This is a genomic window from Bacillus sp. EB106-06-01-XG163 (assembly GCF_058791615.1).
The window spans coordinates 346,030-403,700 of sequence record NZ_JBYTDS010000001.1 but is presented as its reverse complement, the minus strand read 5'-3'; the positions used below and the strand labels follow the sequence as shown (position 1 = coordinate 403,700).

Below are 57,671 nucleotides of genomic sequence, written 5' to 3'. Positions count from 1 at the left end.
AAGCTGATCGATAAGGTGAAAAAAGCGTACGATGAATATGAATTTGCGGTTGTTTATCACAGCATTCACAATTTCTGTACGATCGAGCTCAGCTCCTTCTATCTTGATTTTGCAAAAGATGTTGTGTACATCGAGCATGCGGATCATCCGGACCGCCGCAGCATGCAGACCGTCTTTTATGAAACGCTGCTGGCGTTAGTGAAGCTGACGGCGCCGATTCTCCCGCACACGGCGGATGAAATGTGGTCTCACTTATCATTTGTTGAAGAAGCGAGCGTGCAGCTGACAGATATGCCGGAAACCATTGCTGTTCCGGACAGTCAAGCGATAGAAGAAAAATTCGACCGCTTCATGGAGCTTCGAAACGACGTACTGAAAGCTTTGGAAACAGCCCGTAACGAAAAAATTATCGGAAGATCATTGGAAGCGAGCCTGACTTTGTATCCGAACAAAGAAAACCGCGACCTCTTGTCATCCATTAAAGAAAACATCGCGCAGCTGTTTATCGTCTCAGAACTGACAGTAAAAGACGAAAGTGAAGCGCCGGAAAACGCGCAAAGCTTCACAACAGGAAAAATGACCGTAGAAAAAGCGGAAGGCCAGATGTGTGAGCGTTCCCGCGTAATTTCTAAAGATGTCGGAGCCAATCCGAAATATCCGACATTATCACTGCGCAATGCGGAAATCGTTGAAAAATATTATCAAAAATAATGAATGAGAAAGCGCCCGGTGACAGCCGGGCGCTTTTTTTACATGCCACTAATGTCATCGATTAGAACGACAGGAAAAATCTTATGGGCTTCAAATGGCGCCCTGGGGGCAACAATAAAGCTATAACATCAAGAGCAGGAGTTGTGATGAATGAATGATCAACTGACCGCAATCCACACGGAGCTTCTCATGATGAAAGAAGAACTTCAATCAAGATTATTCGAATATTCTTGCTTTCAAATGTCAGCATCTGTTGAACCTTCAATGAACGACCAAGAAGCAACTCTGATCTATCATGTAAAAGAAGAACTTCAGGACGTTCTTCTTGCCCTGTCTAAGTTTGAAAACAATACGTACGGTTATTGTGAAAAAACAGGCGACCCCATTCCGATTGAAAAACTTGCGGTGTTGCCGACGGCCAGAACCGCTGATGATTTTTATTATCCCGCTCAATTTGAAAAGAAAACCCTTCCATATTGGGAACCCGGAGATTATGCATATGATCAGGCGCTGTATGAATGACAGCGTCTGTTTGCATGCGCTTATGATCTGCCTTTACTCTGGCATCTTTTACTGATAAAATTCATAAAGGATAAAAGTAACTGTATACTGGAGGAACGTGTGTGCTTTATTATCTTATCGCTCTTTTTATTATTATTGCCGACCAATTGACCAAATGGCTTGTCGTCAGCCATATGGAATTGGGACAAAGCATACCTGTCATCGATCAGGTGCTTTATATCACATCTCATCGCAACACGGGAGCGGCGTGGGGGATTTTAGCCGGCCAAATGTGGTTTTTCTACGTCATTACCATCGCCGTGATTATCGGAATCGTTTATTACATACAGCGTTATGCAAAAGGGCAGATGTTACTCGGAATTTCTCTCGGTTTAATGCTGGGCGGTGCGGCCGGAAACTTTATTGACCGGGCGGCGCGCCAGGAAGTGGTGGATTTTATTCATGTCATCATCGTGGATTATCACTATCCGATTTTTAATATCGCGGACTCCTCACTGTGCGTCGGTGTAATACTTTTATTTATTCATATGCTGTTTGACAGCGGGAAAAAGAAGGAGCAATAACATGAATCAATTTGAGATAACCGTTCAGCCTGAACAAAAGAGCGAACGGATTGATAAATTTTTGGCTTCAACGGGAGAAAACTGGTCACGCACTCAAGTGCAGCAATGGGTAAAAGAGGGATTGGTATCCGTTAACGGCAAATCCGTAAAAGCGAACTACAAAATGCAGCCCGGCGATCAGGTAAACGTCACCATTCCTGAACCGGAAGAATTGGACGTGCTTGCAGAGCCGATGGATTTGGACATTTACTATGAGGATCAGGACGTCTTGGTTGTGAACAAACCGCGGGGCATGGTTGTACACCCGGCGCCCGGCCATGTGACAGGGACGCTTGTAAACGGACTGATGGCTCACTGCAACGACCTTTCCGGCATTAACGGCGTCATGCGCCCGGGAATCGTCCACCGGATTGATAAAGATACTTCCGGTCTGTTAATGGTCGCTAAAAACGATATGGCGCATGAATCACTCGTTAATCAGCTCGTCAATAAAACCGTGACGAGAAAGTACAAAGCGGTTGTCCACGGGTTGATTTCACATGATGACGGAACGATTGACGCTCCGATCGGTAGAGATAAAAAAGACCGTCAAAGCATGACCGTAACAAGAGAAAGCAGCAAAAACGCCGTCACGCATTTCCACGTGCTTGAGCGGTTTCAAGACTTCACGCTCGTAGAGTGCCGTCTTGAGACCGGAAGAACGCATCAGATCCGTGTTCATATGAAATATATCGGGTTTCCTTTGGCAGGCGATCCGAAGTACGGACCGAGAAAAACCATTGATTTCAATGGTCAGGCGCTTCATGCCGGAATATTAGGTTTTGATCATCCGCGGACGGGAGAATACATGGAGTTTGAAGCGCCCCTTCCTGAAGATATGAAAAAACTCATTGAACATTTAAGAAATAGCCATTGACAGCGACTTTCTTTTCTGAAATAATAAAAACAAGCTGAATAGATTCTTTAACACAGTCCAGAGAGGCTGAGAAGGATAACGGATAGGACAGAAGAGATACACGTGTGTCTTCGTCCTGGAAAGGAACCCCTCTATGCTCTGGCAGGAGGGGTTTTTTCTTCTTATATACGAATGGAGAGGTGTCACGAGTGAATCAAAAAGCTGTTATTCTCGACGAACAGGCGATCAGGCGGGCGCTGACAAGGATAGCTCATGAAATGATCGAACGGAATAAAGGAATGAATGACTGCATTCTTGTAGGGATTAAAACAAGAGGCATTTATTTAGCGAAGCGGCTGGCCGAGCGGATCGAACAGATTGAAGGGAATCCGGTCACCGTCGGGGAAATCGATATCACCCTTTACCGTGACGACCTCACGAAAAAAACGAGCAATGAAGAGCCGCTTGTAAAAGGCGCGGACATTCCGGCCGATATTACAGACCAAAAGGTCATTGTGGTTGATGATGTGCTTTATACCGGCCGGACGGTGAGAGCGGCGATGGATGCCCTCGTTGATGTCGGACGGCCGTCATCGATACAGCTTGCCGTGCTTGTCGACAGAGGGCACCGGGAGCTGCCGATCAGAGCGGACTATATCGGGAAAAACATTCCGACCTCAAAAGCTGAAAAAGTGATGGTTCAGCTGAGCGAAGTTGATCAGACTGATATGGTCGCCATTTACGAAAATGAATAATCACCCTTTTTAAATGCATTCCAGAGAGTTTGCAAAGAGGATTTTAAAACACAAAGCCGGGCGGATCGACGCGGCCGGGTTTTGTATGCCTCTTTGCGCAAAAAGCAAAGAGGTTTTTTTATACCATTTGAAAGTCAACCGGGAGGAAAACGCCATGAGTAAGAAAAAAGTAAACCTGGGAGTCAGGGACGTCCCCAATCCATTGTCTTGGCTGTCATTCAGCCTGCAGCATTTATTCGCCATGTTCGGTTCAACCATACTCGTGCCGAAACTGGTCGGAATGAGCCCGGCAGTGGCGCTTGTCACGAGCGGAATCGGGACACTCGCCTATCTCTTGGTGACAAAAGGCCAGATTCCCGCTTATCTCGGCTCATCATTCGCCTTTATATCACCGATTATCTTGGTGAAGGCGACGGGAGGGCCGGGGGCTGCCATGGTCGGCGCTTTCCTGGCGGGAATTGTGTACGGCCTGATCGCACTGCTCATCAGGCAGCTTGGAACGGGGTGGCTGATGAAGCTGCTGCCCCCGGTGGTCGTCGGGCCGGTCATCATCGTCATCGGCCTCGGACTGGCAAGCACAGCCGTCAATATGGCAATGTATGCCGATCCGAATGCAAAGGAACTCGTCTACAGCTTGAAACATTTCAGTGTAGCCGGCGTCACTTTGGCCATCACCATTATCTGCGCCATCTTTTTACGGGGATTTTTAAGCCTGATTCCGGTATTGATCGGCATTATAGGCGGCTATCTGTTTGCGCTGACACAGGGCATCGTCAATTTCCAGCCGGTCATTGATGCAAAATGGTTCGCCGTTCCTGAATTTATCATCCCTTTCAAAGACTATACGCCGTCAGTGACGTTGGGCATTGCGGCTGCGATGGTGCCGGTCGCTTTCGTGACGATGTCAGAACATATCGGCCACCAAATGGTGCTGAGTAAAGTCGTCGGACAGGATTTCATTAAAAAGCCGGGACTGCACCGCTCCATAATGGGGGACAGTGTTGCGACGATCATCGCTTCGTTAATCGGCGGCCCGCCGACGACGACATACGGCGAGAACATCGGAGTCCTGGCAATTACGAGAGTTTTCAGCGTCTTTGTCATCGGCGGCGCGGGTGTGATTGCGCTGTGCTTCGGGTTTATCGGAAAAGTATCAGCGCTGATCAGCTCTGTTCCGTCCGCGGTTATGGGAGGCGTTTCCTTCCTGCTCTTCGGAATTATCGCCTCCAGCGGTTTAAGAATGCTGATTGACAACAACATTGATTATGAAAACAAGAGAAATTTAATTATCACATCCGTCATCCTCGTGATCGGCGTCGGAGGGGCTTTTATTCAAGTATCAAAAGGCGGGTTCCAAATATCCGGCATGGCGCTTGCGGCAATCGTCGGAGTCATCCTGAACCTCATCCTGCCGCATGCAAATGAAGAAGACGCGATTGCATCAGAAAAACAAAATCATATGTAAAACCTTTTAAAGAAAGTCCAGAGAGGCTTGGAAGGGTTATAACGGGAAGAAGCTGTACGCTGCTTCTCTCTTTAACCGCACCCCGAGTCTATAGACCGGGGTGTTTTTTTACGGCCTTCAAGCGGAAACGGAGGAGAAAAACATGAATCATTTAACGGCGATGTCTGAACTGAGCACTGCTGAAATTACAGAACTGCTGCGTGAGGCAAAAGCGATAAAAGAGGGTACAGTCCGCCCCGATCTCGCGGGAAAATTCGTTGCGAATCTGTTTTTTGAACCGAGCACGAGAACGCGGTTCAGCTTTGAAGTGGCGGAAAAGAAACTCGGGATGAACGTGCTCAGCTTAGACGATACGAGCACAAGCGTTCAAAAAGGCGAGTCCTTATACGACACGGTCAAAACTCTGGAATCAATCGGAGCGGACGCCTGCGTCATCAGGCACAGCACGGATGAATATTACAAAGATCTGACCGGCAGAGTCAATATTCCGATCTTAAACGCCGGCGACGGCTGCGGCCAGCACCCGACTCAGTCATTACTCGATTTAATGACGATTCAAGAGGAATTTGAGACCTTTCAGGGCCTGACAGTTTCCATTCATGGCGATATCAAACACAGCAGGGTGGCAAGGTCAAATGCCGAGGTGCTGACAAGACTCGGCGCACGCGTGCTGTTTTCTGGTCCGCCGCAATGGCAGGATGAGAAAAACGCCTTCGGCACCTGTGTACAGACGGATGAAGCCATACAAGCTTCAGATGTCGTCATGCTGCTCCGCATCCAAAATGAAAGGCATCAGACAGAAGCTGACCAAAAAGGCTACCTGGGAGCATACGGGCTGACCGCAAAGCGGGCGGAGAGCATGAAGCGGCATGCCATCATCATGCATCCCGCACCGGTGAACAGAGGAGTCGAAATTGACACAACATTAGTGGAATGCGAAAAATCAAGAATCTTTAAACAAATGGAAAATGGCGTGTATATCAGAATGGCAGTCTTAAAAAGAGCACTGCAAACCAATGTAAAAAGGGGAGAAGCGGCTTATGTCTTATCTCATTAAAAACGGCTGGATGTTAAATGAACAGGGAGAAAAAGTGGCACAAGATATCCGGGTAACGGGTGAATTCATTTCGGAAACCGGGCTTCTGACAGCGAAAGACGGAGAAACGGTGATCGACGCTGACGGACTGTTCGTTTCACCGGGACTCGTAGACCTTCATGTTCACTTCAGAGAACCGGGCGGCGAGAAAAAAGAAACCATTGAGACGGGCTCTAAAGCCGCGGCGCGAGGCGGCTTTACCACAGTCGCAGCCATGCCGAATACAAGACCGGTGCCGGATACGAAAGAGCAGATGGAATGGCTGCAAAACCGGATCAAAGAAACCTCATCTGTCAGGGTTCTTCCTTACGCATCCATTACGATCAGGCAAACCGGCGAAGAAATGACAGATTTTAAGGCGCTTCATGAAGCCGGAGCATTCGCCTTCACCGATGACGGCGTCGGCGTTCAGACGGCCGGAATGATGTATGAAGCCATGAAACGGGCGGCTTCAATGAATAAAGCGATTGTCGCTCATTGTGAGGATAACTCACTTATTTACGGAGGGAGCGTGCATGAAGGTTCTTTTTCAAAAGCGAACGGCCTGAACGGCATACCTTCCATTTGTGAAGCGGTACATATCGCCCGTGACGTCCTGCTGGCGGAAGCGGCGGGCTGCCATTACCACGTGTGTCATATCAGCACGAAAGAATCGGTCAGAGCCGTAAGAGACGCAAAAAAAGCGGGAATCCGCGTGACGGCGGAAGTGTCGCCGCACCACCTGCTGCTTTGTGACGAAGATATCCCGGGACTTGATACCAATTTTAAAATGAATCCGCCGCTTCGCAGCAAAGAGGACAGAGAGGCGCTGATTGAAGGGCTTTTAGACGGTACGATTGATTTCATCGCCACTGACCATGCGCCGCATACAGAAGAAGAGAAAAACACGGATATGAAGCTTGCGCCTTTCGGGATCGTCGGTTTAGAAACAGCCTTTCCGCTTCTGTACACACATTTTGTGAAAAACGGGGCGTGGACGCTGAAGCAGCTGGTTGATTTCATGACGGTAAAACCTTGCGAGGCATTTGATCTTCCGTACGGAACGCTTGCACCGGGGGCGCCGGCTGACATCACCCTGATTGATCTGGAAAAAGAAGCAGCCATTGACAAAGATACATTTTTATCTAAAGGAAAAAATACGCCATTCAACAAGATGAAGTGCTTCGGTTGGCCTGTTGCAACGATGGCTGCCGGTAAGCTTGCATACGAAGAAGGGAGACTCGTCAAATGAAAAGAAGACTAGTGCTGGAAAATGGAGCGGTATTTGAGGGTGAAGCATTCGGGAGCCTGGAGCATACCGCGGGTGAAGTCGTATTCAACACGGGAATGACCGGTTATCAGGAAATTTTATCAGACCCTTCTTACTGCGGGCAGATCGTGACGCTGACGTATCCTCTGATCGGCAACTACGGAATTAACAGAGATGACTTTGAATCCATCACTCCTTTTGTAAAAGGGCTGATCGTAAAAGAACTGTGCGAGCTGCCTTCCAACTGGCGTTCGGCTTACACGCTTGACGAGTATTTGAAAATGAAAAATATCCCCGGCTTACAAGGGATTGACACGAGAAAGCTCACAAGAATGATCCGCACGGCCGGCGCATTAAAAGGAACGTTTGCTTCAAGTGAGGAGAATGTCGGAGAGGTTCTTGCAAGGCTGAAAGAAACGGAACTGCCGAGAAATCAAGTCGCTCAAGTATCTGCGAAAACGGCATATCCGAGTCCGGGCCGCGGCAAACGCATCGTACTCGTCGATTTCGGTATGAAGCACGGCATTTTAAGAGAGTTAAACAAAAGAAAATGCGATGTCATCGTTGTGCCGTACAATGTAACGGCGGAAGAAGTGCTTCAGCTCAAGCCGGACGGCATCATGCTTTCTAACGGACCCGGAGATCCGAAAGATGTGCCGGAAGCCATTGAAATGATAAAAGGCATACTCGGGAAGGTGCCGTTATTCGGAATCTGCCTCGGCCACCAATTATTTGCACTGGCATCCGGAGCGGAAACGGAAAAAATGAAATTCGGACACAGGGGTTCCAATCATCCGGTTAAAGAGCTTGCGACAGGGAAAGTCGCTTTAACCGCCCAAAACCACGGATATACAGTTTCTTCAATAGATGAAACAGAGCTTGAAGTGACGCACATTGCGATCAATGATCAAACGATCGAAGGACTCAAGCATAAAACATTGCCGGCATTTACGGTTCAGTACCACCCTGAAGCTTCACCGGGACCGGAAGACGCCAATCATTTATTTGACAGATTCATTGACTTGATCGAAACAACTGAGAAAGAAGGGGAAGCGGTATGCCAAAACGCGTAGATATTAAAAAGATTTTAGTGATCGGATCAGGCCCGATTATTATCGGACAGGCGGCGGAATTTGATTATGCGGGCACACAGGCGTGTCTCGCTTTAAAGGAAGAAGGCTATGAAGTCATTCTCGTCAACTCGAATCCGGCAACGATTATGACGGATACGGAAATGGCTGATCGGGTATACATAGAACCGCTGACGCCGGAGTTTCTCACGCGTATTATCAGAAAAGAACGGCCGGACGCCATCCTGCCGACTCTGGGAGGACAGACCGGACTGAATCTTGCCGTCGAGCTGTCTGAACTCGGGGTTCTTGAGGAATGCGGGGTGGAAGTGCTCGGCACAAAGCTGTCCGCCATCCAGCAGGCGGAAGACCGCGACTTATTCCGTACGCTGATGAATGAGCTGAATGAACCGGTGCCGGAAAGTGAGATCATCCGCACTTTACAGGAAGCCGAGGAATTTGTCGGCCGGATCGGGTTTCCGGTTATCGTGCGCCCCGCTTACACATTAGGCGGAACGGGCGGCGGCATCTGCTCGAATGAAGCAGAACTGAAAGAGATCGTCGAAAACGGATTAAAACTCAGCCCCGTCCATCAGTGCCTTCTGGAAAAAAGCATTGCCGGTTACAAAGAGATCGAATATGAAGTCATGAGAGACAGCGGAGATCACGCGATCGTCGTCTGCAACATGGAAAATATCGATCCGGTCGGCATCCATACGGGTGACAGCATCGTCGTTGCCCCGAGCCAGACTTTGAGCGACCGGGAATATCAGCTTTTGCGCAATGTTTCATTAAAGCTGATCCGCGCGCTCGGCATTGAAGGCGGCTGTAATGTTCAGCTCGCGCTCGATCCCGACAGCTTCCAATATTACATTATCGAAGTGAATCCGAGGGTGAGCCGCTCATCTGCCCTCGCCTCAAAAGCGACGGGTTACCCGATCGCAAAGCTTGCGGCGAAAATCGCAGTCGGGCTTTCTCTTGATGAAATGATGAATCCCGTAACGGGAAAAACATATGCGGCTTTTGAGCCCGCGCTTGACTATGTCGTTTCTAAAATCCCGCGCTGGCCGTTCGACAAATTTGAGTCGGCAAACCGCAGGCTCGGGACGCAAATGAAAGCCACCGGAGAGGTCATGGCCATTGGACGCACCCTTGAAGAATCGCTGTTAAAGGCGGTCCGCTCATTGGAAGCCGATGTCTATCACCTGGAACTGAAGGATGCGGAAGAGATTTCTGACGGGCTTTTGGAAAAACGGATCAGAAAGGCCGGGGATGAACGCTTGTTTTATCTTGCTGAAGCGTTCAGAAGAGGCTATACAGTGGAGCAGCTTCATGAATTTTCCGCAATTGACGTATTCTTTTTGCACAAGCTCTGTAAGCTGGTCGCTTTTGAAACAGAGCTGAAAGCGGAAAAAGGCAGCCTCGCCGTCCTTCAGACAGCGAAGGAACTCGGTTTCTCCGACAAATATATCAGCCGGGAATGGAATATGCCGGAACAAGAGCTGTATCAAATGCGAAAAGAAGCAGACATCAAGCCTGTATATAAAATGGTGGATACATGTGCGGCGGAATTCGAATCAGAAACCCCGTACTTTTACAGCACATATGAGGAAGAGAACGAGTCTGAGGTTACATCAAGAAAAAGCGTCGTCGTCCTCGGTTCCGGCCCGATCCGTATCGGACAGGGCGTCGAATTTGACTATGCGACCGTTCATTCTGTCTGGGCGATCAAGCAGGCAGGCTATGAAGCGATTATTATCAACAACAACCCTGAGACGGTGTCCACTGATTTCAGCATATCAGACAAACTGTATTTTGAACCGCTGACGGTAGAAGATGTCATGCACATCATCGATTTGGAACAGCCGGAAGGCGTTGTCGTCCAATTCGGCGGTCAGACGGCGATCAATCTTGCGGAAGAATTGAGCGCCCGCGGCGTCAAAATCCTCGGCACATCACTTGAAGATTTAGACCGTGCGGAAGACCGGGATAAGTTTGAGCAGGCGCTTGAGGCGCTGAATGTGCCGCAGCCGCTCGGAAAAACCGCCGTGTCGGTGAACGAAGCGGTCAAAATTGCCGCATCCATCGGCTATCCGGTACTTGTCCGCCCTTCGTATGTGCTTGGCGGCCGGGCGATGGAAATCGTCTATCACGAAGAAGAGCTGCTTCACTATATGAAAAATGCGGTCAAAATCAACCCGCAGCATCCGGTGTTAATCGACCGTTATCTGACGGGGAAAGAAATCGAAGTCGATGCCGTATCTGACGGCGAAACAGTCGTTATTCCGGGAATTATGGAGCATATCGAGCGGGCCGGCGTCCATTCAGGGGATTCAATCGCCGTCTATCCGCCTCAGTCTTTAAGCGAAGACATTAAGAAAAAAATCGAACAATACACTGTAGCCTTGGCAAAAGGCCTTAACATCATCGGGTTGCTGAACATCCAGTTCGTACTGTCGCAAGGTGAAGTGTATGTGCTTGAGGTAAATCCGCGGTCAAGCAGAACCGTGCCGTTCTTAAGCAAAATCACAAAGATTCCGATGGCGAATCTGGCGACAAAGGTCATTCTCGGCCAAAAGCTTGCTGATTTCGGCTATCAAGAGGGGCTGCAGCCTGAACAGCAGGGGGTGTTCGTGAAAGCGCCTGTCTTCTCATTCGCGAAGCTGAGAAGAGTAGATATTACGTTAGGCCCTGAAATGAAGTCGACGGGAGAGGTCATGGGCAAAGATTCAACCCTGGAAAAAGCGCTCTATAAAGCGCTGATTGCTTCTGGCATTCAAATCCCGAACTACGGCTCAGTGCTGTTGACTGTTGCCGATAAAGATAAAGAAGAAGGACTGCTGATCGCGAAGCGGTTCCACGCCATCGGCTATAAAATCTTGGCGACGGAAGGAACGGCGGCTTATTTGAAAGACGCTCAGATTCCGGCTCAAGTCGTCGGGAAAATCGGCGAAGAAGGGAAAAATCTGCTCGATGTGATCAGAAACGGCGAAGCGCAATTTGTCATCAATACGCTGACAAAGGGCAAACAGCCGGCCAGAGACGGCTTCAGAATCCGCCGCGAATCCGTTGAGAACGGAGTCGCCTGCCTGACATCTTTAGATACGGCCGAAGCCATTTTGCGGGTATTGGAAAGCATGACATTCCGGGCGGATCATATGCCTGCATCCGAAACCAATCAAAAGGCGGCAGCCACGATATGAAAAAAGCGCATTTGACTGTTCAATCCAACTTAGAAATTGCCGACCGGATTTATAAGATGGTGCTGAAAGGAGAGCTTGTCCGGCACCTTACCGAGCCGGGTCAATTTCTACATCTGAAGGTGAGTGACGCGGTCACGCCGCTATTAAGAAGACCGCTCAGCATTGCGGACGTCGATTTCGCCGCGAATGAAGTATCCGTTATCTACAGAGCTGACGGTGAGGGAACGCGTCTTTTGTCCGAGAAAAAAGAGGGCGACAGGATAGACGTTCTCGGCCCTCTCGGCAACGGATTCCCCGTCCGGCGGATTGAACCCGGCAAAACCGCGCTGTTAGTCGGAGGCGGAGTGGGGGTTCCGCCTTTGCAGGAACTGTCAAAGCGCCTGACGGAAAAAGGAGTAAACGTCATTCATGTGCTTGGATTTCAATCAGCAAAGGATGTTTTTTACGAACAGGAATGTCGTGCGTACGGAGACACCTATGTGGCGACGGCTGACGGCACATATGGAGAGAAAGGGTTTGTCACCGATGTCATCCGTGAAAAGCAGCTCGAATTCGATGTCCTGCTAAGCTGCGGACCGACACCGATGCTGAAAGCTCTGAAGCAGCAGTACGGCCATAAAGAGGTTTATCTTTCGATGGAAGAGCGGATGGGCTGCGGCATCGGAGCCTGCTTCGCCTGCGTGTGCCGCACGGGTGAAAGCGATACATCCTATGTAAAGGTCTGCCTTGACGGGCCGGTATTTAAAGCTGAGGAGGTGGCGCTGTAATGTTAGAGGTGAATCTGCCGGGTCTCCAATTGAAAAACCCGATCATCCCCGCTTCCGGATGTTTCGGTTTCGGGAAAGAATATGCCGGATTTTACGATTTATCATGCCTCGGAGGCATTATGATTAAAGCAACGACGAACGAAGCCCGCTTCGGAAATCCGACGCCGAGAGTGGCGGAGACAAGCGCGGGAATGCTGAATGCCATCGGTCTGCAAAATCCCGGCCTTGAGCATGTGCTCAATCATGAGCTGCCTTGGCTCGAACAATTTGACACGCCGATTATCGCAAATGTCGCCGGTTCTCAGGTGGACGACTATAAAGAAGTGGCCGAGCACATCAGCCAAGCGCCGAATGTGCATGCGCTTGAGCTTAACATTTCATGTCCGAATGTCAAAACGGGGGGGATTGCTTTTGGTACTGATCCCGTCATGGCGGCCGAACTGACAAAAGCGGTGAAAGAAGTTTCCGCAGTGCCTGTGTATGTGAAGCTTTCGCCTAATGTCGCAAACATAACCGAAATTGCCAAAGCGATTGAAGCGGCCGGTGCTGACGGTCTGACGATGATTAATACACTCATCGGGATGAGGCTCGATCTCAAGACGGGACGGCCGATCTTAGCAAATAAAACGGGCGGACTGTCAGGCCCGGCGATCAAACCGGTCGCCATCCGGATGGTATACGAAGTCAGCCAGGCCGTTCAAATCCCGATTATCGGGATGGGCGGCGTTCAGACCGCAGAGGATGCATTAGAATTTCTTCTTGCGGGAGCGAGTGCGGTTGCCGTCGGCACGGCAAACTTCGTCAATCCGTTCGTCTGCCCGGAAATCATAGAACAGCTCCCCAGTGTACTGCGCCAACACGGCTTTCAATCTGTAAGTGAATGCATCGGAAGGAGCTGGAAACATGAAAAACAACCTGCCCATCATCGCGCTTGATTTTGCATCAGGGGAAGAGACTTTAACGTTTTTAGACTTGTTTGAAAAGGAAAGGCTTTTTGTCAAAACGGGGATGGAACTTTTTTATCAGGAAGGCCCCGCCATCATTCACCAATTAAAAGAACGGAACTGTGATATATTTTTAGATTTAAAGCTTCATGATATCCCGACTACGGTCAATAAAGCGATGAAGCGGCTGGCCGGCCTCGGCGTTGATCTCGTCAATGTGCATGCGGCAGGGGGCGCACGCATGATGCGCGCGGCCCTTGAGGGACTTGAAGAAGGCACGCCGGCAGGCAGAAAACGCCCGTCTTTAATCGCGGTGACTCAGCTGACCAGCACTTCAGAGCAGGTGGCGAAGGAAGAGCTTCTGCTGCATAAGCCGCTGTTAGAAACGGTCGTGCATTACGGCAAAATGGCGGAAGAGTGCGGGCTGGACGGAGTGGTATGTTCGGTGCATGAAACAAAAGCCATTTATGAAGCGGTCCGGCCTTCATTTCTGACAGTCACACCGGGCATCCGCACGGCCAGTGACGCAGCTGACGATCAAGTCCGGACGGCGACTCCGTCATTTGCGAAAAAAAACGGTTCGTCAGCCATCGTCGTGGGCCGCTCAATTACAAAAGCGGAAAACCCCGTTGAAGCATATGAAGCAATTAAACTGGAATGGGAGGGCGTTCGCCGATGAAACAGGCTATCGCAAAACATCTATTACACATTGAAGCTGTCTTTTTACGCCCGAATGAGCCGTTTACGTGGGCGAGCGGCATTTTATCACCGATCTATTGTGACAACCGTCTGACATTGTCGTATCCAAAAGTGAGAAATGATGTGGCGGACGGGCTCGGCAAACTGCTGAAAGAGCATTTCCCCGAGGCGGAGATGATCGCGGGCACTGCAACGGCGGGCATTCCGCATGCTGCGCTTCTCGCAGACCATACAGGCGCGCCGATGTGCTACGTCAGAAGCAAACCGAAAGCGCACGGCAAAGGAAATCAAATAGAAGGCGCCATTAAGAAAGGACAAAAAACAGTCGTGATTGAAGACTTGATTTCTACCGGGGGCAGCGTGCTTGAAGCTGCAGCGGCCCTTCAAAGAGAGGGCGCGGAAGTCCTCGGCGTCATTTCCATTTTTACATACGGACTGCCGAAAGCAAAAGAAGCCTTTAAAAAAGCGGGTCTTCCTTATTACTCGTTAACGGATTATGACACGCTGATTGAAGTCGCGCTTGAAAACGGTACGATTCATTCAGATGACATTGAGAAACTGAAATCATGGAAACAGAATCCCGAGTCAAAAGATTGGTTTAAAAAATAATGACAATAAAAACAGGCCTCAGGGCCTGTTTTATTATTCCTATCAAAAAACTCGGGTTGACTTCTGTTAGAATTGTGCTAAAATTTAGTACAAATCTAAAAAGCTTATCAAGAGCGGCTGAGGGACTGGACCGATGACGCCCGGCAACCTGCGTGTCATGCAAGGTGCCGCATCCAGAAAAATGCACAGCATTTTGAAGATAAGGGCTATACCGGGTCACTGTCTTTCATTCCGCTGGATTGAAAGTTTTTTATATGAAAAAAAGATTGAGGGATAAGACAACCGGCAGAAAACAACAGCTGTTTGATTGTCTCCGGGAGGAGGAAAGGAAAAATGCTAACGTATGACACATGGGAAGAGCCGGCGATTACATTTCCGGAAGACGATTCCTATAAAGGCGCGCTGTCCGTTTTAAAATGGGCATACGGCCACTACGGAGACCAGCTTGTTTACGCGTGCAGCTTCGGGATTGAAGGCATCGTCCTGATCGATTTAATTTCTAAAGTAAAGAAAGACGCGGAAATCGTGTTTCTCGATACGGGTCTTCACTTTAAAGAAACATATGAAACGATCGAAAAAGTGAAAGAGCGTTACCCGGGACTGAACATTATCCTGAAAAAGCCCAGCCTTACTCTTGAAGAACAGGCCGAGGCTCACGGAGATAAACTGTGGGAAAGAGAACCGAACCAGTGCTGCTACATCAGAAAAATTCTGCCGTTAAGAGAAGCGCTCGCGGGGCATCCGGCATGGCTGTCCGGCCTTCGCCGGGATCAAGGGCCGAGCCGGGCGAATACGAATTTCCTGAATAAAGACGACAAGTTTCAATCGATTAAAGTATGCCCGCTGATCCATTGGACATGGAAAGACATCTGGAGATATACTTCCAAGCATGAGCTGGATTACAATATCCTCCACGATCAGGGGTATCCTAGCATCGGCTGTGAACCGTGCACTTCACCTGCGTTTACCGCGGAAGATTTGCGGAGCGGCAGATGGAACGGCATGGCGAAAACAGAATGCGGACTGCATGAATAAAGGAGCTGCACGATGGAATTAGCCGCTATTTTATTCTGCCTGTTTTTTGCCATGAATATCGGAGCAAGCGGAGCCGCGGCTTCAATGGGAGTCGCTTATGGGTCCGGCGCCGTTAAAAAGAAAACGTATGCGCTGATCATCTGCGCGGCCGGAGTCCTGTCAGGGGCGGTTATCGGCGGCGGTGAAGTCGTTAAGACGATCAGCGGCGGAATCATTCCCGAACAAACCATTACGCTCACCATTGTCTGCATTATTATCGGATCGGCGGCGCTATCATTATTCACGGCGAATGTGCTCGGCATTCCGCTGTCGACGAGTGAGGTCACTGTCGGGGCGATTGTCGGTGTCGGCGTCGCGTACAGAGTATTGTTTTTACAGCATCTTTTGGTCATCGTGATTTTTTGGGTGCTTGTACCGTTTGTCGCGTTCTGTTTCACGTTTCTCGTCTCGAAGGTATTCAGTTCTCTGAATATTCGAGTCATTTCGAGTCGGAAACAGAAGATTTTGGGGATTGTGCTGCTGATTGCGGGGTTTTGGGAAGCTTTTTCAGCCGGAATGAACAATGTCGCAAATGCGGTGGGCCCTTTGGTTGCTGCGGGCGTGCTCAGCGTGTCCAAAGGAACGCTGTACGGAGGCATCTTTGTCGCTCTCGGCGCTCTGCTTTTAGGACGCAAAGTGCTTGAAACCAACGGGAAAAAGATTACGAGATTTTCAGCCGGAGAAGGCATACTGCTTTCAGGAACCGGCGCGGGGCTTGTCATTATCAGTTCCGTCTTCGGTCTGCCGGTCCCATTGGCGCAAGTCACATCATCATCAATTATCGGTATCGGAATGGCCAAAAACGGGCCGAACGTTTTTCATAAAGAAGTCGTGAAAACGATGCTCAAAGTATGGGTCGTTTCACCGTTTTTGTCACTGTCGATTTCGTATTTGCTTGTCTCCCTGCTGTTAAAAGGAGATTACTATTCCATCTTTATGATGGCCAGCGTGCTTTTGGCAGCTGGCGGAGCCGCCAGTCTGATGAAAGCCATCCGAAAAGAGAAACGCTCTGTCCATGAACAAGGCGGAGGCATTTAACTATTAATCTGAGTTTATTTATCTGTTAACTGGGAGGAATCATGTATTATGAGTTTAGCACCGCACGGAGGAACATTAATTAATCGGGTAAATGAGCAGTATGATCTTACATCCGTCCAAAAAGAAATTGAGCTTGATTTGATTTCGTTCGCTGATTTAGAGCTGATCGGGATCGGGGGGTACAGCCCGATTGAAGGATTTTTCACAGAAAAAGATTACGTGTCAGTCGTTGAAAATATGCGTCTGGCATCCGGGGTTGTCTGGTCCCTGCCGATCACGCTTCCGGTCGATTCAGAAAAAGCGGCTGAGCTTGCCGTCGGCGACACGGTGAAACTGACTTACGGCGGAGAAACATACGGCGTAGTCGACATCGAAGATATTTATACGCCGGATAAACAAAAAGAAGCCGTTCACGTATATAAAACCGATGATGCCGCGCATCCGGGCGTGAAAAAATTATTTTCACGCGGCGATACGTATGTCGGCGGGCCGATCACATTAGTTAAAAAAGCGTCAAAGCAGTTTCCCGAGTTTACATTTGAACCTGCCGATACAAGACGAAGCTTCGAAGAAAAGGGCTGGAAAACCATTGTCGGTTTCCAAACGAGAAATCCGGTCCACCGCGCCCACGAATATATCCAAAAAACCGCGCTTGAGACGGTTGACGGCCTGTTTTTGAACCCGCTCGTCGGTGAAACAAAATCAGATGACATTCCGGCGGATGTCAGAATGGAAAGCTACCAGGTGCTGCTCGATCATTATTATCCGAAAGACCGCGTGTTCCTCGGCGTGTTTTTGGCGGCTATGCGGTATGCGGGGCCGAGAGAAGCCATTTTCCACGCGCTTGTCCGCAAAAACTACGGCTGCACGCATTTTATCGTCGGCCGCGATCATGCCGGCGTCGGTGATTACTACGGCACATATGAAGCGCAAGAGCTGTTTGATCAATTTACAGCGGATGAACTCGGGATTACACCGATGAAATTCGAGCACAGCTTCTTCTGCCAGAAATGCGGCAACATGGGAACGGCCAAAACATGCCCGCATGACAGAGAAGACCACGTCATTCTGTCAGGAACAAAGGTCAGAGAAATGCTGCGAAGCGGCGTCATGCCGCCGGCGGAATTCAGCCGTCCTGAAGTTGTCGAGGTGTTGATTAAAGGGCTGAAAACGAAAGAAGAAGCAGGCGTTTCTTAAGGAGGAAAATAGAGTGACAAATCGTGATATCGTGTGGCATGAAGCCTCAATAACGAAAGAAGAATACCAGCAGAAAAACAAGCATAAAAGCTCTATCCTCTGGCTGACGGGCTTAAGCGGTTCAGGGAAATCCACGATTGCAAACGCCGCAGCGCGCGAGCTGTTTGAACAAGGCTATCAAGTCATCGTGCTTGATGGTGATAACATCCGCCACGGCTTAAACAAGGACTTGGGTTTTTCCGATGATGACCGCAAGGAAAATATACGCCGCATCGGGGAAGTGGCGAAGCTTTTCGTTCAGCAGGGAACCATCGTCATCACGGCTTTTATTTCTCCGTTCCGTGAGGACAGAGATCAGGTGAGAGAGCTTGTGGCGGAGGGCGAATTTAATGAAATCTATGTTAAATGCGACCTCGATATATGTGAAAAGCGCGATCCGAAAGGTTTATATAAAAAAGCAAGAAATGGTGAAATTCCGTTCTTTACGGGGATCGACTCACCGTATGAAGAGCCGAAAGCGCCTGAGCTCGTACTTGATTCAGGCAAATGTGAACGCGAAGAATGCACCGGAAGACTGGTTGACTTTGTGAAAAACAGCTTAGCATAATAGGTCCAAAAAGGCCGCGCAATCAGCCGGATATCCCCCGAAATGGCGGGATATGGTAAAATAGCTGAAGTGCGGCCTCGCGGCTGTTCTGGGAAGATTTCAAAACGGATCGGGGAGACATGCTATGGGGAAAGTATTTATCGTTGGAGCCGGTCCGGGAGATCCGGACTTATTAACGGTGAAGGCAATGAAAGCCATACAGAAAGCGGACGTTATATTATATGACAGATTGGTAAGCAAAGAGATTTTACAATATGCCGGAGAAGAAGCGGATCTGATTTACTGCGGAAAGCTCCCGGATTTTCACATTATGAAACAGGATACGATCAACCGTTTCCTTGTGAAGTATGCGAAAAAGGGGAAAACCGTTGTAAGGCTCAAGGGAGGCGACCCGTTTGTTTTCGGCCGCGGAGGCGAAGAAGCGGAGGCTCTCGCACAAAACGCCATTCCGTTTGAGATCGTTCCCGGCATTACATCAGGAATCGCGGCGGCTGCTTATGCCGGCATTCCCGTGACGCACAGAGAGGCGAGCTCCAATGTCGCATTCGTTACGGGACATTATAAACAAGAAGACGACTTTGAAGAAAAATGGAAAGCGCTGGCGACGGGCATTGATACGCTGGTGATTTATATGGGAATTAAAAATATCCGGCAGATTGAAAGAATGCTGCTGGAAAACGGCAGAGACGCCGGCACCCCGGCAGCCTTTATTCATTGGGGAACGACGGACAGGCAAAAAACAGTCGTCTGCACCGTCGGCACGCTTTCAGACACAGTGATAAAAGAAGAAATCAAAAACCCGAGCTTAATTGTTATCGGCGATGTTGTCAATTATCACTGCAAACTGGACTGGTATGCATCTGAACAGAAAAATCTGGATTTGAGCGAGGCGTTGTAAATGAAGCAGGCGATTTTATACATCGGGCACGGAAGCAGGCTGAAAAAAGCGCAGACAGAGTCGGCGGCGTTTTTAAAAGGGTGCATGCCGCACGCTGACGCTCCCATTCAGGAAATTTGTTTTTTAGAACTGCAGGAACCGTCTATTGAAGCGGGATTTGAAGCGTGTGTCAGACAAGGCGCCACTCATATTGCGGCCGTGCCTTTACTGCTGTTGACCGCTGCCCACGCAAAACATGACATTCCGGCTGAAATCGCCCGTGCGGCGGCCCTGCATCCCGATATAAAAGTGACATATGGTGTTCCGATCGGAGTGGACGATGAAGTCGTAAAAGCGGTGCATCATCGCATTGAAGATACCGGAGTGCCCATTGAGCAGGCGAAAGTGGTGCTGATCGGAAGAGGAAGCACAGATCCGGCAGTTAAAAACGCAGTCAGTGAGATTGCCGGAAAACTTGAGGCGATTACACCTGTTAAAGAAGTCATCCCTTGTTTTTTAACAGCATGTGACCCGCACTATAAAGAAGTGTTTGCCGGCCTTGAAGAGGATGACGGAGCACCCGTTTTTATCGTTCCATATCTTCTGTTTACCGGGCTTTTAATGACTGAGATTGAACGGGAAGTTCAAAAGCTTCAAACGATCAATCAAAATGTTCATCTCGCTTCATACTTAGGTTTTCACCCGCATATTAAGCAGGCGTTTTTGAACCGTGTGTCAGAAGCTGTTCGAAACCCCGGCGGTCAGTTTGATTTTAAGGGGGGACAGTATGCTGCCTCTGCACATTAATTTAAGCGGAAAAAGAATTATCATCGCGGGCGGAGGCAATGTTGCCTTAAGAAGGCTCAAAACGGTGCTTCCGGAAGGCGCGGATATTACTGTAATCAGTCCCGATGCCCTGCCTGAAATTAAACAGCTGGCGGATGAAGGACGTATCCGCTGGGTTTCCCGTAAAATTGAAATGAAGGATCTCGCGCCCGCTTTCTTCATCATTGCCGCGACAAATGACCGCAGCGTAAATCAGGAGATAGCCGCGAGCGCTTCTGAAACGCAGCTGGTCAATTGTGTAAGCGATGCTGAACAGGGCAGCGTGTATATGCCGAAGATCATCCGCAAAGGGCGCATTCAAGTATCCGTATCAACAAGCGGCGCAAGCCCGGCACATACGAAAAGACTGGCTGAGGACATAGAGCCTCTCATTACTGCTGATTTGGCTGAAGAAGTGGATCGATTATTTGAGAAAAGAAGAAGACCATAAAAAACACCTTGTCTGTCATCAGGCAGGGTGTTTTTTATACTGTCCTCACAGTCCCCGAATGTGAACAATTCAAAACGAAAGCGGGCAGTTTGAACGGTATATGCCGACAAGCGGTCAGGATTGCGAAGTGATGCGGAATATCTATCTGATCCCAATGCCGCCTGGATTCCGCCCGCATACAAAGGAAAGGTCAGAGACCCGGCATGATTATATTGACTGCCCGGATGTGTTCAGGTTTGGCGAGGGAAGGTGACAGTATCCGCCGCCAAATCAGGTGTGACCGCTTTAATCAGAGACGGCCCCCGGCGGATCAGGCAGACATGACGGGAAACTGATCAGATACTGTATAGATGGTTCTGACGGCTGGGAGAGTGTCGTCTCCGTTTATAAGTAATAAAAAACACCTCCAAGCTGAGTGCGGGTTTCAGCTTGGAGGTGCGTTTATTTTTTCAGCCGTATGACAAGGTCGGCATCAGGTGTGACAAATACGGTGTGCTGGCTGTCATAGGTGACAAATCCGGGCTTTGCGCCGTTTGGCTTTTTCACGTGTCTGATTTTTGTATAATCAACGGGAACGGAGCCGGAATCTTTCGCTTTGGAAAAATAAGCGGCGATCGCAGCCGCCTCCAGTATGGATTGTTCATCCGGATCGCTGCTTTTAATCACAACGTGGGAACCCGGAATGTCTTTCGTGTGGAACCATAAATCATCCCTTGCGGCAGCTTTTGTCGTTAAGTATTCATTTTGTTTATTGTTTTTGCCGACAAGAATCGTCAATCCCCGTGAAGATTCATATTGCTCCAAAACAGGAACGTGCTGCTTCTGTTTTTTCTGTCCTCGCTGCTGTTTCGGTCGCAGATATTTGCCTTCCACAAGCTCTTCCCTTATTTCGTGAATATCCTTTGTGGAGGCGGAGGAGAGCTGCTGGATCAGCTGATCGAAATAAGCGATTTCCTCCTCGGCCAGACGGATCTGTTCTTTTACCACCTCGACGGAATTCTTCGCCTTTTGGTACTTTGTAAAATACATCTGCGCGTTTTCTGACGGTGTTTTGTTCGGATTTAAAGGGATGGTCACCGTCTTACTTTCTTCATCATAATAATTGATGACTTCCGCTTCTTTGTCACCTTTTTTCAGCATATACAAATTTGCCGTCAGCAGTTCGCCGTATAGCTGGAATTCCTTCGCATTCTCTGAGTAGTCGAGCGTCTTTTCCAGCTTTTTTATCTTATTGGCGTTCTTTTTCCGTTCATTTGCGACAAACCGCTCAAGATCCTGAGCCTGCTGTTTGACGCGGTCGCGTTCCGCCTTGCCGAAATAAAACCGGTCCAACAGCTCACTCAGTGAGTGAAAGGTGCGCTCCTCTCCGTTTACATGTGTGAGAGACAGGAGATAAAAGTATTCCTTTCCGCCGGCTGTCGTAATGTTCGGTGTAAACCTGCAATCTTTCACGGCATGGAACATTTCAATCAGCGTCTTCGGCAGCGTTATTTTGTTAGCGAGGCCCGCTCTGTGCACGGCTTCTTTTGCAAACAGCGGAGAAACACCGGAGAAATGTCTGACGATCTGCTGGTCAAGCCGTCCTTCCTGAAAACTGAGATAACGCAAAACGTCCTCTTCATCCGCGGCAAGCGGCGAAATTTTTTCCTGAGCGGGAGGAAGCTTGTAATCATAGCCCGGCAGAACGGTCCGGTAGCTGTTCATCGACGGAGATAGATGTTTCAGCCCGTCGATGATGGCTCCTTCTCCGTCAGTCAGAATAATATTGCTGTGCCGCCCCATAATTTCAACATACAGCGTTCTGACGGTTTCGTCGCCGATTTCATTTCTGCTTTTTATGCGGAATATCATAATCCGGTCTAATCCGGCCTGTTCTATTTTCTCAATAAATCCGCCTTCGATATGCTTTCTGAGCAGCATACAAAACATCGGCGGCTCGCTCGGATTTTCATAGGCCTGGTTTGTCATGTGCACCCGTGAATAGCTCGGATGCGCCGATAATAATAATTTATGGTTTTTTCCGTTAGCGCGGATATGAAATATCACATCGTGCTTAAAAGGCTGATGGACTCTCGTAATCCGGCCTCCGGCGATCCGGCTGTTTAATTCATGTGTCATTCCGTATGTAAACATGCCATCAAAAGACATATAAAACACCCTTTCCTTCTTCCTGCATTCGATAATTATAGCATGAAAAGGGACGAGTCAGAATAAGCTTGTTTACAGAGTGACATCTCTAAAGCGAGGCAGGGGAGTGGACGAGAAGAATGAAGTTTCATGAAATGGGACAAACCGATTTGCTGAAAGCAACAAATACGTCCATTAAACAGGGGTTGACCGAAAAAGAGGTGAAAAAACGCCTTGAAAAGCACGGACCGAACGAGCTTCAGGAGGGCAAGAGGACACCGGCGATCGCCGTGTTTTTCGCCCAATTTAAAGATTTTATGGTGCTCGTGCTGCTGGCGGCAACCTTAATATCCGGGTTTTTAGGCGAATATGTAGATGCCGTAGCGATTATGGCGATTGTATTTGTCAATGGGGTTCTCGGTTTTTTTCAAGAGCGGCGGGCGGAAAAGTCTTTACATGCATTAAAAGAGCTGTCAACGCCGTATGTGTCAGCGTTGCGGGACGGGAGCTGGAAGAAAATTCAGTCCAAGGAGCTCGTTCCCGGCGATATCATGAAATTTTCAAGCGGCGACCGGATTGGCGCGGATGTGCGGATCGTTGAAGCGAAAAGCCTTGAAATTGAGGAATCGGCGCTGACCGGGGAATCAATTCCGGTGGTTAAACAAGCTGATAAACTGAGAAAGCCGGATGTTTCGTTAGGCGACATCAGCAATATGGCGTTTATGGGTACGATCGTAACGCGCGGCAGCGGTGTCGGCGTCGTCGTCGGTACAGGAATGAATACGGCAATGGGGAAAATCGCCGATATGCTGGAATCCGCCGGCAGCCTTTCAACACCGCTGCAGCGAAGACTTGAAGAGCTCGGCAAAATTTTAATTATCGTCGCGCTCCTTTTAACGGTATTGGTCGTTGCAGTCGGCGTCTTACAGGGACATGAGCTTTACAGCATGTTTTTGGCCGGGGTGTCATTGGCCGTCGCCGCGATTCCGGAAGGGCTTCCCGCCATTGTTACGGTGGCATTATCAATCGGCGTCCAGCGCATGATCAAACAAAAATCAATTGTCAGAAAGCTCCCGGCGGTTGAAACATTGGGCTGCGCCTCTGTCATTTGTTCTGATAAAACCGGTACGCTGACACAAAACAAAATGACCGTCACCCATATGTGGTCAGGGGGAAAAACATTTAAAGTGTCAGGCATCGGCTATGAGCCGGAGGGCGTTTTCACCCGAGATGAGCGGGAAATCAAGCCGAAAGATGAGAAGATTCTTGAACAGATGCTGGTTTTCGGCGCGTTGTGCAACACATCCGAAATCGCACTGAAAGACGGCCATTATGTACTCGACGGCGATCCGACAGAAGGAGCGCTGCTGACGGCTGCAAGAAAGGGCGGCTATTCAAACGATTGGCTCAGCGGGCACTACCGCGTGGTTGCCGAGTTTCCGTTTGACTCCGTCCGCAAAATGATGACCGTCATTGTAGAGGATCAGGAAAAAAAGCAGTTCGTCATCACTAAAGGAGCGCCCGATGTGCTGATTGACCGCTCGTCACATCTGATGTACGACGCAAGAAGCGCGCCATTTTCAGGAGAAAAGAAAGCAGAAACGGAAGCGGTTCTGAAAGAGCTGGCGTCGCAAGCTTTGCGTACGATCGGGATTGCTTATAAACCGCTTAAGCCCGGAGAAAAACCGACAATGGAGCAGGCGGAAAAAAATCTGACGATGCTCGGCTTGTCAGGCATAATTGATCCGCCCCGTCCGGAGGTCAGACAGGCGATTAAAGAATGCCGTGAAGCCGGCATTAAAACGGTTATGATCACAGGGGATCACGTCGAAACGGCAAAGGCCATTGCAAAAGATTTGCGTCTTCTTCCGAAAAAGGGGCGTGTGATGGACGGCAAGACGCTGAATGAGCTTACGGAGAAAGAACTTATCGAAACGGTCGATGATGTCTACGTCTTCGCACGTGTGTCGCCTGAACATAAATTAAAAATTGTCAAAGCGTTCCAGGAAAACGGACACGTCGTCGCCATGACGGGAGACGGGGTTAATGACGCGCCGGCCATAAAGCAGGCAGATATCGGCGTTGCCATGGGCGTGACGGGAACGGATGTGGCAAAGGAAGCCTCTTCTCTCATTCTGGTAGATGATAACTTTGCTACGATTAAATCAGCCATAAAAGAGGGACGGAATATCTATGAAAATATAAGAAAATTCATCCGGTATTTGCTCGCCTCCAACGTCGGTGAAATTTTAGTGATGCTGTTTGCGATGCTTCTCGCTCTGCCGCTGCCGCTCGTTCCGATTCAGATACTGTGGGTGAACTTAGTCACTGACGGGCTGCCGGCGATGGCCCTCGGTATGGATCAGCCGGAAGGAGACCTGATGAGGCGGAAGCCGCGGCACCCGAAAGAAGGAGTGTTTGCGAGAAAACTGGGCTGGAAAGTCGTATCAAGAGGGTTTTTAATCGGAGCTGCAACCATTTTAGCGTTTATCATCGTCTATCACCGCAATCCTGAAAATCTGCCCTACGCACAGACCGTTGCATTCGCGACTCTTGTTCTGGCTCAGCTTATACACGTGTTTGACTGCCGGAGCGAAACGTCTGTTTTCTCCCGGAATCCGTTTGAAAATATCTATCTGCTCGGGGCCATCATTTCTTCTATCTTCCTGATGGTCATCGTCATCTATTATCCGCCGCTGCAGCCGATTTTCAAAACAGTGCCGATTACGCCGGGCGATTGGATGCTGATTATCGGTATGTCGGGCATACCTACTTTTTTGCTGGCGGGTTCACTTTTGACAAGAAAAAAATAATTCCATATGATATAATCTTAGGGGTAATAGCATGTCTATTGCCCTTTTATTTTGATAACGGGAAAGAATTGGGTGTTTCATATGATACGGAGTATGACAGGCTTCGGCAGCGCAAGCAGCACAAAAGGCGATCTCTCGGCAACCGTTGAATTGAAATCCGTCAATTACCGGTTCAAAGAAGTGAACGCCCGCCTGCCACGGCCTTTGCTATATGTAGAGGATAAGCTGAAACAAACGATATTGCAGCATATACAGCGCGGAAGAGTAGAGCTGTTTCTCACTGTAAACAGTGACGCGCTCATAAAAAGAAGCCTGAACATCGATTGGGAGCTCCTTGATGAATATGTGAGCGCCGCACGCGTCATGAAAGAGCGCTACAGCCTGGCCGCAGAACCCGATGCAATGGAGTTCTTTAAATTTGAACATATTGCGCAGATACACGAAGAACAGATGCGTGATGACAAGCTTGAAGAAGTCATCAGGGAAGCCGCTGAGCTGGCTGTAAAGGAACTTTGTGACATGAGGGAAAAAGAAGGACGGCTTTTGGCGGAAGACTGCTTTCTGCACATTGAGCGGCTTGAGACGCTGTCCGAACAGGTGAAAGAGCGCGCTTCGGCCGTTGTTATTCAATACCGCGAGCGTCTTTACGCCCGAATGAAGGAATGGACGGAGGATGCGCTCGACGAAAGCAGGCTGATCACGGAATGCGCCATTTTCGCCGATCGTTCTGATATAACGGAAGAAATTACCAGATTGAAGAGCCATTTTGTTCAATTCCGTGATATATTAAAAGAAGGCGGGGCAGTCGGCCGCAAACTTGATTTCCTTGTTCAGGAGCTTAACCGAGAAGCGAACACGATCGGCTCAAAAGCCAATGATCATCAAATCACAAAGCTTGTCGTTGAAATGAAAAGTTCTATTGAAAAATTGAAGGAACAAGTGCAAAATATAGAATAGCGACTGTGCGTATTGTTTACAGACGGCCTCTTCAGGTTACACTAGAGACGTCTATTTTACAGGGGGAACGTAGAAGATGACGATTAAACTGATTAATATCGGATTTGGCAATATCATCTCCGCCAATCGGATGATTTCGATTGTCAGCCCGGAGTCTGCGCCAATAAAGCGAATGATCCAGGATGCAAGAGACCGCGGAATGCTAATAGACGCTACATACGGACGAAGAACCCGTGCAGTTGTCGTCATGGATAGTGATCACATTATCTTATCTGCCGTCCAGCCTGAGACAGTTGCACACAGACTTTCTGTGAAAGAAGAAATTATGGATGAAGGGCAGGGGTAATTGCCGCATGAAAGAAAGAGGGTTATTAATCGTTCTCTCAGGTCCCTCCGGAGTTGGAAAAGGAACGGTTCGGCAAGCAATATTTTCACAACAGGACACGAAATTTGAATACTCAATTTCAGTCACGACGAGAAACCCGAGAGAGGGCGAAGTCGATGGCGTCGATTATTTCTTTAAATCTAGAGATGAATTCGAACGCATGATTGAAAACAACAAACTGCTTGAGTGGGCAGAATATGTCGGCAACTATTACGGAACGCCCGTTGATTATGTCGAACAGACGCTTCAAGAAGGAAAAGACGTCTTCTTAGAGATTGAAGTGCAGGGCGCGCTCCAAGTGCGGAATGCATTTCCGGAAGGCCTGTTTATCTTCTTAGCGCCGCCGAGTCTTTCTGAGCTGAAAAACAGAATCGTGACAAGAGGGACTGAAACCGACGATTTAATCGAAAACAGAATGAATGCCGCAAAAGCTGAAATCGAAATGATGGACGCGTATGATTATGTCGTTGAAAACGACGATATCCAAACGGCTTGTGATAAGATTAACGCAATCGTTCTCGCCGAGCACTTAAAACGTGAACGCGTCGCTCCGAGATATAAGAAAATGCTGGAGGTAGAATAACTTATGTTAGATCCGTCAATTGACTCTTTAATGAATAAATTAGATTCTAAATATACGCTGGTGACCGTGTCTGCAAGACGCGCGCGTGAAATGCAGATCAAAAAAGACCAGCAGATTGAACATACCATTTCTCACAAATATGTAGGCAAAGCTTTAGAAGAAATTGACGCGGGCCTGCTTTCGTTTGAAAGAGAAGACAGCGAATAACAAGCACACGTAGCAACCTATCTCTACATAGGTTGTTATTTTTTTCCGTTTGGGATTTGTCCAATGCTTTCATAAAGGGGAGAAGACTTCATGAAAAACCGAAACATTTTGCTATGCGTAAGCGGAGGAATTGCCGTTTATAAAGCTTCCGCACTCACGAGCAAGCTGGTTCAGGCCGGCGCAAACGTCAAAGTGATTATGACTGAGTCCGCGCGTGAGTTTGTTTCTCCGCTGACATTTCAGGCGCTGAGCCGGAATGAAGTATATACAGATACATTTAATGAACAAAATCCGAAGGTGATATCTCATATTGATGCCGCTGACTGGGCGGATTTAATTATTGTCGCGCCCGCTACGGCAAATATCATCGGCAAGCTTGCCAACGGAATTGCTGACGATATGCTCACAACGACGGTGCTGGCGGCTGAGGCCCCGGTTTGGGTGGCGCCTGCGATGAATGTCCATATGTATGATCATCCGGCGGTGAAACGGAACATCTCTGTGCTTTATCAGGACGGGGTCCGCTTTATCGAGCCGAATGAAGGCTATTTGGCATGCGGATATGTCGGCAAAGGAAGGCTGGAGGAGCCGGAGCTTATTGTTGAGCGTGTCAGAGAGCATTTTAAGGAGCCTGAAGACGATGCGCCGCTGAAAGGAAAACATATTGTCATTACGGCCGGTCCGACGCGCGAAGCCGTGGACCCTGTCCGCTTCTTCACAAATAAATCCACCGGCAAAATGGGCTACGCCGCTGCTGAAGCCGCCGTCTGTCTCGGGGCGCGGGTGACGCTGATTTCAGGCCCGGTGTCAATAGAGCCGCCAATCGGGCTGTATCAGTTTCTTCCTGTGCAATCGGCAGCTGATATGAGAGAAGCGGTGCTTTCTGTGTTTGATTCATGCGACATGGTGATTAAGACGGCGGCCGTGGCCGATTTTACGCCGGCGGCTGTTTCTGATCACAAAATGAAGAAGAAAGACGGTTCGCTCGTGATCGAATTCAACCGTACGGCAGACATACTGAAAGAACTCGGCGAACGGAAAACACACCAGCTGCTGGTCGGATTTGCGGCTGAAACGCAAGACGTCGAACGCTATGCGCGCAGAAAACTTGAACAGAAAAACCTTGATATGATCGTTGCAAATGATGTGAAAGCAGAAGGGGCCGGATTTGGCACGGATACGAATGTCGTCACCTTCTATTTCCGGGACGGAAGAAAACGGGAGCTTGCGCTTATGTCTAAACTTGACGTTTCCTTTGAAATGCTGAAGGAAATGACCGCTTTGAAAGCCGAGGACCGAAAACCCGTATGAATGTAGCAGAAGTCATTGTCGATGTCAGCTCCAAAAACATTGACAGACCCTTTGATTACAAAATTCCCGATCATTTAAAAGGGATGATCGAAGTCGGCATGCGGGTGATTGTCCCGTTTGGCCCGCGCAAGCTTCAAGGATTTGTGACCGGTTTGAAAGATTCGTCTGAATTAAACGGCGGCTCAATGAAGGAAGTCGAGAAGCTTCTTGATTTGACGCCCGTTCTGACTGAGGAACTGATGCAGCTGTCTTCATGGCTTTCTGACAAAACGCTGTCGTTTAAAATCACGGCGCTTCAGGCAATGCTGCCCGCCGCACTGAAGGCGAAGTACGAGAAAGAGCTGAAAGTCGTTGACGAAGAAGCGCTGACACCGGACATCAAACAGCTTTTCAGGAATCAAAAAAGTCTTCTGTACTCGGATATTACCGATGAAAGCATTCTTTCGTCACTTCAAAAATTCGTGCGCAAAGGAAGCATTGATGTCACATATAAAGTCGCCCAAAAAACGAATAAAAAAATGATCCGCATGATCGAAGCGGGGGCGGACAAAGAAGAACTCGCCCGGCACGCAGATTCATTGACAAAGCAGGCTTCTAAACAGCTCGCCGTGCTTACTTATTTTATCGGCGGGGGAGCAAAGATTTCCGCGGCCGAGCTTTGCAAAAAGACCGATTCCAGTTCCGCGACGCTGAAAACACTTCTTAAAAAGGGTCTTCTTACGGAAAGCTTTGAGGAGGTTTACCGCGATCCTTATCAGGACAGAATGTTCAAAAAAACAGAGCCGCTCTCTCTTACAGAAGAGCAGCAGGCCGCTTTTGAGCCGATTAAACAAGCTGTAGCCGATCATGTCCATCACGTCTTTCTGCTTCACGGCGTCACGGGAAGCGGCAAAACGGAAATTTACCTGCAATCCATTGAAAAAGTGCTGGCAAAAGGACAAGAAGCCATCGTGCTCGTTCCGGAAATCTCGTTGACACCGCAAATGGTCAACCGTTTTAAAGGCCGCTTCGGCTCACAGGTTGCGGTCATGCACAGCGGATTATCCACAGGTGAAAAATATGATGAATGGCGGAAGATTCAGCGCAAGGAAGTCCGGCTTGTCGTCGGAGCCAGATCGGCCATCTTTGCCCCGTTTGAAAATCTCGGCATGATCATTATTGATGAAGAGCACGAATCTTCCTATAAGCAGGAGGAAATGCCGCGGTATCATGCAAAGGACGTAGCCATCCGCCGGGCCGAGCATCACAGCTGTCCGGTCGTCCTCGGGAGCGCCACGCCGACATTGGAGTCATTTGCGCGGGCGAAAAAAGGCGTTTATGAGCTGCTTCCATTAAAACATCGCGTAAATCGCCAGCTCATGCCTGACGTTTCTCTCGTTGATATGAGAGAAGAACTGAGAAACGGCAACAGATCAATGTTTTCAAGAGAGCTGATGGAACAGCTGGAAGAGAAGCTTGCAAAAAAAGAGCAGGCCGTCCTTTTTCTGAATAAACGGGGGTATTCCTCGTTTGTGATGTGCCGGGACTGCGGTTATGTGCCGCAATGTCCGCATTGCGACATTTCAATGACTTATCACCGCTACGGACAAAGGCTGAAATGCCATTACTGCGGCCATGAGGAACCTGTCCCGGGAACATGCCCGGAATGCGGCAGCGAACATATCCGCTTTTTCGGCACGGGCACGCAGCGTGTGGAGGAGGAGCTTACCAAAGTGCTGCCTCAGGCGCGCGTGATCAGGATGGATGTGGACACCACTTCAAGAAAAGGCACCCATGAAAAACTGTTGTCAGCGTTCGGTGAAGGGAAGGCGGATATCCTGCTCGGTACGCAAATGATCGCAAAAGGGCTTGATTTTCCGAACGTGACGCTCGTCGGAGTATTAAGCGCAGATACGACGCTTCACATCCCTGATTTCAGGGCCGCGGAGAAGACATTCCAGCTGCTGACGCAGGTAAGCGGACGGGCCGGGCGGCATGAAAAGCCGGGAACGGTGGTCATTCAAACGTATACACCGTCTCATTACAGCATTCAGCTGACGAAAACGCACGACTATGAAACTTTTTTTCAGCAGGAAATGGCGCACAGAAGGGCCCAGTCATACCCGCCGTATTATTACGTGGCGCTGGTGACCGTTTCTCATGAAGAAGCGGCAAAAGCCGCGGTCACCGCAGAAAAGATTACAAACTATTTAAGAGCGGGATGCGGGCCTGATACGAAAATTCTCGGGCCGGCGGCTTCCCCGATCGCCAGGATCAAAGATAGATATCGCTATCAATGCGTGATAAAATACAGACAGGAAAACGAGTTGCAGATTCAGTTGAAAAAGATACTGGAGCACTATAAACGCGACATTGCGCAAAAGCATGTCATGATTTCAATCGATATGAATCCGTACATGCTGATGTAACATTAGTTTTTGGAGGGCAAAATTTTGGCTGTAAAAAAAATCGTCACACACCCGGCGGAGGTTCTGGAAACACCTGCCGATGAAGTGACAGTGTTTGATAAAAAATTAAAAAAACTGCTTGACGATATGTACGATACGATGCTCGAAATGGATGGCGTCGGCCTCGCCGCGCCGCAAATCGGCATTTTAAAAAGAGCGGCCGTCGTGGACATCGGTGAAGAAAGCGGCCGGATCGACCTTGTAAATCCGGTTATTCTTGAAAAGAGCGGTGAACAGACCGGAGTCGAGGGCTGCTTAAGCTTTCCAGGGGTTTACGGCGATGTCACCCGCCCGGATTACGTAAAGGTAAAAGCCTATGACCGTAAAGGAAAACCGTTTATTTTAGAAGCGGAGGGTTTTTTGGCCAGAGCCGTTCAGCATGAAATGGATCATTTAGACGGCATTTTATTCACATCAAAAATTACGGCTTACTACACTGAAGAAGAACTGGCAGAAATGGAAGGATGATTGGATGACAAGGATCGTTTTTATGGGAACGCCCGATTTTTCAGTTCCCGTCCTGCGCACGCTTATTGAAGACGGGTATGAAGTGGTTGGTGTCGTTACGCAGCCTGACCGCCCGAAAGGCAGAAAAAAAATCATGACGCCCCCTCCTGTTAAGGCTGAAGCTGAACGTCACGGCATTCCCGTGCTTCAGCCCGAAAAAGTAAGGCTCGAAGAAGAAATAGAAAAAGTGCTCAGCCTGAAGCCGGACCTGATTGTTACGGCGGCATTCGGACAGATCCTGCCCAAGCAGCTGCTGGATGGCCCGAAATACGCCTGTATCAACGTACACGCGTCACTATTGCCTGAATTAAGAGGCGGAGCGCCGATACATTATTCGATTCTCCAAGGCAAGAAGAAAACGGGCGTGACAATCATGTATATGGTTGAAAAGCTTGATGCGGGCGATATGATTTCGAAAATCGAAGTGGAAATTGATGAAACGGATAACGTCGGCACGCTTCACGACAAATTAAGCATAGCGGGGGCGAAGCTTTTGTCAGAGACCGTCCCGAACGTCATTTCCGGAAATATTAAACCGATCAAACAGGACGAATCAAAAGCGACTTACGCGCCTAACATTAAGCGTGAGCAGGAGCGGATTGATTGGGCAAAGCCCGGAGAAGAGATCTACAACCAGATCAGAGGTTTAAACCCTTGGCCTGTCGCCTATACAACTTTGAACGGTCAAAATATGAAAGTATGGGCTTCTGAAAAAGTTGCGGCAAAAACTGAAGCTGCGCCCGGAACAGTCATCCGCACGGAGCAAAACGGCATTGTCGTCGCATCAGGAAACAGCACCGCCCTTTTAATCACTGAACTGCAGCCGGCGGGAAAAAAACGGATGAAGGGCGAAGATTTTGTAAGAGGCAAAAATGTGCAGCCCGGTGACGTGTTAGGAGAAGCAAATGAAGAAAATTAATGTCCGGGAGCTCGTCCTTGAAGCGCTTGAGAAGCTTGAGCAAAATCAGGCATACAGCAACCTGCTTCTTACATCGGTTATCAAAACGAACACGCTCAGCGATCAGGACAGAGGACTGCTGACAGAGCTTGTCTACGGAACGCTGCAAAATAAAATCGCCTTAGACTACATGCTGAAGCCTTTTATCCGCAAGCCGAATAAAGTGAAGCCATGGGTGATTCAGCTGCTTCGTCTGTCCGCGTATCAAATGGAGTATTTAGAAAAAATACCGGATCGCGCCGCCATTCATGAAGCGGTTGAGATCGCCAAAAAACGCGGGCATAAGGGCATTGCGTCCTTTGTCAACGGCATCCTCCGCTCCCTGCAGCGTGAAGGGGCGCCGTCATTCGCTGAAATTAAAGACCCGGTTCTCCGTCTTTCCACAGAGACAAGCCATCCCGAGTGGCTCGTAAAAGAGTGGGTCGAGGCGTACGGCTTTGAGGCGGCTGAAAAGATCTGCCGGATTCATCTCATTCCGCCGAAGCAGACGCTCCGTGTCAATCACATAAAGAGCGACAGGGAAACGGTGCTGAATGAGATGGAGAATGCCGGTCTGGAAGCGGAAGCCGGAGACCTTTCTCCTGATGCGATTAAGCTTTTGAAAGGAAGCATCGCGAACACGGCATTTTTCCAAAACGGCCGGGTATCCATACAGGATGAAAGCTCAATGCTTGTCGCGCGGGCGCTGGACCCGAAGCCGGGCGAAACCGTTTTAGACGCATGCGCCGCACCGGGCGGAAAGTCGGCTCACATTGCGGAACTGATGGAGAACGAGGGGAGCCTCACATCGCTTGATCTTCACCGCCATAAAGTGAAGCTGATTAAAGAGGGCGCAGAACGGCTCGGGCTTACGATCATCGACGCGCAAACGATGGATGCGCGAAAAGCGGGAGAGGTCTTTGGCGCAGAACGGTTTGACCGTGTTCTCGTTGATGCCCCTTGCTCAGGTTTCGGCGTCATCAGAAGAAAACCCGATATGAAATATACGAAGACGCCGGAGGACAGCAGACGGCTGTCAGAAATCCAGCTCGGCATTTTAAGGGAAATCGCCCCATTAGTAAAAAAAGGTGGCACACTCGTATACAGTACGTGTACAATGGACCGGACAGAAAATGAAGAAGTTATGCATGCGTTTATACAAGAACACCCTGAGTTTGAACCCGATTTGTCTCTTGAAAAGCGGCTGCCTGAAAAGGCGAGACCCTTTGTTCAGGATGGAAGCCTTCAAATTCTTCCGCATTATTTCGGAACAGACGGTTTCTTTATTAGCAGCATGAGAAAGAAGGGATAAAAAATGACACAATTAAAAAAGACAAGCGTACGGAAAGAGCTGCGGACTGAGCAGCCGTCCATTTACTCTTTTGAATTAGATGAAATCAAACAATGGCTGACCGAGAATGGCGAAAAGCCGTTCCGCGCAGCACAGATTTTTGAATGGCTTTATGAGAAGCGGGTTTCTTCATTTGATGAAATGACAAACCTCTCAAAAAGCCTGCGTGAAAAACTCGAGAGCAATTTTGTGCTGACAACGCTGAAAACGGCTGTAAAACAGACATCTCAAGACGGCACGATGAAATTTTTATTTGAGCTTCATGACGGTTATACGATCGAAACGGTTTTAATGAGACACGAGTATGGTAATTCTGTATGTGTAACGACACAGGTCGGCTGCCGGATCGGCTGCACATTTTGCGCGTCAACGCTCGGCGGACTGAAACGGAATCTTGAAGCGGGAGAAATCGTCGCTCAAGTCGTGAAAGTGCAAAAGGCGCTTGATGAAACGGATGAACGCGTCAGCTCAGTCGTCATCATGGGAATCGGAGAGCCGTTTGATAATTTCAATGAAATGCTCGCTTTCTTAAAAATCATTAACCACGATAAAGGGCTGAACATCGGAGCGCGTCATATCACAGTTTCCACCAGCGGAATCATTCCGAAGATTTACGATTTCGCCGATCAAAAAATGCAGATCAATTTCGCGATTTCTCTGCATGCTCCGAATACGGAAATCAGAAGCCGTCTGATGCCGATTAACAAAGCCTATAAGCTTCCTGACCTTATGGAGGCCGTCAAATATTACATCGAGAAAACAGGCAGACGGATCAGCTTTGAATACGGGCTGTTCGGCGGCGTAAATGATCAGGTCGAACATGCAGAAGAGCTTGCAGAACTGTTAAAAGACGTGAAATGCCATGTCAATTTAATTCCGGTAAACTATGTGCCTGAACGGGATTACGTCCGCACACCGAGAGATCAGATTTTCGCATTCGAAAAAACGTTAAAATCCCGCGGTGTAAATGTCACGATCAGAAGAGAGCAAGGCCATGACATTGACGCGGCCTGCGGTCAGCTTCGCGCGAAGGAGCGTCAAGACGAGACGAGGTGAAGAGGTTGATTACAGCCTTGAAAACAGATACAGGTAAAGTCCGCCGGCATAATGAAGATGCGGCGGGCATTTTCACAAAAGAAGACGCGGTGCTTGCGGTTGTCGCCGACGGCATGGGCGGTCATCTTGCCGGAGATGTAGCGAGCAGGATGGCGGTTGCGGCGATGGAAGAGCAGTGGAACCGGACCGAAACGGTTCCATCTCTGCCGTCTGCTTGCGAGAATTGGCTGAAAGACCGGATTCATGAGGCGAATGTCAAAGTACATGACCACGCTAAAGCGAATGAAGAATGCCGGGGAATGGGCACCACTGTTGTTTGCGCCTTATTCACCGGGAAGTTTGTCACTGTGGCTCATATCGGTGACAGCCGGTGCTACCTGCTTCAAGAGGGGGAATTCACTCAGCTGACTGAAGACCATTCGCTTGTGAATGAGCTGGTCAAGACGGGGGAAATTTCGAAAGAGGACGCCGAGCACCATCCGCGGAAAAATGTATTGACGAGAGCGCTGGGGACAGATGAAACCATCAGTCCCGACGCCCGTTCTTTTGAACTGTCTGACGGCGATCAGCTGCTTTTATGCTCTGACGGACTGTCAAATAAAATAGAAGATCACGAGATCAAACAAATGCTTCAAGCCGAATCTGATCCTCAGGAAAAAGTAGACCTTCTCATCAGCAAAGCGAATCAAAACGGCGGCGAAGATAACATCACGGCTGTGTTGATTGAGTTTTCCGCAGATGCAAAAGAGGGTGAAGACAAGTGCTAACCGGCAAGCGGATCAGCGGGCGTTATCATATCCTCCGGCCTATTGGCGGCGGCGGAATGGCAAACGTTTTTTTAGCTGAGGACATCATTCTCGAACGTGAAGTCGCAATTAAAATTCTGCGGTTTGACTTTGTGAATGACATTGATTTTATCAGGCGTTTCAGAAGAGAAGCACAGTCGGCATCAAGCCTCGATCATCCGAATATCGTCAGTATTTACGATATCGGGGAGGAAGGCGATATTTATTACATTGTCATGGAATATGTGGAAGGCATGACATTAAAGGAATACATAAACGCACACGGACCGCTTCATCCGAAAGAAGCGCTGTCCGTTATGGAGCAGATCGTCTCGGCCATCGCCCATGCCCATCAAAACCATATCGTGCACCGGGATATTAAACCGCACAATATATTGATAGATCATTTAGGGCATATCAAGGTGACGGATTTCGGAATCGCCACAGCGCTTACGTCTACGACAATCACACATACGAATTCTGTGCTGGGCTCGGTTCATTATTTGTCTCCGGAGCAGGCGAGAGGCGGTCTGGCAACGAAAAAATCAGATATTTACGCGCTCGGCATCGTGCTGTTTGAGCTTTTAACAGGTAAAATTCCTTTTGACGGAGAATCAGCCGTCAGCATAGCGCTAAAGCATCTGCAAACAGAAACGCCTTCCGCCAGAAAGTGGAACCCTTCCATTCCGCAGAGCGTCGAAAACATTATTTTAAAGGCAACCGCTAAAGACCCGTTTCACCGCTATGAAAGCGCCGAGGACATGGAAGCGGACATCAGAACGGCTTTTGACGCCGGCAGGCTGAATGAACAAAAATTTTCCGTGCAGGATGATGAGGAAATGACAAAAGCCATTCCCGTCATTACTGACGGCGCAAAAGCCGCGCCTCAGGCGGAAACGCCGGGGGAGACGGATGATAAGGAACAGCAGCCCGCCAAAAAGAAAAAACGGAAATGGCCGTGGGTTTTGCTGGCCGTCTGTTTCATTTTCATTATGGCGGCTGTTCTTGCGGTCACCGTGTTCCCGTCTTTGTTTATGCCTAAAGATGTAAGCGTCCCCGACGTACGGGGCATGAAGTACGAAAAAGCGGAAGCCCTGCTTGAAAAGAACGGGCTCCGGGCGGATCCTGATATAACGGATATTGAAGATGAAAAAATAGAAGAGGAATTAATGGTCAAAACGGACCCAAAAGCGGGGTCTACCGTTAAAGAAGGCTCTTCTGTAAAACTGTACAAAAGCATCGGAAAACCGAAAACCCAGCTGATCGACGTGAAAGGAAGGCAGATCGGCGACGCAAAAAAAGCGCTGAAGGAAAAAGGCTTCAAACATGTCAATGTCAAAGAAGAGAACGATGACAGCGAGGCCGGCACCGTAATTGATCAGAACCCGTCAGCCGGCACCGACATGGTCGCAAGCGACGAGGAAGTCAATCTAACGGTCAGCCTCGGCCCGGCGGACGTTACGCTGAGGGACTTAAAGACTTACAGCAAAGAAGCGGCTTCAGGGTATCTTGAAGATAACGGCCTGCAGCTTGTTGAAAAACAAGCCCATTCAGATGACGTGCCGGAAGGACAAGTCATGAAGCAAGAGCCGGCAGCCGGCACTGCGGTTAAGCCGGGAAGTAATGTTGAAGTGACGTTCTCGCTCGGACCTGAAGAAAAACCGGCGAAAACGGTAAAAGAAAAAATCAGCATTCCTTACGAACCCGAACATGAAGGGGACGAGCTTGAAGTGCAAATCGCCATCGATGATAAGGACCACAGCATCTCTGATACGTATGACTCATTTAAAATAAAAGAGCCGACTGAAAAAACAATTGAACTGAAGATTGATCAGGGACAGAAGGGGTATTATCAAGTGATGGTCGATCATAAAGTCGTCAGCTACAAAACGATTGAATACCCGAAAGATAATGACTGACAAGGAGGGACCCTATGCCTGAGGGCAAAATTATAAAAGCGTTAAGCGGATTCTATTATGTCTTGGATGAATCACAGGACAAGATCATTCAATGCAGGGGCCGGGGCATTTTCAGAAAAAATAAAATAACGCCCCTGGTCGGCGATTATGCCGTTTATCAGGCTGAAAATGATAAAGAAGGCTACCTGCTGGAAATCAAAGAACGAACAAACGAGCTGATCAGGCCGCCGATTTCAAATGTCGATCAGGCCGTTCTCGTCTTTTCTGCCGTTCAGCCGGCGTTCAGCACGTCTTTATTGGACCGTTTTCTCGTCCTTGTGGAAGCCAATGGCATTCACCCGATCATCTGCATAACCAAAATGGACTTAGCTGCAGACGGGGAATCGAAAGAGGCGATACTTTCTTACGTGAAAGACTATCAGGCGATCGGTTATGACGTATATGTGACGTCATCAAAAGAAAACAGCGGCTTAACAGGCATTGTGAAACACTTCGAGAACAAAACAACGGTGTTTGCCGGTCAGTCCGGAGTCGGAAAATCTTCGCTTTTAAATGCGATCAGCCCGGAGCTTGAGCTGAAAACAAACGAGATTTCCGCGCATTTGGGACGCGGAAAACATACGACGCGCCATGTGGAGCTCATTCATACATCAGGCGGTCTGGTTGCGGATACTCCGGGGTTCAGTTCGCTTGAATTTACCGGCATTGAGGAAGAAGAGCTGGGCAGCACGTTCCCTGAGATCAGAGAAATAAGCGCCTCTTGCAAATTCAGAGGCTGTCTGCATCTTAAAGAGCCGAAATGCGCGGTAAAGCAAGCGGTGGAAGAAGGAGAGATTCAGCCGTACCGCTATGAGCATTACAAAGAATTTATGCAGGAAATAAAAGAGAGAAAGCCGAGGTATTAATATGATTAAGGTTGCGCCATCAATTCTTTCCGCCGATTTTGCTTCACTGGGCGAGGAAATTAAAGACGTGGAAAAAGGAGGGGCGGACTATATCCATATTGATGTCATGGATGGCCATTTCGTCCCTAACATTACAATCGGGCCGCTTATCGTTGAAGCCGTCCGTCCGGTGACTGATCTGCCGCTGGATGTCCATCTTATGATTGAAAACCCGGACCGCTACATCCCGGCATTCGCAAAAGCCGGTGCGGACATCCTTTCCGTTCATGCTGAAGCGTGTCCGCATCTTCACCGGACCATTCAATTGATAAAAGAGCAGGGAGTAAAAGCGGGAGTTGTGCTCAATCCGCATACGCCCGTCCAAATGATTGAACATGTGATCGAGGAGCTTGACCTTGTGCTGTTAATGACGGTTAACCCCGGTTTTGGCGGACAGCGCTTCATTCATTCGGTTCTGCCGAAAATCCGTCAGGTCAAACAGCTGGCTGAGGAGAAAGGCCTGTCTGAGCTTTTAATCGAGGTGGACGGAGGCGTTAATATAGAAACAGCCCCTTTATGCACTGAAGCGGGCGCCAATCTGCTTGTTGCCGGGTCTGCCGTATATAATCAGCCGGATCGGAAAAAAGCCATTGCTGACATCCGAAACGCGTAATAAACATGCTGAAAAAGAGCCCGGTGAAAGCCGCCGGCTCTTTTCGCGTCTAAGAGAGAGGAAAACATATGAAGACAATCAATATCGTTGCGGGCGGCCCGCGGGAGCTTATTCCCGATCTATCCGAATACACTGACGGAGATACGACGTGGGTCGGAGTCGATAAAGGGACGGTTGCTCTTTTGGAAGCCGGAATCATTCCGCAGGAAGCTTTCGGTGATTTTGACAGCATTACGGAAGAGGAGCTCATGCAGATTCAAAAAGCGGCGCCGGCCCTCCATGTGTATCAGGCGGAAAAAGATTATACCGATCTTGAACTCGCCCTTGACTGGGCTTTACAAAAAGAACCGGAAAACATTCGGATATTCGGTGTGACGGGCGGAAGAGCCGATCACTTTTTAGGGAATATCCAGCTGCTGTATAAAGCCTTACATAAGAATACCGATGTCGAGCTGATCGACCGGCAGAATGACATTCAGATGTTCGGGCCCGGCCGTTATACAATTGAAGAAAAAGTGCGCAGACGCTATATTTCTTTCATTCCGTTTACGGAAGCGGCAGACGGCCTGACACTCGACGGTTTTAAATATCCCCTTGATAATTGTCATATTCCTCTGGGTTCCACACTATGTATTAGTAACGAACTCATTCATTCACGAGGTACTTTTTCGTTTGCAAAAGGCATATTAATAATGGTAAGGAGCGCGGATTAGAAAAGCGGCTTCTGCCATATGCGGAAAAAACCATGAATCCTAAAGTGATGAACGCAGCGGATACGGGACTTATAGGAGGGGACAAAATGAAATTTTATACCATTAAATTGCCGAAGTTTTTAGGAGGAATTGTCCGGGCGATGCTGGGCTCATTTAGAAAAGAGTAAGCCCAAGAAGCTGAAATTGCCCTCTTTGAACGCATAAAAAACGCCTGCCGCATAAAAGGGCAGGCGTTCATTTTTGCTTATACACGCTCAACTTTACCGGATTTTAAAGCCCGGGCAGATACATATACTTTTTTAGGTTTGCCGTCAACGAGGATGCGGACCTTTTGAAGGTTGGCGCCCCAAGTACGCTTAGAAGCGTTCATTGCGTGAGAACGGTTGTTTCCGGCTTTTGTTTTTTTACCTGTAATAAAACATTTACGTGCCATTTGTTTCCCTCCTAACTGCGCGAAACATCTTTTCAAACATAGTGTCTCAGATGCTTTCGTTATACAATACTTTAAATAATTTACCACAGCTAAAAACCGTTTGCAACTATTGTTTCCCTTACTTTCAAGAAAAATCACTTGACATGTAAAACCAATCACATTTCCGCGCTGAAGGCCGCTGTCTGTATCTTTTCTTTTCATAATGGGATACATATAGTAGAATAATGATAACTCTATGCATCTGAAGGAGGAACCTGTGTGTCCATTGAAATGAAGACAAAATACGGACAGATTGATATATCCAACGAAGTCATCGCAATGGTTGCCGGAGGCGCTGCCATTGACTGTTACGGAATAGTGGGGATGGCCTCAAAAAACCAGATTAAAGACGGTTTGTCTGAAATCCTCCGGAGAGAGAACTTCGCAAAAGGCGTACATGTCCGTCAGGAAGCCGAACAAATACATATCGACATGTACATTATTGTCAGCTACGGCACTAAAATATCCGAAGTAGCCCACAATGTTCAGACGAAGGTAAAATACACAGTAAATCAAACAATCGGACTTGCAGTTGATTCTGTAAATATTTATGTCCAAGGCGTACGAGTAACGAACCCGTAGTGAGGAGGATGAGTATTGTCTAGACGAAACTTAGATGGGAGAGCTTTTGCGGCAATGATTCTGGCGGGGGCTGAGACATTGTCTCAAAACGCATCCGCGGTGGATGCGCTGAACGTGTTTCCCGTGCCTGACGGCGACACCGGAACAAATATGAATTTATCGATGTCATCCGGTGCAAGAGAGGTAGAGCACATTGACTCACCCGACATCGGCAAAGTCGGCATCGCCTTGTCAAAAGGCCTGCTTATGGGAGCGAGAGGAAACTCAGGGGTGATCTTGTCCCAATTGTTCAGAGGTTTCACAAAGAGCATTGAAAACAAAAACCAAATAGACGCCCAAGAATTTGCCGCAGCACTCCAAGCGGGAGTGGATATGGCATATAAGGCGGTCATGAAACCGGTTGAAGGAACGATTTTAACCGTGGCCAAGGATGCGGCTAAAAAAGCGGTCGCCTCGGCCAAAGAAGAAACCGATATTATTTCGGTCATGGAGGCCGTTATTGAAGAAGCGGAAGCGTCGCTGAACCGCACGCCGGATCTGCTTCCTGTTTTAAAGGACGTCGGTGTCGTTGACAGCGGCGGAAAAGGTCTGCTTTGTGTATATGAAGGCTTTTTGGCTGCTTTAAAAGGAGAGGCCGTACCGAAAAAAGCGGTTCTTCCGGCACTCGATGATATGGTGAATGCCGAGCATCATAAAAGCGCGCAGAGCATGCTGAGTACAGAAGACATTGAATTCGGATTTTGTACGGAAGTGATGGTAAGGCTGGATCAAGATAAACGGACGTTCAAGGAAGAGACGTTCAGAAACGAACTGAGCCGTTTCGGCGATTCATTGCTGGTCGTGGCTGATGACACGCTGGCGAAAGTTCATATTCATGCCGAAGAACCAGGGAACGTACTCAATCTCGCACAGCGTTACGGCGATTTGATTAAAATTAAAATTGAAAACATGAGGGAACAGCATACTTCAATCATCAGCCAAGAACATGATGAAAAAAAGCCGGCCGGCGTTATGAAAGAAGCCCGCAAGCCTTTTGGCATCGTGACTGTGGCAATGGGAGAGGGCATTTCTGAATTGTTTACGAGCATCGGCGCTTCACACGTAATCGAAGGCGGCCAGACAATGAATCCGAGCACGGAAGATATTGTTGAAGCCGTTCAGTCTGTCAATGCGGAGACGGTTTTCATTCTTCCGAACAATTCCAATATTGTGATGGCTGCCAATCAGGCGGCGAGCGTGGCTGAAGAAAATGTCATTGTCATTCCGGCAAAAACGGTCCCTCAAGGCATGACCGCCCTGCTTGCGTTTAACCCTGACCAGCCGGCTGATGTAAATGAAGCCAATATGCTTGAGGCCATCCGGAATGTGAAAAGCGGACAGGTGACATATTCAGTCAGAGACACCCATATCGACGGCAAGGATATTAAAAAAGGTGATTTTATCGGCATTTTAAACAGTTCAATTATCGGCAGCGCCGAAGATCGGATAAGTGCGGCGAAATTGCTGCTGGATGAAATGATCGGGGATGAAGATGAAATCGTCACCATCCTGTACGGAGAGGACGCGCCGGAAGAAGAAGCTGAGAAACTCGCTGAGTATATTGCAAGCGTCTGTGAAGATATCGAGGTTGAAATCCATAACGGCAGACAGCCTCTGTATCCATATATATTTGCGGCAGAATAGAAGGGCTTATCAGGCCCTTCTATTCTTATGCCTTTATTTACCTGCGGCAGTGCGGCAGTGTGCCTGCTTGCCAATTGAGAAATGTTCAATTAGTCTAAAGAAAAGCGCTGAATGAAGTGATGTTAAGGAGGAGCAAACCAGCATGAAGTATAGAAGCGTTTTTGATATTATCGGCCCGGTAATGATCGGTCCGTCCAGTTCACATACCGCAGGCGCCGCCCGGATCGGCAGAGTGGCCAGAAGCTTATTCAGGCGGGAGCCCCGCCGGATCGTTGTGTCTTTTTACGGTTCATTTGCGGAAACGTATAAGGGTCACGGCACTGATGTCGCGATTATCGGCGGCCTGCTTGATTTTGATACATTTGATGAACGGATTAAAACAGCGATTCAAATTGCGGAAGAGAAGGGCATATATGTAGAGTTCCGTACAGAGGATGCCGTGCCCGTTCATCCGAATACGGCGCGTATCGTCATTTCTGATGATGAGGGAGAGCTTGCCCTTACCGGTATTTCCATCGGCGGCGGAAAAATAGAAATCACGGAGCTCAACGGCTTTGAGCTGCGTTTGTCCGGAAACCATCCGGCTATTTTAGTCGTTCACAATGATAAATTCGGCACGATTGCAGGCGTTGCCAATGTGCTTGCGAAATTCTCCATCAACGTCGGACATATGGAAGTGGCGCGTAAGGACGTCGGCCAGCTTGCGCTGATGACGATTGAGGTCGATCAGAATATTGAAGAAGAAGTGCTTGACGAGCTTTCAACACTTCCTAATATTATACAGGTTACTAAGATAGCTGACTAAAAAGTCAGGAGGAAAATGACATGTTTCGTAATGTAAAAGAATTAATAGAAATCACTCAAGAAAAACAAATTCCGATTTCGGAAGTGATGATCACCCAAGAGATGGAAGTGACGCAAAAAACGCGGGAAGAAATCTTTCAAGGAATGGAGCGCAATCTCTCCGTCATGGAAGCAGCTGTTGAAAAAGGGCTGAAGGGCGTCACGAGTCAGACCGGTTTAACAGGCGGAGATGCCGTGAAACTTCAGGCATACATCCAATCGGGAAGAAGTCTGTCGGGCAATCTGATTTTAGACGCCGTTTCTAAAGCTGTGGCGACAAATGAAGTCAATGCGGCGATGGGAACGATCTGCGCTACACCGACCGCCGGCTCTGCCGGGGTCGTGCCGGGAACGTTATTCGCCGTAAAGCATAAGCTGAATCCTACGACAGAACAAATGATCCGTTTTCTGTTTACAGCCGGCGCGTTCGGTTTTGTCGTAGCAAATAATGCGAGTATTTCAGGAGCGGCAGGAGGCTGTCAGGCGGAAGTCGGGTCAGCATCAGGCATGGCAGCGGCTGCGATTGTGGAAATGGCGGGCGGAACGCCTCAGCAATCAGCGGAAGCAATGGCGATTACACTGAAAAATATGCTCGGTCTCGTATGTGACCCGGTCGCCGGATTGGTAGAAGTGCCGTGTGTCAAACGAAACGCAATGGGAGCATCCAACGCAATGATCGCGGCGGATATGGCGCTGGCCGGGATTACAAGCCGCATTCCTTGCGATGAGGTGATTGACGCGATGTACAAAATCGGCCAGACAATGCCGACAGCACTGCGTGAAACGGGACAAGGCGGTTTAGCCGCGACACCGACGGGAAGAGAATTAGAGAAAAAAATTTTCGGAGGAGCGCTGAAATCAAGTGGCACACCATCAGCAAACTAGTATAGCGGAAATTAAGGGCATTGGGCCGGAAACAGAAAAAACATTGCACGAACTTGGTATCTATGACATTTCTGATCTTCTGAATTATTTCCCTTACCGTTATGACGACTATGAGCTGAGGGATTTAGAAGAAGTAAAACATGAAGAAAGAGTGACGGTAGAAGGGAAGGTTCATTCAGAACCTTCTCTTACCTATTACGGCAAAAAACGAAACAGGCTGACATTCAGGGTGCTTGTCGGCAATTATTTAATTACCGCGGTCTGCTTTAACCGTCCCTACTTAAAAAAGAAACTGACGTTAGGTTCTGTCGTCACGATATCCGGGAAATGGGATAAACACAGACAGACCGTTTCCGTGCAGGAATTAAAAAACGGTCCTCATCAAGAAGATAAAAGCATTGAGCCTGTTTATTCCGTTAAAGAAAACGTCACCGTAAAAATGATGAGACGGTTTATTAAGGAAGCGCTGCAGCATCATTTGGACAGTGCGGCCGATCCGCTTCCTGAAAAATTGAGAATCCGCTACAAGCTGCCTGATTACAAACATGCCCTGCAGACGATGCATCAGCCTGAAACGAGGGAATCGTTACAGCAGGCAAGACGCCGGTTTGTTTACGAGGAATTCTTATTATTTCAGCTGAAAATGCAGGCGTTCCGTAAAGCGGAAAGGGAACAGTCAAAAGGCATCAGCCATGTGTTTCCGGCTGAAAAGCTCGCCGCTTTCACAGACAGCCTGCCGTTTTCGCTCACGACCGCACAGACGCGTGTGCTTCGGGAAATTACCGCTGATATGACATCCCCTTACCGAATGAACCGTCTGCTGCAAGGTGATGTCGGATCAGGGAAAACGGCCGTCGCCGCCATCGCTTTGTACGCTGCGATTTTGTCGGGGTATCAGGGGGCATTAATGGTGCCGACTGAAATTCTGGCCGAACAGCATGCAGATTCTCTCGTATCGTTGTTTGCAAATGAAGATGTAAATATCGCGCTTTTGACGAGTTCTGTCAAAGGAAAGCGGCGCAGGGAGCTTTTGGAGCGGCTTGCTCTCGGAGAGATTGATATTTTAGTAGGGACCCATGCTTTAATCCAGGATGAAGTGGAATTCAAAGCGCTGAGCCTTGTTATTACGGACGAGCAGCACCGGTTCGGGGTCGAACAGCGCAAAAAACTCAAGAATAAAGGTCAGGATCCGGATGTGCTGTTTATGACAGCTACTCCGATTCCGAGAACGCTGGCCATTACCGTCTTCGGAGAAATGGATGTTTCCGTGATAGATGAAATGCCCGCGGGGCGAAAACAAATCGAAACGTATTGGGTGAAACACGACATGCTGGAGCGGATTTTGGCTTTTATAGAAAAAGAGCTGAAGCAGGGAAGGCAAGCCTATGTTATCTGCCCGCTCATTGAAGAGTCGGATAAACTGGATGTACAGAATGCGATTGACGTATATAACATGCTGTCTGACGTTTACCGCGGTAAATGGAATGTCGGCCTGATGCACGGGAAGCTCCATTCTGATGAAAAAGATCAGGTGATGAGAGAATTCAGCGCCAATCAATGTCAGGTACTTGTGTCAACAACCGTCGTAGAAGTCGGGGTGAACGTGCCGAATGCGACGATTATGGTCATCTATGACGCCGACCGTTTCGGGTTATCTCAGCTCCATCAGCTCCGCGGCCGGGTCGGGCGGGGAGACCACCAATCTTTCTGCATCTTGATGGCAGATCCGAAATCCGAAACCGGGAAGGAACGGATGAGAATCATGTCAGAGACAAACGACGGCTTCGAGCTGTCTGAAAAGGACCTTGAACTGCGCGGCCCCGGTGATTTCTTCGGAAAAAAACAGAGCGGTATGCCCGAGTTCAAGGTGGCGGATATGGTTCATGACTACAGAGCTTTGGAGACGGCCCGCCAGGATGCGGCCAATCTGGTGTCTTCAGAGGCTTTTTGGAAAGATGACGAATACCGCATGCTGCGCGGTCAATTACTTTCAAGCGGCGTCCTGGAAGGGGAGAAATTAAGCTGATTCTGCAAAATTCGGCGGCTTTCAAAAAACAATCATTGCATTCCAATCTATGAGATTATATACTACTATTAGTACCTAGTCTTAATTGTCCGGATGGTGTTTACAGATGAGAAGAAGCAAGAAAGAACGCCAAAAATTATTGCAGCAGACGATCAAATCGACACCCTTCATCACAGATGAAGAATTAGCGGGGAAATTCGGCGTCAGCATTCAGACGATCCGTTTAGACCGCTTAGAGCTCTCAATACCGGAGCTGAGGGAAAGAATTAAAAACGTGGCAGAACAAACGCTTGATGATGAAGTGAAATCACTGTCTTTAGACGAAGTGATCGGTGAAATTATTGATCTGGAGCTTGACGGCCAGGCCATTTCCATATTAGAAGTAAGACGCGAACATGTCTTCAGCCGCAATCAAATTGCGCGGGGGCATCATTTGTTTGCGCAGGCGAACTCACTCGCCGTAGCCGTCATTGATGATGAGCTGGCGCTGACCGCAAGCGCAAATATCCGCTTTACAAGACAGGTGAAAGAAGGCGAGCGCGTCGTTGCGAAAGCCAAAGTGACGGCAGTCGAAAAAGAAAAAGGCAGAACGGTAGTTGAAGTCAACAGCTATGTGGGAGAAGAAGTCGTGTTCTCCGGCAGCTTTGACATGTATCGTTCAAAACAATCATAAAGGTGGAGCATGCATGAGAATAGCTGTAGATGCAATGGGAGGCGACAACGCACCCAAAGCTGTTATTGACGGAGTAATGAAGAGTATTGAGGCATTTGACGATCTTCATATTACGCTGGTCGGTGACAAGACAACGATAGAATCACACTTGCCAACAACATCAGACCGCATCACTGTGTTGCACGCCGATGAAGTGATTGAACCGACGGATGAACCGGTCCGCGCCGTACGCAGAAAGAAAAACTCGTCTATGGTGCTGATGGCGCAGGAAGTGGCTGAAAACAGAGCGGACGCCTGCATCTCAGCGGGGAATACGGGCGCACTCATGACAGCGGGACTGTTTATCGTCGGCAGAATTAAAGGAATCGACCGGCCTGCGCTTGCGCCGACGCTTCCGACCGTTTCAGGCGACGGTTTCCTTCTTTTGGACGTGGGAGCCAATGTCGATGCCAAACCGGAGCATCTCGTCCAGTACGGAATTATGGGATCTGTATATGCCCGGCAGGTTCTCGGAATCAGCTCGCCCCGCGTCGGATTGTTAAATGTCGGCACGGAAGAAAAGAAAGGAAACGACCTGACAAAAAAGACGTTTGAATTATTAAAAGAAACAAACGTGAATTTTGTCGGAAACGTTGAGGCGAGAGACTTGCTCGAAGGCGCTGCTGACGTCATCGTCACAGACGGCTTTACGGGCAACGTCACTTTGAAAACATTGGAAGGTTCAGCGTTATCGATTTTCAAAATGCTGAAAGATACACTGACTTCAAGTTTTGTTTCTAAGCTCGCAGCGGGAGTGCTGAAGCCGAAGCTGATGGAAATGAAACTGAAAATGGACTATTCTGAGTACGGCGGGGCGAGTCTTTTCGGTTTGAAAGCGCCCGTCGTTAAAGCGCACGGCTCTTCTGACGCACGCGCTGTTTACCATGCGCTGCGCCAGGCGAGAGAAATGGTCAGCCAAAACGTGGCCGCATTTATAGAAGAAGAAGTAAAAGAAGAAAAAACAGATGAGTAGTCTGGAGGTTACCGCATCATGAGTAAGATTGCATTTTTATTTCCCGGACAGGGATCACAATATATCGGTATGGGAAAAGACCTGTACGAACGCGAAGAAGCGTCAAAACGTATTTTTGATGAAGCGGATGAAACGCTTGAAACAAAGCTGAGCTCGCTCATTTTTGAAGGCGACGCCGAAGAATTAACCCTTACATACAATGCGCAGCCTGCGCTGTTGACAACGAGCATCGCCGTATTGGAAAAGTTTAAAGAATCCGGCATCACCCCTGATTTCACCGCCGGACACAGCCTCGGAGAATATTCGGCGCTTGTTGCGGCGGGAGCGATGACATTTAAAGATGCCGTTTACACGGTAAGAAAACGGGGAGAATTCATGAATGAAGCCGTGCCGGCCGGAGAAGGCGCCATGGCCGCTATTCTCGGCATGGATGCGGAGTCATTGAAAAAGGTGACGGATCAAGTGACGGAAAACGGTCATCTCGTACAGCTTGCAAACTTGAACTGCCCCGGCCAGATCGTCATTTCCGGAACGGCAAAAGGCGTGGAGCTGGCTTCAGAAGAAGCGAAAAACAACGGAGCAAAACGGGCAATCCCATTAGAAGTAAGCGGACCGTTCCATTCTGAATTAATGAAGCCGGCAGCGCAAAAACTCGAGGAGGTGCTCAGCGCCTGTGAGTTAAAAAATGCGGCTGTTCCCGTGATTTCAAACGTTTCGGCTGACGTTATGACAGAAAAAGACGATATCAAGAAAAAACTGATCGAACAGCTGTACTCACCTGTTCGCTTTGAAGAAACCATTAACAAACTGATTGACGAAGGCGTCACGACGTTTGTTGAAATCGGGCCGGGAAAAGTGCTTTCAGGCCTTGTGAAAAAAGTGAACCGCCGCCTTAAAACAATCGCGGTTTCTGACCATGAAACCATCGAACTGGCGATTCAAACGCTGAAGGAGGAGAATCAGGATGCTTAATGAAAAAACAGCAGTGGTAACGGGAGCGTCCCGCGGAATCGGGCGGGCGATCGCGCTTGATCTTGCGAAAAACGGCTGTAACGTAGTAGTCAACTACTCCGGGAATGAAGCGAAAGCGAACGAAGTCGTAGATGAAATCAAATCTTTGGGCCGAAACGCGATCGCGGTAAAAGCTGATGTATCAAATTCCGAAGAAGTACAAAACATGATGAAAGAGGCTGTCGCTGCATTTTCTTCAATCGACATTCTCGTGAACAATGCGGGGATCACAAAAGACAATCTTCTGATGAGAATGAAAGAAAATGAATGGGATGATGTCATTAACATTAACCTAAAAGGTGTATTCAACTGCACGAAAGCCGTTACAAGACAGATGATGAAACAGCGCTCCGGCCGGATTATCAACGTATCATCAATCGTCGGCGTCAGCGGAAACCCCGGCCAGGCAAACTATGTGGCGGCAAAAGCCGGTGTAATCGGCTTAACGAAGTCATCAGCCAAAGAGCTTGCGAGCCGCAATATTACGGTCAATGCAATTGCTCCGGGCTTTATTTCCACGGATATGACGGACAAGCTTTCTAAAGAAGTCCAAGATGAAATGCTGAAGCAGATTCCGCTCGCGCGTTTCGGTGATCCTTCCGATATCAGCAGCGTTGTTACGTTCCTTGCTTCTGAAGGATCGCGTTATATGACGGGCCAAACCCTTCATATTGACGGCGGAATGGTGATGTAAAGATTTGTTTTTAAAATTTCATCCTAGTTTCTCTAGTTTTTTAAAAACGAATCCTCTATAATACTTGAGGGGAGGTGAATTGCTATGGCAGATACATTAGAGCGTGTAACGAAAATCATCGTAGACCGCCTTGGCGTTGATGAAGCTGACGTCAAACTTGAAGCTTCTTTCAAGGAAGACTTAGGTGCTGATTCCCTAGATGTAGTTGAGCTTGTTATGGAACTTGAAGACGAGTTTGATATGGAGATTTCTGACGAAGATGCTGAAAAGATTGCAACAGTCGGCGACGCTGTGAACTACATACAAAACCAGCAATAAGCTGATGCTAAAAGTCCCGCCTGACAGCGGGGCTTTAGCCCTTTAATCGTTCGGTTACCGGCGTCTGACGCTGTACGCGCTGCCGATTCCGTTTACGGCGGGGAGCGCGGTGAACCTGATGTGCCTATGGAGGTTACTATGTCAAAACACTCACATTTTAAAGATAAAAAAAAGTTCTATAAAAAAATAGAGCAATTTAAAGAGTTCCAAGAACGGATTTCGGTTCATTTTCAAAACGAGAAACTTTTGTATCAAGCATTTACACATTCATCTTATGTGAATGAGCATCGGAAAAAGCCGTATGAAGACAATGAAAGGCTTGAATTTTTAGGTGACGCTGTTTTGGAACTGACGATCTCCCAATTCTTATTTGCCAAATACCCGGCCATGAGTGAAGGAGATTTGACGAAGCTGAGAGCCGCTATCGTATGCGAGCCGTCACTCGTCTCACTTGCCCATGAATTGTCATTCGGCGATCTTGTTCTCTTGGGAAAAGGAGAAGAAATGACGGGCGGCAGAAAGCGTCCTGCGCTTTTAGCGGATGTGTTTGAAGCGTTTATCGGCGCACTGTATCTGGATCAGGGCCTTGACCCGGTTCAGCAATTCCTGAAAGTGTACGTGTTCCCTAAAATAAACGATGGTGCTTTTTCTCATGTGATGGATTTCAAAAGCCAGCTTCAAGAATTTGTACAGCGGGACGGAAAAGGATCGCTTGAGTACAAAATTCTCAATGAAAAAGGGCCTGCCCACAACCGGGAATTCGAGGCGCTAGTCTCTCTTAAAGGTGAGGCGCTCGGTATCGGGAACGGACGTTCCAAAAAAGAAGCCGAGCAGCATGCGGCACAGGAAGCTCTTGCAAAATTGCAAAAACATCATACGAAACAATAAAATCCCCCTGTATCCCTAGGGGGATTTCAGTATGTCTGCGCCTGATATAAGCGGGTGATTATGATAATATTGAGATACTTATACGATAAGGAGGATCTGGGATGTTCCTCAAACGTTTAGACGTTATAGGATTTAAATCATTTGCAGAACGGATATCCGTTGACTTTGTAAAAGGCGTCACGGCCGTTGTCGGTCCGAACGGCAGCGGAAAGAGCAACATTACCGAAGCTATCCGCTGGGTGCTCGGCGAACAATCAGCCCGCTCGCTTCGGGGCGGAAAAATGGAAGATATCATTTTTGCGGGAAGTGATTCACGCAAGCGGCTGAACCTTGCCGAAGTCACGTTAACGCTTGATAATGAAGATCATTTTCTCCCGATCGATTATCACGAAGTCAGCGTGACGAGACGGGTGTACCGTTCCGGAGAGAGTGAATTTCTCATCAACAATCAGCAGTGCCGTTTGAAAGACATCATTGACTTATTTATGGACTCCGGGCTCGGAAAAGAAGCATTCTCTATTATCAGTCAGGGGAAAGTCGAAGAGATTCTCAGCAGCAAAGCGGAAGACCGCCGTAGTATTTTTGAAGAAGCGGCCGGCGTGCTGAAATATAAAACAAGAAAGAAAAAAGCGGAAAACAAACTGTTTGAGACGCAGGATAACTTAAACAGGGTGGAAGATATTCTCCATGAGCTTGAAGATCAGGTCGAACCGCTGAAAATCCAGGCATCAATCGCCAAAGACTACTTAGAAAAAAAGAAAGAGCTTGAGCATGTCGAAATTGCCCTTACCGCCTTTGACATCGAACAACTGCATGGCAGATGGTCGGGTTTAAAAGACAAGGTGCAGGCTGCTAAAGAAGAAGAATTGGCGGAATCATCGGCTCTATCCGCAAAAGAAGCGATGATAGAAGAGACGAGAGATAAAATCCACGCGCTTGATGAATCCGTCAACGAACTGCAGCAGGTTCTGCTCGTGACAAGTGAAGAGCTGGAAAAGCTGGAAGGCCGGAAAGAAGTGCTGAAAGAGCGCAAAAAAAACGCCGCGCAAAACCGGGAACAGCTTGAGGAATCCGTTACACATTACACGAACAAAGAAGCCGAACTGAAAGCGGACATTGAAAAACAGTCTGCCGTCTATGATAAGCTGCGTGCGGAAGTGAAGCGGTTAAACGCCCAAGTGAAAGAAAAGCAGCAGGCTCTCAGTCTGCATAATGAAAATGTAGATGAGAAAATCGAACAATTAAAAAGCGATTACTTTGAATTGTTAAACAGCCAGGCGTCGATTCGCAACGAGCTGCAGCTTTTAGATGACCAGATGTCCCAATCCGCGGTCCAGCAGGCGAGACTGACAGCAAACAATGAAAAATATCTTGAAGAACGTAACGATATTGCAGTCCGCAAAGCGGCGTGCGAAGAAGAATTGGCTGCCGTTGAAGAGGATATTCACAATCAGGTCGTCCGCTTTCGCGAAGTCCAGACAGCATATGAACAGAAAAAACGCCAGTATGAAAAGAAAGAATCAGCGCTGTATCAGGCATATCAATTCGTCCAGCAGGCCAGATCCAAAAAAGATATGCTTGAAACGATGCAAGGCGATTTTTCAGGATTTTACCAAGGCGTAAAAGAAGTGCTGAAGCAGAAAGAGAAGCTCGGCGGCATCCGCGGCGCCGTTCTCGAACTGATTGCCACCGAACAAAAGTATGAAACGGCGATCGAGATTGCACTCGGCGCAGCGGCGCAGCACGTTGTCACAGACGACGAGCAGGCGGCGCGGAAAGCGATTCAATATTTAAAACAGAATTCATTCGGCCGCGCTACGTTCCTGCCGCTTACGGTTATGAAACCGCGCCAGCTCCAAACCCGTGATGAACAGACGGCTCAGAAGCATCCGTCTTTCCTCGGCACAGCGAGCGGGCTTGTCACATATGATGCCGCGTATCGGAATGTCATTCAAAACCTTCTCGGCACCGTGCTGATCACTGAAGATTTAAAAGGCGCGAATGAACTGGCCAAGCTTCTCGGGCACCGCTACCGCATCGTGACGCTTGAGGGCGATGTCGTCAATCCAGGCGGATCAATGACAGGCGGCGCGGTCAAAAAGAAAAACAATTCTCTGCTCGGCAGAAGCCGTGAGCTTGAGACGGTGACTGCGCGGCTTGCCGAAATGGAAGAAAAAACAGCTCTGCTCGAAAAAGAGGTCAAAACGCTGAAGCAGGCCATTCAAGAGCTTGAACATACGCTGAGCGGTCTCCGTGAAGACGGTGAAGCTTTCAGAACAAAGCAGCAGGATGTAAAAGGCAGGCTGTATGAACTCGAAGTTGCTGAAAAGAACATCAATACCCATCTGGAGCTTTACGATCAGGAGAAAGCATCACTGACCGAAAGCAGCCGGGAAAAAGAGACGCGCAAATCAGCTCTGGAAGAACAGCTGAGTGAGGCATCCGGCCAGCTGAAAGAGCTTGAGGAAGAGATGGAAAGGCTGACAAAACAAAAGCAGACCCTATCCTCAACAAAAGAAACGCTCTCTCATGAACTGACGGAATGTAAAGTGGCTGCTGCGAAAAAAGAACAGGCTTGTTCGAGTGAAGAAGACAACCTCAAACGGCTGAAAAAAGAGCTTGAAGAAACGCAGCTCGCTCTGAAAGAAACACGGGAAGATTTAAGCCTCCTGACCTCAGAGATGACGTCCAGCACAAGCGGTGAGGAGCAGCTTGAAGAAGCAGCCCATCACAAGCTTCACGATAAAACGAGAACGATCGAATTGATCGCCAGCCGGCGCGACCAGCGTGTGAAGCTCCAGCGGGCTCTTGATACGAACGAGCTTGAGCTGAAAGAGATGAAGCGTCTCTACAAGCAAAAAACAGACATTCTGAAAGATGAAGAGGTAAAACTCGGCCGGATGGAAGTTGAGCTTGATAATCTCTTGCAGTATTTACGCGAGGAGTACAGCTTATCCTTTGAAGGGGCAAAAGAACAATATCAGCTCGAACTCGAGCCTGAAGAGGCGAGAAAACGGGTCAAACTGATCAAGCTTTCAATTGAAGAGCTCGGAACGGTCAATCTCGGCAGCATCGATGAATTTGAAAGAGTAAACGAACGATATCAGTTTTTAACAGAGCAGAAAAATGACCTGACGGAAGCGAAAAATACACTGTTTCAAGTCATTGAAGAAATGGATTCTGAAATGACGAAGCGATTCCATGAAACGTTTATCCAGATCCGTTCTCAATTCAACGACGTGTTCCGTTCTTTATTCGGAGGAGGACGGGCTGAACTGAAGCTGACTGATCCGAATGATCTTCTTAATTCCGGGGTGGACATTATCGCGCAGCCTCCGGGTAAAAAACTGCAAAACTTAAATCTTTTGTCAGGGGGAGAACGGGCGCTGACTGCCATTGCCCTTTTATTCTCCATTCTGAAAGTAAGGCCCGTGCCGTTCTGCGTCCTTGATGAAGTGGAAGCTGCGCTTGATGAAGCCAATGTATTCAGGTTTGCGCAATATTTAAAAAAATACAGCGGCGACAGCCAGTTTATCGTCATCACCCACAGAAAAGGCACCATGGAAGAAGCGGATGTCCTCTACGGTGTTACGATGCAGGAATCCGGCGTTTCCCGAATGGTTTCGGTCAAACTGGAAGAAACAAAAGAATTCGTTCAGTAACGAGGAAAGAGGTTGAAAGATGAGCTTTTTTAAAAAATTAAAAGAGAAAATCACGAAACAGACAGACTCCGTCTCTGAAAAATTTAAAGATGGTCTTGAAAAAACAAGAAATTCCTTCTCAAATAAAGTGAACGAACTCGTCTCCCGCTACCGGAAAGTCGACGAGGATTTCTTCGAAGAGCTTGAGGAAGTGCTGATTGGCGCTGACGTAGGTTTTACAACCGTCATGGAGCTGATTGATGAGCTCAAAAAAGAAGTGAAGCTGAAAAACATCCAGGATCCTCAGGAAGTGCAGTCCGTCATTTCTGAAAAGCTTGTCGACATTTATAACAGCGGCGACGAACAGATTTCTGAATTAAATATTCAGGACGGGCGCCTGAACGTTATTCTGCTTGTCGGGGTAAACGGCGTCGGAAAAACGACAACGATCGGAAAACTTGCCCATAAGCTGAAGAATGAAGGCAAATCCGTTGTGCTCGCTGCCGGAGACACCTTCAGAGCCGGGGCGATTGAACAGCTTGAAGTGTGGGGGGAGCGTACAGGCGTGCCTGTCATTAAACAGGCTGCCGGAAGCGACCCTGCTGCGGTTATTTATGATGCCGTACACGCGGCTAAAGCAAGAGGAGCGGATGTGCTGATTTGTGATACGGCCGGCCGCCTTCAGAATAAAGTAAACTTAATGAAAGAGCTTGAAAAAGTCAAACGCGTCATCGAACGCGAAGTGCCTGAGGCTCCGCATGAGGTTCTCCTTGCGCTGGACGCGACGACAGGCCAAAATGCGATGGCGCAGGCGAAAGAATTCTCCAAAGCGACGAATGTGACGGGTATCGCGTTAACGAAGCTTGACGGCACCGCTAAAGGCGGTATCGTCCTGGCGATCCGCAATGAGCTTCACATCCCCGTGAAACTGGTCGGCCTCGGAGAAAAGGTTGACGATCTCCAGCGGTTTGATGCAGAATCTTACGTATACGGTCTCTTTTCTGATTTAGTTGAAAAAGCCGAGGATTAATGAATAAAAAACGAGTATAAAATGTACGGTTTTATACTCGTTTTTTTATACGCATTGATAGATCGGAATGGAGGGGGCAATTGTTGGACAAATGGCTGAAAGCTGAATTGGAAAGTAAGGTCGGAGCGATAAACCATATGTCGCTGTTGGATGAACAGGGAGGCACTTCAACCGTTCGGAAAATAGTGGCCGGCCAAGACGCATTTCTGCTGAAAAGTTCTTTTCAACAGAAGTATCGGGAATGGTTAATGAGAGAAGCCTTCGTTTTACAAAAACTGACGGAAACTCGTCGTCTGCCTGTTCCTATTTATTATGGGATGATACAGGAACAGCATGCCAGCCATATCGTAATGTCATTTGAGGATGGAATCACCCTGACTTCTGCTTTAAGAAAAGCAAAAGGAGATACTGAAAAGAAAAAGCTGATCAAAAGTTTCGGCCAGTTTCTGCAACGTCTGCATGAAACCGAAATGGTCCCTGGTTTACAGCCGGAATCAGACTGGCTCGATCTGCAAATCAAACGAGCCGGGGAATATGTCAAAAAAGGACAGGCTGAAGGAAGTGCAGAGCTTTTGAAGGAATTGGACAGGTGCAGGCCTGTTCCTGTTCAGCAGACAATGATTCACGGTGACTGCACGACTGATAATGTGCTGGTGAAAGACGGAGAGGTCTATCTGTTTATCGATGCTGCGGGAATATCGGCGGGAGATCCGCGATATGATGAATCATTAGCGATCAGTCATTTTGTCACAAATGAAGCATGCCTCAATGCTTTTTACGAAGGCTATTGCCGCTATCGTGTATCAAAACAAGAATTCGAGTATTTTAACGACGGTCTATATGAATTTTTTTGAAAAAACTTATTATGTAAAAAGAGCATCCTGCTTTGACAAGATAAAAACTTGACACACGCTCTGAAACCATGTAAACTAAGTTTTTGTAAAGGGATTTGACTTAACAAAGGGGAGAGCTCAAATGTCGCTCGAAAAAACGACGAGAATGAACTATTTATTTGACTTCTATCAGTCGTTGCTGACGTCAAAACAAAAGAGCTATATGTCGCTTTATTATCTGGACGATTTCTCCCTTGGTGAAATAGCCGAAGAGTATGACGTTTCAAGGCAAGCCGTTTACGATAACATCAAACGGACTGAAGCGATGCTTGAACAATATGAAGAAAAACTGCTCCTTTTTAAAAAGTTTCAGGAGCGTAAAGAAATGTTTACAAAGCTGAAAGAGCTCGCTTCCGGGTTGCAGGAAGAGGAAAAAATGACGGCTCTGATTGAAGCGCTTGAGAAATTAGATTAGGAGGCGGCAAACAATGGCATTTGAAGGATTAGCCGACCGACTGCAAAAGACGATTTCAAAAATCCGCGGAAAAGGAAAAGTCAGCGAACAAGACGTAAAAGAGATGATGCGTGAAGTTCGTCTTGCGCTTCTTGAGGCTGACGTTAACTTTAAAGTCGTAAAGGATTTTGTGAAAAAAGTAAGTGAACGGGCTGTCGGACAGGACGTTATGCAGAGTCTGACACCCGGTCAGCAGGTTATTAAAGTCGTAAAAGAAGAGCTTACCGAGCTGATGGGCGGCGAAGAAAGCAAAATTGCCGTCGCCAAACGCCCCCCGACCGTTATTATGATGGT

Annotated in this window: 56 protein-coding genes and 1 riboswitch (2 of these 57 only partly in view); of the genes, 54 read left to right on the top strand and 2 right to left on the bottom strand. The window is 48.4% G+C overall.

Annotated elements, in window-relative coordinates:
- The 21 genes from ileS to AC3WTF_RS01480 form a co-directional block, all read left to right on the top strand.
- On the top strand, positions 1-711 hold the 3' end of the coding sequence (gene ileS / locus AC3WTF_RS01580; RefSeq protein ID WP_020955792.1) for an isoleucine--tRNA ligase. 2,055 nt of this gene lie to the left of the window's left edge; 711 of the gene's 2,766 nt are visible here — the last part of the coding sequence; the start codon falls outside the window, past its left edge; the stop codon is at positions 709-711.
- Between the two features lie 150 nt (positions 712-861).
- Positions 862-1,233 (top strand): TraR/DksA family transcriptional regulator, encoded by a 372-nt coding sequence (locus AC3WTF_RS01575; RefSeq protein ID WP_020955793.1) that lies wholly within the window; start codon positions 862-864, stop codon positions 1,231-1,233.
- 101 nt (positions 1,234-1,334) lie between these two features.
- A complete protein-coding gene (gene lspA / locus AC3WTF_RS01570; RefSeq protein WP_003154398.1) occupies positions 1,335-1,796 on the top strand; it encodes a signal peptidase II in 462 nt (153 codons plus the stop codon).
- A gap of 1 nt (position 1,797) precedes the next feature.
- Positions 1,798-2,712, top strand: coding sequence for an RluA family pseudouridine synthase (locus AC3WTF_RS01565; RefSeq protein ID WP_042635177.1), 915 nt, complete (start codon positions 1,798-1,800; stop codon positions 2,710-2,712).
- Positions 2,713-2,900: 188 nt separating this feature from the next.
- On the top strand, positions 2,901-3,446 hold the full coding sequence (gene pyrR / locus AC3WTF_RS01560; protein WP_003154392.1) for a bifunctional pyrimidine operon transcriptional regulator/uracil phosphoribosyltransferase: 546 nt from the start codon (positions 2,901-2,903) through the stop codon (positions 3,444-3,446).
- Positions 3,447-3,600: 154 nt separating this feature from the next.
- Positions 3,601-4,911, top strand: coding sequence for a uracil permease PyrP (gene pyrP, locus AC3WTF_RS01555; protein WP_007409727.1), 1,311 nt, complete (start codon positions 3,601-3,603; stop codon positions 4,909-4,911).
- Positions 4,912-5,053: 142 nt separating this feature from the next.
- Complete coding sequence (locus tag AC3WTF_RS01550) at positions 5,054-5,968, top strand: aspartate carbamoyltransferase catalytic subunit (RefSeq protein WP_039063051.1); 915 nt, start codon at positions 5,054-5,056, stop codon at positions 5,966-5,968.
- Complete coding sequence (gene pyrC / locus AC3WTF_RS01545; protein ID WP_032866072.1) at positions 5,952-7,238, top strand: dihydroorotase; 1,287 nt, start codon at positions 5,952-5,954, stop codon at positions 7,236-7,238. Before AC3WTF_RS01550 ends, pyrC begins: the two co-directional genes overlap by 17 nt.
- Positions 7,235-8,329, top strand: coding sequence for a carbamoyl phosphate synthase small subunit (locus tag AC3WTF_RS01540; RefSeq protein ID WP_007409730.1), 1,095 nt, complete (start codon positions 7,235-7,237; stop codon positions 8,327-8,329). Before pyrC ends, AC3WTF_RS01540 begins: the two co-directional genes overlap by 4 nt.
- Positions 8,314-11,529: a carbamoyl-phosphate synthase (glutamine-hydrolyzing) large subunit gene (gene carB / locus AC3WTF_RS01535; protein ID WP_492314161.1), complete on the top strand. Its 3,216-nt coding sequence runs from the start codon at positions 8,314-8,316 to the stop codon at positions 11,527-11,529. Before AC3WTF_RS01540 ends, carB begins: the two co-directional genes overlap by 16 nt.
- Entirely contained in the window at positions 11,526-12,296 is a 771-nt protein-coding gene (locus AC3WTF_RS01530; protein ID WP_053104363.1) for a dihydroorotate dehydrogenase electron transfer subunit, read from the top strand. The genes carB and AC3WTF_RS01530 overlap by 4 nt, the downstream gene beginning before the upstream one ends.
- Positions 12,296-13,231: a dihydroorotate dehydrogenase gene (locus AC3WTF_RS01525; protein ID WP_053104365.1), complete on the top strand. Its 936-nt coding sequence runs from the start codon at positions 12,296-12,298 to the stop codon at positions 13,229-13,231. The genes AC3WTF_RS01530 and AC3WTF_RS01525 overlap by 1 nt, the downstream gene beginning before the upstream one ends.
- Positions 13,200-13,919, top strand: a complete 720-nt coding sequence (gene pyrF, locus AC3WTF_RS01520; protein ID WP_053104367.1) for an orotidine-5'-phosphate decarboxylase — start codon at positions 13,200-13,202, stop codon at positions 13,917-13,919. The genes AC3WTF_RS01525 and pyrF overlap by 32 nt, the downstream gene beginning before the upstream one ends.
- Complete coding sequence (gene pyrE / locus AC3WTF_RS01515) at positions 13,916-14,548, top strand: orotate phosphoribosyltransferase (RefSeq protein WP_039063053.1); 633 nt, start codon at positions 13,916-13,918, stop codon at positions 14,546-14,548. The genes pyrF and pyrE overlap by 4 nt, the downstream gene beginning before the upstream one ends.
- A 101-nt stretch (positions 14,549-14,649) precedes the next feature.
- A riboswitch (SAM riboswitch) is annotated at positions 14,650-14,754 on the top strand.
- Positions 14,755-14,881: 127 nt separating this feature from the next.
- Positions 14,882-15,583, top strand: coding sequence for a phosphoadenylyl-sulfate reductase (locus tag AC3WTF_RS01510; RefSeq protein ID WP_003154369.1), 702 nt, complete (start codon positions 14,882-14,884; stop codon positions 15,581-15,583).
- Between the two features lie 12 nt (positions 15,584-15,595).
- Positions 15,596-16,660: a sulfate permease gene (gene cysP, locus AC3WTF_RS01505; protein ID WP_042635184.1), complete on the top strand. Its 1,065-nt coding sequence runs from the start codon at positions 15,596-15,598 to the stop codon at positions 16,658-16,660.
- A gap of 48 nt (positions 16,661-16,708) precedes the next feature.
- Positions 16,709-17,857, top strand: coding sequence for a sulfate adenylyltransferase (gene sat / locus AC3WTF_RS01500; protein WP_007409738.1), 1,149 nt, complete (start codon positions 16,709-16,711; stop codon positions 17,855-17,857).
- A 13-nt stretch (positions 17,858-17,870) separates the two neighbouring features.
- The gene (gene cysC, locus AC3WTF_RS01495; protein ID WP_007611313.1) at positions 17,871-18,464 is read left to right on the top strand and encodes an adenylyl-sulfate kinase; all 594 of its coding nucleotides are present in this window, start codon (positions 17,871-17,873) and stop codon (positions 18,462-18,464) included.
- 124 nt (positions 18,465-18,588) lie between these two features.
- Entirely contained in the window at positions 18,589-19,362 is a 774-nt protein-coding gene (gene cobA, locus AC3WTF_RS01490; RefSeq protein ID WP_007409740.1) for a uroporphyrinogen-III C-methyltransferase, read from the top strand.
- Positions 19,363-20,148 carry a sirohydrochlorin chelatase gene (locus tag AC3WTF_RS01485; RefSeq protein ID WP_020955802.1) on the top strand — a complete coding sequence of 262 codons (786 nt, stop codon included), beginning with the start codon at positions 19,363-19,365 and terminating at the stop codon, positions 20,146-20,148. It begins immediately after the preceding gene.
- On the top strand, positions 20,129-20,617 hold the full coding sequence (locus AC3WTF_RS01480) for a precorrin-2 dehydrogenase/sirohydrochlorin ferrochelatase family protein (protein ID WP_015239834.1): 489 nt from the start codon (positions 20,129-20,131) through the stop codon (positions 20,615-20,617). The genes AC3WTF_RS01485 and AC3WTF_RS01480 overlap by 20 nt, the downstream gene beginning before the upstream one ends.
- A 441-nt stretch (positions 20,618-21,058) precedes the next feature.
- On the opposite strand, the gene AC3WTF_RS01475 is transcribed toward AC3WTF_RS01480, so the two are convergent.
- Positions 21,059-22,765, bottom strand: coding sequence for an Rqc2 family fibronectin-binding protein (locus AC3WTF_RS01475; RefSeq protein ID WP_031378752.1), 1,707 nt, complete (start codon positions 22,763-22,765; stop codon positions 21,059-21,061).
- Positions 22,766-22,884: 119 nt separating this feature from the next.
- Between AC3WTF_RS01475 and AC3WTF_RS01470 the strand changes: the two genes are divergently transcribed.
- The 17 genes from AC3WTF_RS01470 to spoVM all read left to right on the top strand — a co-directional run bounded on the left by AC3WTF_RS01470 (position 22,885) and on the right by spoVM (position 40,439).
- On the top strand, positions 22,885-25,557 hold the full coding sequence (locus AC3WTF_RS01470) for a calcium-translocating P-type ATPase, SERCA-type (RefSeq protein WP_129003132.1): 2,673 nt from the start codon (positions 22,885-22,887) through the stop codon (positions 25,555-25,557).
- Positions 25,558-25,638: 81 nt separating this feature from the next.
- The gene (locus AC3WTF_RS01465) at positions 25,639-26,514 is read left to right on the top strand and encodes a YicC/YloC family endoribonuclease (protein ID WP_007409745.1); all 876 of its coding nucleotides are present in this window, start codon (positions 25,639-25,641) and stop codon (positions 26,512-26,514) included.
- Between the two features lie 76 nt (positions 26,515-26,590).
- Entirely contained in the window at positions 26,591-26,860 is a 270-nt protein-coding gene (gene remA / locus AC3WTF_RS01460) for an extracellular matrix/biofilm regulator RemA (RefSeq protein WP_003154355.1), read from the top strand.
- A gap of 7 nt (positions 26,861-26,867) precedes the next feature.
- Positions 26,868-27,482, top strand: coding sequence for a guanylate kinase (gene gmk / locus AC3WTF_RS01455; protein ID WP_003154347.1), 615 nt, complete (start codon positions 26,868-26,870; stop codon positions 27,480-27,482).
- 3 nt (positions 27,483-27,485) lie between these two features.
- Positions 27,486-27,689 (top strand): DNA-directed RNA polymerase subunit omega, encoded by a 204-nt coding sequence (gene rpoZ, locus AC3WTF_RS01450; RefSeq protein WP_003154346.1) that lies wholly within the window; start codon positions 27,486-27,488, stop codon positions 27,687-27,689.
- 90 nt (positions 27,690-27,779) lie between these two features.
- Positions 27,780-29,000, top strand: a complete 1,221-nt coding sequence (gene coaBC, locus AC3WTF_RS01445) for a bifunctional phosphopantothenoylcysteine decarboxylase/phosphopantothenate--cysteine ligase CoaBC (RefSeq protein WP_129003130.1) — start codon at positions 27,780-27,782, stop codon at positions 28,998-29,000.
- Positions 28,997-31,408, top strand: a complete 2,412-nt coding sequence (gene priA / locus AC3WTF_RS01440; protein ID WP_129003128.1) for a primosomal protein N' — start codon at positions 28,997-28,999, stop codon at positions 31,406-31,408. Before coaBC ends, priA begins: the two co-directional genes overlap by 4 nt.
- Positions 31,409-31,432: 24 nt before the next feature.
- A complete protein-coding gene (gene def / locus AC3WTF_RS01435) occupies positions 31,433-31,915 on the top strand; it encodes a peptide deformylase (RefSeq protein WP_012117530.1) in 483 nt (160 codons plus the stop codon).
- 4 nt (positions 31,916-31,919) lie between these two features.
- Complete coding sequence (fmt, locus tag AC3WTF_RS01430) at positions 31,920-32,873, top strand: methionyl-tRNA formyltransferase (protein WP_492314160.1); 954 nt, start codon at positions 31,920-31,922, stop codon at positions 32,871-32,873.
- Positions 32,860-34,203, top strand: coding sequence for a 16S rRNA (cytosine(967)-C(5))-methyltransferase RsmB (rsmB, locus tag AC3WTF_RS01425; RefSeq protein WP_129003126.1), 1,344 nt, complete (start codon positions 32,860-32,862; stop codon positions 34,201-34,203). Before fmt ends, rsmB begins: the two co-directional genes overlap by 14 nt.
- A gap of 3 nt (positions 34,204-34,206) precedes the next feature.
- On the top strand, positions 34,207-35,298 hold the full coding sequence (rlmN, locus tag AC3WTF_RS01420; RefSeq protein WP_003154339.1) for a dual-specificity RNA methyltransferase RlmN: 1,092 nt from the start codon (positions 34,207-34,209) through the stop codon (positions 35,296-35,298).
- A gap of 5 nt (positions 35,299-35,303) precedes the next feature.
- The gene (locus AC3WTF_RS01415) at positions 35,304-36,065 is read left to right on the top strand and encodes a Stp1/IreP family PP2C-type Ser/Thr phosphatase (protein WP_041482434.1); all 762 of its coding nucleotides are present in this window, start codon (positions 35,304-35,306) and stop codon (positions 36,063-36,065) included.
- Complete coding sequence (gene pknB / locus AC3WTF_RS01410) at positions 36,059-38,002, top strand: Stk1 family PASTA domain-containing Ser/Thr kinase (protein ID WP_129003124.1); 1,944 nt, start codon at positions 36,059-36,061, stop codon at positions 38,000-38,002. Before AC3WTF_RS01415 ends, pknB begins: the two co-directional genes overlap by 7 nt.
- A gap of 14 nt (positions 38,003-38,016) precedes the next feature.
- Positions 38,017-38,907 (top strand): ribosome small subunit-dependent GTPase A, encoded by an 891-nt coding sequence (gene rsgA / locus AC3WTF_RS01405; protein ID WP_007409752.1) that lies wholly within the window; start codon positions 38,017-38,019, stop codon positions 38,905-38,907.
- A gap of 1 nt (position 38,908) precedes the next feature.
- A complete protein-coding gene (gene rpe / locus AC3WTF_RS01400) occupies positions 38,909-39,559 on the top strand; it encodes a ribulose-phosphate 3-epimerase (protein ID WP_012117536.1) in 651 nt (216 codons plus the stop codon).
- Between the two features lie 68 nt (positions 39,560-39,627).
- Positions 39,628-40,272, top strand: coding sequence for a thiamine diphosphokinase (locus AC3WTF_RS01395; RefSeq protein ID WP_020955810.1), 645 nt, complete (start codon positions 39,628-39,630; stop codon positions 40,270-40,272).
- 86 nt (positions 40,273-40,358) lie between these two features.
- Positions 40,359-40,439 (top strand): stage V sporulation protein SpoVM, encoded by an 81-nt coding sequence (gene spoVM / locus AC3WTF_RS01390; RefSeq protein ID WP_003154329.1) that lies wholly within the window; start codon positions 40,359-40,361, stop codon positions 40,437-40,439.
- 77 nt (positions 40,440-40,516) lie between these two features.
- Here the strand turns inward: spoVM and rpmB are convergent, their stop codons facing one another.
- Positions 40,517-40,705 (bottom strand): 50S ribosomal protein L28, encoded by a 189-nt coding sequence (gene rpmB / locus AC3WTF_RS01385; protein ID WP_003154328.1) that lies wholly within the window; start codon positions 40,703-40,705, stop codon positions 40,517-40,519.
- 258 nt (positions 40,706-40,963) lie between these two features.
- Between rpmB and AC3WTF_RS01380 the strand changes: the two genes are divergently transcribed.
- The 16 genes from AC3WTF_RS01380 to ffh all read left to right on the top strand — a co-directional run.
- A complete protein-coding gene (locus AC3WTF_RS01380; RefSeq protein WP_003154327.1) occupies positions 40,964-41,326 on the top strand; it encodes an Asp23/Gls24 family envelope stress response protein in 363 nt (120 codons plus the stop codon).
- A 15-nt stretch (positions 41,327-41,341) separates the two neighbouring features.
- A complete protein-coding gene (locus tag AC3WTF_RS01375) occupies positions 41,342-43,009 on the top strand; it encodes a DAK2 domain-containing protein (RefSeq protein ID WP_025284718.1) in 1,668 nt (555 codons plus the stop codon).
- Between the two features lie 142 nt (positions 43,010-43,151).
- A complete protein-coding gene (gene sdaAB / locus AC3WTF_RS01370) occupies positions 43,152-43,814 on the top strand; it encodes an L-serine ammonia-lyase, iron-sulfur-dependent subunit beta (RefSeq protein WP_003154325.1) in 663 nt (220 codons plus the stop codon).
- A 20-nt stretch (positions 43,815-43,834) separates the two neighbouring features.
- Entirely contained in the window at positions 43,835-44,737 is a 903-nt protein-coding gene (gene sdaAA, locus AC3WTF_RS01365) for an L-serine ammonia-lyase, iron-sulfur-dependent, subunit alpha (protein WP_007409756.1), read from the top strand.
- The gene (gene recG, locus AC3WTF_RS01360; protein WP_032866064.1) at positions 44,715-46,763 is read left to right on the top strand and encodes an ATP-dependent DNA helicase RecG; all 2,049 of its coding nucleotides are present in this window, start codon (positions 44,715-44,717) and stop codon (positions 46,761-46,763) included. The genes sdaAA and recG overlap by 23 nt, the downstream gene beginning before the upstream one ends.
- Positions 46,764-46,869: 106 nt before the next feature.
- Entirely contained in the window at positions 46,870-47,436 is a 567-nt protein-coding gene (gene fapR, locus AC3WTF_RS01355) for a transcription factor FapR (protein WP_003154320.1), read from the top strand.
- A 13-nt stretch (positions 47,437-47,449) separates the two neighbouring features.
- On the top strand, positions 47,450-48,448 hold the full coding sequence (gene plsX / locus AC3WTF_RS01350) for a phosphate acyltransferase PlsX (protein ID WP_007409758.1): 999 nt from the start codon (positions 47,450-47,452) through the stop codon (positions 48,446-48,448).
- An 18-nt stretch (positions 48,449-48,466) separates the two neighbouring features.
- Positions 48,467-49,420: an ACP S-malonyltransferase gene (gene fabD / locus AC3WTF_RS01345; RefSeq protein ID WP_007409759.1), complete on the top strand. Its 954-nt coding sequence runs from the start codon at positions 48,467-48,469 to the stop codon at positions 49,418-49,420.
- On the top strand, positions 49,413-50,153 hold the full coding sequence (gene fabG, locus AC3WTF_RS01340) for a 3-oxoacyl-[acyl-carrier-protein] reductase (RefSeq protein WP_003154312.1): 741 nt from the start codon (positions 49,413-49,415) through the stop codon (positions 50,151-50,153). Before fabD ends, fabG begins: the two co-directional genes overlap by 8 nt.
- Positions 50,154-50,237: 84 nt before the next feature.
- Positions 50,238-50,471: an acyl carrier protein gene (gene acpP, locus AC3WTF_RS01335; RefSeq protein WP_003154310.1), complete on the top strand. Its 234-nt coding sequence runs from the start codon at positions 50,238-50,240 to the stop codon at positions 50,469-50,471.
- A 138-nt stretch (positions 50,472-50,609) separates the two neighbouring features.
- Positions 50,610-51,359, top strand: a complete 750-nt coding sequence (gene rncS, locus AC3WTF_RS01330) for a ribonuclease III (protein ID WP_007409760.1) — start codon at positions 50,610-50,612, stop codon at positions 51,357-51,359.
- Positions 51,360-51,460: 101 nt separating this feature from the next.
- Positions 51,461-55,021 carry a chromosome segregation protein SMC gene (gene smc, locus AC3WTF_RS01325; RefSeq protein ID WP_039063090.1) on the top strand — a complete coding sequence of 1,187 codons (3,561 nt, stop codon included), beginning with the start codon at positions 51,461-51,463 and terminating at the stop codon, positions 55,019-55,021.
- Between the two features lie 19 nt (positions 55,022-55,040).
- Positions 55,041-56,030, top strand: coding sequence for a signal recognition particle-docking protein FtsY (gene ftsY, locus AC3WTF_RS01320; RefSeq protein WP_003154301.1), 990 nt, complete (start codon positions 55,041-55,043; stop codon positions 56,028-56,030).
- 83 nt (positions 56,031-56,113) lie between these two features.
- Positions 56,114-56,884: a phosphotransferase family protein gene (locus AC3WTF_RS01315; protein ID WP_047935707.1), complete on the top strand. Its 771-nt coding sequence runs from the start codon at positions 56,114-56,116 to the stop codon at positions 56,882-56,884.
- A 121-nt stretch (positions 56,885-57,005) separates the two neighbouring features.
- Positions 57,006-57,338: a putative DNA-binding protein gene (locus AC3WTF_RS01310; RefSeq protein WP_003154299.1), complete on the top strand. Its 333-nt coding sequence runs from the start codon at positions 57,006-57,008 to the stop codon at positions 57,336-57,338.
- Positions 57,339-57,351: 13 nt separating this feature from the next.
- Positions 57,352-57,671 carry the start of a signal recognition particle protein gene (ffh, locus tag AC3WTF_RS01305; protein WP_007409763.1) on the top strand. It continues 1,021 nt past the right edge of the window, so 320 of the gene's 1,341 nt are visible here — the first part of the coding sequence; the start codon lies at positions 57,352-57,354; the stop codon falls past the right edge of the window.

Coding starts and splice junctions, on each gene's coding strand:
- rsgA (WP_007409752.1), top strand. CDS start 38,017: ATGCCTGAGGGCAAAATTATAAAAGCGTTAAGCGGATTCTATTATGTC.
- pyrC (WP_032866072.1), top strand. CDS start 5,952: ATGTCTTATCTCATTAAAAACGGCTGGATGTTAAATGAACAGGGAGAA.
- AC3WTF_RS01475 (WP_031378752.1), bottom strand. CDS start 22,765: ATGTCTTTTGATGGCATGTTTACATACGGAATGACACATGAATTAAAC.
- pyrF (WP_053104367.1), top strand. CDS start 13,200: ATGAAAAACAACCTGCCCATCATCGCGCTTGATTTTGCATCAGGGGAA.
- AC3WTF_RS01310 (WP_003154299.1), top strand. CDS start 57,006: ATGTCGCTCGAAAAAACGACGAGAATGAACTATTTATTTGACTTCTAT.
- coaBC (WP_129003130.1), top strand. CDS start 27,780: ATGAAAAACCGAAACATTTTGCTATGCGTAAGCGGAGGAATTGCCGTT.
- AC3WTF_RS01565 (WP_042635177.1), top strand. CDS start 1,798: ATGAATCAATTTGAGATAACCGTTCAGCCTGAACAAAAGAGCGAACGG.
- AC3WTF_RS01470 (WP_129003132.1), top strand. CDS start 22,885: ATGAAGTTTCATGAAATGGGACAAACCGATTTGCTGAAAGCAACAAAT.
- acpP (WP_003154310.1), top strand. CDS start 50,238: ATGGCAGATACATTAGAGCGTGTAACGAAAATCATCGTAGACCGCCTT.
- pyrE (WP_039063053.1), top strand. CDS start 13,916: ATGAAACAGGCTATCGCAAAACATCTATTACACATTGAAGCTGTCTTT.
- gmk (WP_003154347.1), top strand. CDS start 26,868: ATGAAAGAAAGAGGGTTATTAATCGTTCTCTCAGGTCCCTCCGGAGTT.
- sdaAA (WP_007409756.1), top strand. CDS start 43,835: ATGTTTCGTAATGTAAAAGAATTAATAGAAATCACTCAAGAAAAACAA.
- rpmB (WP_003154328.1), bottom strand. CDS start 40,705: ATGGCACGTAAATGTTTTATTACAGGTAAAAAAACAAAAGCCGGAAAC.
- spoVM (WP_003154329.1), top strand. CDS start 40,359: ATGAAATTTTATACCATTAAATTGCCGAAGTTTTTAGGAGGAATTGTC.
- carB (WP_492314161.1), top strand. CDS start 8,314: ATGCCAAAACGCGTAGATATTAAAAAGATTTTAGTGATCGGATCAGGC.
- AC3WTF_RS01510 (WP_003154369.1), top strand. CDS start 14,882: ATGCTAACGTATGACACATGGGAAGAGCCGGCGATTACATTTCCGGAA.
- AC3WTF_RS01525 (WP_053104365.1), top strand. CDS start 12,296: ATGTTAGAGGTGAATCTGCCGGGTCTCCAATTGAAAAACCCGATCATC.
- rsmB (WP_129003126.1), top strand. CDS start 32,860: ATGAAGAAAATTAATGTCCGGGAGCTCGTCCTTGAAGCGCTTGAGAAG.
- rlmN (WP_003154339.1), top strand. CDS start 34,207: ATGACACAATTAAAAAAGACAAGCGTACGGAAAGAGCTGCGGACTGAG.
- AC3WTF_RS01485 (WP_020955802.1), top strand. CDS start 19,363: ATGAAGCAGGCGATTTTATACATCGGGCACGGAAGCAGGCTGAAAAAA.
- AC3WTF_RS01575 (WP_020955793.1), top strand. CDS start 862: ATGAATGATCAACTGACCGCAATCCACACGGAGCTTCTCATGATGAAA.
- rncS (WP_007409760.1), top strand. CDS start 50,610: ATGTCAAAACACTCACATTTTAAAGATAAAAAAAAGTTCTATAAAAAA.
- sdaAB (WP_003154325.1), top strand. CDS start 43,152: ATGAAGTATAGAAGCGTTTTTGATATTATCGGCCCGGTAATGATCGGT.
- AC3WTF_RS01540 (WP_007409730.1), top strand. CDS start 7,235: ATGAAAAGAAGACTAGTGCTGGAAAATGGAGCGGTATTTGAGGGTGAA.
- cobA (WP_007409740.1), top strand. CDS start 18,589: ATGGGGAAAGTATTTATCGTTGGAGCCGGTCCGGGAGATCCGGACTTA.
- priA (WP_129003128.1), top strand. CDS start 28,997: ATGAATGTAGCAGAAGTCATTGTCGATGTCAGCTCCAAAAACATTGAC.
- ftsY (WP_003154301.1), top strand. CDS start 55,041: ATGAGCTTTTTTAAAAAATTAAAAGAGAAAATCACGAAACAGACAGAC.
- plsX (WP_007409758.1), top strand. CDS start 47,450: ATGAGAATAGCTGTAGATGCAATGGGAGGCGACAACGCACCCAAAGCT.
- fmt (WP_492314160.1), top strand. CDS start 31,920: ATGACAAGGATCGTTTTTATGGGAACGCCCGATTTTTCAGTTCCCGTC.
- AC3WTF_RS01530 (WP_053104363.1), top strand. CDS start 11,526: ATGAAAAAAGCGCATTTGACTGTTCAATCCAACTTAGAAATTGCCGAC.
- AC3WTF_RS01550 (WP_039063051.1), top strand. CDS start 5,054: ATGAATCATTTAACGGCGATGTCTGAACTGAGCACTGCTGAAATTACA.
- fabG (WP_003154312.1), top strand. CDS start 49,413: ATGCTTAATGAAAAAACAGCAGTGGTAACGGGAGCGTCCCGCGGAATC.
- pyrP (WP_007409727.1), top strand. CDS start 3,601: ATGAGTAAGAAAAAAGTAAACCTGGGAGTCAGGGACGTCCCCAATCCA.
- fabD (WP_007409759.1), top strand. CDS start 48,467: ATGAGTAAGATTGCATTTTTATTTCCCGGACAGGGATCACAATATATC.
- AC3WTF_RS01395 (WP_020955810.1), top strand. CDS start 39,628: ATGAAGACAATCAATATCGTTGCGGGCGGCCCGCGGGAGCTTATTCCC.
- cysP (WP_042635184.1), top strand. CDS start 15,596: ATGGAATTAGCCGCTATTTTATTCTGCCTGTTTTTTGCCATGAATATC.
- sat (WP_007409738.1), top strand. CDS start 16,709: ATGAGTTTAGCACCGCACGGAGGAACATTAATTAATCGGGTAAATGAG.
- fapR (WP_003154320.1), top strand. CDS start 46,870: ATGAGAAGAAGCAAGAAAGAACGCCAAAAATTATTGCAGCAGACGATC.
- AC3WTF_RS01465 (WP_007409745.1), top strand. CDS start 25,639: ATGATACGGAGTATGACAGGCTTCGGCAGCGCAAGCAGCACAAAAGGC.
- smc (WP_039063090.1), top strand. CDS start 51,461: ATGTTCCTCAAACGTTTAGACGTTATAGGATTTAAATCATTTGCAGAA.
- AC3WTF_RS01480 (WP_015239834.1), top strand. CDS start 20,129: ATGCTGCCTCTGCACATTAATTTAAGCGGAAAAAGAATTATCATCGCG.
- rpoZ (WP_003154346.1), top strand. CDS start 27,486: ATGTTAGATCCGTCAATTGACTCTTTAATGAATAAATTAGATTCTAAA.
- rpe (WP_012117536.1), top strand. CDS start 38,909: ATGATTAAGGTTGCGCCATCAATTCTTTCCGCCGATTTTGCTTCACTG.
- remA (WP_003154355.1), top strand. CDS start 26,591: ATGACGATTAAACTGATTAATATCGGATTTGGCAATATCATCTCCGCC.